Origin of the sequence: Raoultella sp. (assembly GCF_039594335.1) — a bacterium.
Lineage (GTDB): Bacteria > Pseudomonadota > Gammaproteobacteria > Enterobacterales > Enterobacteriaceae > Klebsiella.
In genome coordinates this window covers 1-56,174 of the sequence record NZ_JBCNNS010000007.1, presented here as the reverse complement: position 1 = coordinate 56,174, position 56,174 = coordinate 1, and the positions used below count along the sequence as shown (strand labels likewise).

57 protein-coding genes, 5 tRNA genes and 1 pseudogene (1 of these 63 running past the window's edge) are annotated in these 56,174 nt (G+C 56.8%); 35 read left to right on the top strand and 28 right to left on the bottom strand.

What is annotated here, in order from left to right; translation table 11 throughout:
• Positions 1–393, bottom strand: partial view of a hydrogenase nickel incorporation protein HypB gene (hypB, locus tag ACZAHD_RS02295; protein WP_462455345.1) — the beginning only. It extends 480 nt beyond the left edge of the window; 393 of the gene's 873 nt are visible here — the first part of the coding sequence; its start codon is at positions 391–393; its stop codon lies beyond the left edge, outside the window.
• A gap of 72 nt (positions 394–465) precedes the next feature.
• Positions 466–816: a hydrogenase maturation nickel metallochaperone HypA gene (hypA, locus tag ACZAHD_RS02290; protein WP_462455344.1), complete on the bottom strand. Its 351-nt coding sequence runs from the start codon at positions 814–816 to the stop codon at positions 466–468.
• A 211-nt stretch (positions 817–1,027) separates the two neighbouring features.
• Between hypA and hycA the strand changes: the two genes are divergently transcribed.
• The 9 genes from hycA (at position 1,028) to hycI (ending at position 8,853) form a co-directional block, all read left to right on the top strand.
• A complete protein-coding gene (gene hycA / locus ACZAHD_RS02285; RefSeq protein ID WP_462455343.1) occupies positions 1,028–1,477 on the top strand; it encodes a formate hydrogenlyase regulator HycA in 450 nt (149 codons plus the stop codon).
• 82 nt (positions 1,478–1,559) lie between these two features.
• A complete protein-coding gene (locus tag ACZAHD_RS02280) occupies positions 1,560–2,168 on the top strand; it encodes a 4Fe-4S dicluster domain-containing protein (protein ID WP_462455342.1) in 609 nt (202 codons plus the stop codon).
• The gene (gene hycC, locus ACZAHD_RS02275) at positions 2,165–3,991 is read left to right on the top strand and encodes a formate hydrogenlyase subunit 3 (RefSeq protein ID WP_462455341.1); all 1,827 of its coding nucleotides are present in this window, start codon (positions 2,165–2,167) and stop codon (positions 3,989–3,991) included. The genes ACZAHD_RS02280 and hycC overlap by 4 nt, the downstream gene beginning before the upstream one ends.
• 2 nt (positions 3,992–3,993) lie before the next feature.
• The gene (locus tag ACZAHD_RS02270) at positions 3,994–4,917 is read left to right on the top strand and encodes a respiratory chain complex I subunit 1 family protein (RefSeq protein ID WP_462455340.1); all 924 of its coding nucleotides are present in this window, start codon (positions 3,994–3,996) and stop codon (positions 4,915–4,917) included.
• A 16-nt stretch (positions 4,918–4,933) separates the two neighbouring features.
• Entirely contained in the window at positions 4,934–6,643 is a 1,710-nt protein-coding gene (hycE, locus tag ACZAHD_RS02265; RefSeq protein ID WP_462455339.1) for a formate hydrogenlyase subunit HycE, read from the top strand.
• Positions 6,644–6,652: 9 nt separating this feature from the next.
• Positions 6,653–7,195 (top strand): formate hydrogenlyase complex iron-sulfur subunit, encoded by a 543-nt coding sequence (locus ACZAHD_RS02260; protein ID WP_462455338.1) that lies wholly within the window; start codon positions 6,653–6,655, stop codon positions 7,193–7,195.
• A complete protein-coding gene (locus ACZAHD_RS02255; protein ID WP_462455337.1) occupies positions 7,195–7,962 on the top strand; it encodes an NADH-quinone oxidoreductase subunit B family protein in 768 nt (255 codons plus the stop codon). The genes ACZAHD_RS02260 and ACZAHD_RS02255 overlap by 1 nt, the downstream gene beginning before the upstream one ends.
• The gene (locus ACZAHD_RS02250) at positions 7,959–8,369 is read left to right on the top strand and encodes a formate hydrogenlyase maturation HycH family protein (protein WP_462455336.1); all 411 of its coding nucleotides are present in this window, start codon (positions 7,959–7,961) and stop codon (positions 8,367–8,369) included. The genes ACZAHD_RS02255 and ACZAHD_RS02250 overlap by 4 nt, the downstream gene beginning before the upstream one ends.
• Positions 8,362–8,853 carry a hydrogenase maturation peptidase HycI gene (hycI, locus tag ACZAHD_RS02245; RefSeq protein ID WP_462455335.1) on the top strand — a complete coding sequence of 164 codons (492 nt, stop codon included), beginning with the start codon at positions 8,362–8,364 and terminating at the stop codon, positions 8,851–8,853. Before ACZAHD_RS02250 ends, hycI begins: the two co-directional genes overlap by 8 nt.
• A gap of 210 nt (positions 8,854–9,063) precedes the next feature.
• Here the strand turns inward: hycI and ACZAHD_RS02240 are convergent, their stop codons facing one another.
• On the bottom strand, positions 9,064–10,488 hold the full coding sequence (locus ACZAHD_RS02240) for a 6-phospho-beta-glucosidase (protein WP_462455334.1): 1,425 nt from the start codon (positions 10,486–10,488) through the stop codon (positions 9,064–9,066).
• Between the two features lie 28 nt (positions 10,489–10,516).
• Positions 10,517–11,959, bottom strand: coding sequence for a PTS cellobiose/arbutin/salicin transporter subunit IIBC (gene ascF, locus ACZAHD_RS02235; protein WP_462455333.1), 1,443 nt, complete (start codon positions 11,957–11,959; stop codon positions 10,517–10,519).
• Positions 11,960–12,225: 266 nt separating this feature from the next.
• On the opposite strand from ascF, the gene ACZAHD_RS02230 reads away from it, so the two are divergent.
• The 4 genes from ACZAHD_RS02230 (at position 12,226) to ACZAHD_RS02215 (ending at position 17,171) form a co-directional block, all read left to right on the top strand.
• The gene (locus ACZAHD_RS02230; RefSeq protein ID WP_462455332.1) at positions 12,226–13,239 is read left to right on the top strand and encodes a LacI family DNA-binding transcriptional regulator; all 1,014 of its coding nucleotides are present in this window, start codon (positions 12,226–12,228) and stop codon (positions 13,237–13,239) included.
• Between the two features lie 147 nt (positions 13,240–13,386).
• Positions 13,387–13,914 carry an electron transport protein HydN gene (gene hydN / locus ACZAHD_RS02225; RefSeq protein ID WP_462455331.1) on the top strand — a complete coding sequence of 176 codons (528 nt, stop codon included), beginning with the start codon at positions 13,387–13,389 and terminating at the stop codon, positions 13,912–13,914.
• Between the two features lie 12 nt (positions 13,915–13,926).
• The gene (hypF, locus tag ACZAHD_RS02220; RefSeq protein ID WP_462455330.1) at positions 13,927–16,161 is read left to right on the top strand and encodes a carbamoyltransferase HypF; all 2,235 of its coding nucleotides are present in this window, start codon (positions 13,927–13,929) and stop codon (positions 16,159–16,161) included.
• Complete coding sequence (locus ACZAHD_RS02215; RefSeq protein ID WP_462455329.1) at positions 16,158–17,171, top strand: HoxN/HupN/NixA family nickel/cobalt transporter; 1,014 nt, start codon at positions 16,158–16,160, stop codon at positions 17,169–17,171. Before hypF ends, ACZAHD_RS02215 begins: the two co-directional genes overlap by 4 nt.
• A 74-nt stretch (positions 17,172–17,245) precedes the next feature.
• On the opposite strand, the pseudogene ACZAHD_RS02210 reads toward ACZAHD_RS02215, so the two are convergent.
• From ACZAHD_RS02210 to srlA, 8 genes and pseudogenes are all read right to left on the bottom strand, one after another.
• A pseudogene (locus ACZAHD_RS02210) lies at positions 17,246–17,401 on the bottom strand (NADH:flavorubredoxin reductase NorW); the annotation flags it as partial.
• Between the two features lie 16 nt (positions 17,402–17,417).
• Positions 17,418–18,383, bottom strand: coding sequence for an arabinose-5-phosphate isomerase GutQ (gene gutQ / locus ACZAHD_RS02205; RefSeq protein WP_462455328.1), 966 nt, complete (start codon positions 18,381–18,383; stop codon positions 17,418–17,420).
• A complete protein-coding gene (gene srlR / locus ACZAHD_RS02200) occupies positions 18,376–19,149 on the bottom strand; it encodes a glucitol operon DNA-binding transcriptional repressor SrlR (RefSeq protein WP_462455327.1) in 774 nt (257 codons plus the stop codon). The genes gutQ and srlR overlap by 8 nt, the downstream gene beginning before the upstream one ends.
• Before the next feature lie 71 nt (positions 19,150–19,220).
• Entirely contained in the window at positions 19,221–19,580 is a 360-nt protein-coding gene (gene gutM / locus ACZAHD_RS02195; RefSeq protein ID WP_462455326.1) for a transcriptional regulator GutM, read from the bottom strand.
• A 64-nt stretch (positions 19,581–19,644) separates the two neighbouring features.
• Positions 19,645–20,424 carry a sorbitol-6-phosphate dehydrogenase gene (gene srlD, locus ACZAHD_RS02190; RefSeq protein WP_004866849.1) on the bottom strand — a complete coding sequence of 260 codons (780 nt, stop codon included), beginning with the start codon at positions 20,422–20,424 and terminating at the stop codon, positions 19,645–19,647.
• A 17-nt stretch (positions 20,425–20,441) separates the two neighbouring features.
• Positions 20,442–20,804: a PTS glucitol/sorbitol transporter subunit IIA gene (srlB, locus tag ACZAHD_RS02185; protein ID WP_015585885.1), complete on the bottom strand. Its 363-nt coding sequence runs from the start codon at positions 20,802–20,804 to the stop codon at positions 20,442–20,444.
• Between the two features lie 13 nt (positions 20,805–20,817).
• On the bottom strand, positions 20,818–21,795 hold the full coding sequence (srlE, locus tag ACZAHD_RS02180) for a PTS glucitol/sorbitol transporter subunit IIB (protein WP_462455325.1): 978 nt from the start codon (positions 21,793–21,795) through the stop codon (positions 20,818–20,820).
• Positions 21,792–22,355 (bottom strand): PTS glucitol/sorbitol transporter subunit IIC, encoded by a 564-nt coding sequence (gene srlA / locus ACZAHD_RS02175; RefSeq protein WP_100686499.1) that lies wholly within the window; start codon positions 22,353–22,355, stop codon positions 21,792–21,794. The genes srlE and srlA overlap by 4 nt, the downstream gene beginning before the upstream one ends.
• A gap of 299 nt (positions 22,356–22,654) precedes the next feature.
• Between srlA and mltB the strand changes: the two genes are divergently transcribed.
• The 20 genes from mltB to ACZAHD_RS02075 all read left to right on the top strand — a co-directional run bounded on the left by mltB (position 22,655) and on the right by ACZAHD_RS02075 (position 38,242).
• Positions 22,655–23,728: a lytic murein transglycosylase B gene (mltB, locus tag ACZAHD_RS02170; RefSeq protein ID WP_462455324.1), complete on the top strand. Its 1,074-nt coding sequence runs from the start codon at positions 22,655–22,657 to the stop codon at positions 23,726–23,728.
• A gap of 201 nt (positions 23,729–23,929) precedes the next feature.
• Complete coding sequence (locus tag ACZAHD_RS02165; RefSeq protein ID WP_162098167.1) at positions 23,930–24,640, top strand: metal ABC transporter ATP-binding protein; 711 nt, start codon at positions 23,930–23,932, stop codon at positions 24,638–24,640.
• The gene (locus ACZAHD_RS02160; RefSeq protein ID WP_032691010.1) at positions 24,637–25,500 is read left to right on the top strand and encodes a metal ABC transporter permease; all 864 of its coding nucleotides are present in this window, start codon (positions 24,637–24,639) and stop codon (positions 25,498–25,500) included. Before ACZAHD_RS02165 ends, ACZAHD_RS02160 begins: the two co-directional genes overlap by 4 nt.
• A 9-nt stretch (positions 25,501–25,509) precedes the next feature.
• Positions 25,510–26,388, top strand: a complete 879-nt coding sequence (locus ACZAHD_RS02155; RefSeq protein ID WP_004866838.1) for a metal ABC transporter substrate-binding protein — start codon at positions 25,510–25,512, stop codon at positions 26,386–26,388.
• A gap of 138 nt (positions 26,389–26,526) precedes the next feature.
• Entirely contained in the window at positions 26,527–27,024 is a 498-nt protein-coding gene (gene pncC / locus ACZAHD_RS02150; RefSeq protein WP_032691012.1) for a nicotinamide-nucleotide amidase, read from the top strand.
• An 80-nt stretch (positions 27,025–27,104) separates the two neighbouring features.
• Entirely contained in the window at positions 27,105–28,169 is a 1,065-nt protein-coding gene (gene recA, locus ACZAHD_RS02145) for a recombinase RecA (protein WP_462455323.1), read from the top strand.
• Positions 28,170–28,237: 68 nt separating this feature from the next.
• Positions 28,238–28,738, top strand: coding sequence for a recombination regulator RecX (recX, locus tag ACZAHD_RS02140; protein ID WP_462455322.1), 501 nt, complete (start codon positions 28,238–28,240; stop codon positions 28,736–28,738).
• 254 nt (positions 28,739–28,992) lie between these two features.
• The gene (alaS, locus tag ACZAHD_RS02135; RefSeq protein WP_032718140.1) at positions 28,993–31,620 is read left to right on the top strand and encodes an alanine--tRNA ligase; all 2,628 of its coding nucleotides are present in this window, start codon (positions 28,993–28,995) and stop codon (positions 31,618–31,620) included.
• Between the two features lie 238 nt (positions 31,621–31,858).
• A complete protein-coding gene (gene csrA, locus ACZAHD_RS02130) occupies positions 31,859–32,044 on the top strand; it encodes a carbon storage regulator CsrA (protein WP_000906486.1) in 186 nt (61 codons plus the stop codon).
• Positions 32,045–32,367: 323 nt separating this feature from the next.
• Positions 32,368–32,460, top strand: a tRNA-Ser gene (locus ACZAHD_RS02125).
• A 4-nt stretch (positions 32,461–32,464) separates the two neighbouring features.
• A tRNA-Arg gene (locus tag ACZAHD_RS02120) sits at positions 32,465–32,541 on the top strand.
• A 63-nt stretch (positions 32,542–32,604) separates the two neighbouring features.
• Positions 32,605–32,681 (top strand) — tRNA-Arg (locus ACZAHD_RS02115).
• A gap of 194 nt (positions 32,682–32,875) precedes the next feature.
• A tRNA-Arg gene (locus ACZAHD_RS02110) sits at positions 32,876–32,952 on the top strand.
• 184 nt (positions 32,953–33,136) lie between these two features.
• Positions 33,137–33,213 (top strand) — tRNA-Arg (locus tag ACZAHD_RS02105).
• 344 nt (positions 33,214–33,557) lie between these two features.
• A complete protein-coding gene (locus ACZAHD_RS02100; protein ID WP_462455321.1) occupies positions 33,558–33,872 on the top strand; it encodes a BON domain-containing protein in 315 nt (104 codons plus the stop codon).
• A gap of 121 nt (positions 33,873–33,993) precedes the next feature.
• Positions 33,994–34,560: a fructose-1-phosphate/6-phosphogluconate phosphatase gene (gene yqaB / locus ACZAHD_RS02095; protein WP_462455320.1), complete on the top strand. Its 567-nt coding sequence runs from the start codon at positions 33,994–33,996 to the stop codon at positions 34,558–34,560.
• A complete protein-coding gene (locus tag ACZAHD_RS02090; RefSeq protein ID WP_462455319.1) occupies positions 34,557–34,985 on the top strand; it encodes a YqaA family protein in 429 nt (142 codons plus the stop codon). The genes yqaB and ACZAHD_RS02090 overlap by 4 nt, the downstream gene beginning before the upstream one ends.
• A 202-nt stretch (positions 34,986–35,187) precedes the next feature.
• Positions 35,188–36,744, top strand: a complete 1,557-nt coding sequence (gene gshA, locus ACZAHD_RS02085; protein WP_462455318.1) for a glutamate--cysteine ligase — start codon at positions 35,188–35,190, stop codon at positions 36,742–36,744.
• 163 nt (positions 36,745–36,907) lie between these two features.
• Positions 36,908–37,423 carry an S-ribosylhomocysteine lyase gene (gene luxS, locus ACZAHD_RS02080; RefSeq protein ID WP_004866815.1) on the top strand — a complete coding sequence of 172 codons (516 nt, stop codon included), beginning with the start codon at positions 36,908–36,910 and terminating at the stop codon, positions 37,421–37,423.
• Positions 37,424–37,474: 51 nt separating this feature from the next.
• On the top strand, positions 37,475–38,242 hold the full coding sequence (locus tag ACZAHD_RS02075; protein ID WP_462455317.1) for an AraC family transcriptional regulator: 768 nt from the start codon (positions 37,475–37,477) through the stop codon (positions 38,240–38,242).
• On the opposite strand, the gene leuA is transcribed toward ACZAHD_RS02075, so the two are convergent.
• From leuA to ACZAHD_RS02005, 14 genes are all read right to left on the bottom strand, one after another.
• Entirely contained in the window at positions 38,221–39,897 is a 1,677-nt protein-coding gene (leuA, locus tag ACZAHD_RS02070) for a 2-isopropylmalate synthase (protein ID WP_462455316.1), read from the bottom strand. The genes ACZAHD_RS02075 and leuA overlap by 22 nt on opposite strands.
• A gap of 146 nt (positions 39,898–40,043) precedes the next feature.
• Complete coding sequence (gene emrB, locus ACZAHD_RS02065; RefSeq protein ID WP_462455315.1) at positions 40,044–41,588, bottom strand: multidrug efflux MFS transporter permease subunit EmrB; 1,545 nt, start codon at positions 41,586–41,588, stop codon at positions 40,044–40,046.
• A 15-nt stretch (positions 41,589–41,603) separates the two neighbouring features.
• The gene (gene emrA, locus ACZAHD_RS02060; RefSeq protein ID WP_462455314.1) at positions 41,604–42,776 is read right to left on the bottom strand and encodes a multidrug efflux MFS transporter periplasmic adaptor subunit EmrA; all 1,173 of its coding nucleotides are present in this window, start codon (positions 42,774–42,776) and stop codon (positions 41,604–41,606) included.
• A 129-nt stretch (positions 42,777–42,905) separates the two neighbouring features.
• Positions 42,906–43,436, bottom strand: a complete 531-nt coding sequence (gene mprA / locus ACZAHD_RS02055) for a transcriptional repressor MprA (protein WP_138359746.1) — start codon at positions 43,434–43,436, stop codon at positions 42,906–42,908.
• Positions 43,437–43,520: 84 nt separating this feature from the next.
• Complete coding sequence (gene ygaH, locus ACZAHD_RS02050) at positions 43,521–43,862, bottom strand: L-valine transporter subunit YgaH (RefSeq protein ID WP_462455313.1); 342 nt, start codon at positions 43,860–43,862, stop codon at positions 43,521–43,523.
• Positions 43,852–44,580, bottom strand: coding sequence for an AzlC family ABC transporter permease (locus tag ACZAHD_RS02045; RefSeq protein ID WP_462455312.1), 729 nt, complete (start codon positions 44,578–44,580; stop codon positions 43,852–43,854). The genes ygaH and ACZAHD_RS02045 overlap by 11 nt, the downstream gene beginning before the upstream one ends.
• Before the next feature lie 208 nt (positions 44,581–44,788).
• Entirely contained in the window at positions 44,789–45,787 is a 999-nt protein-coding gene (proX, locus tag ACZAHD_RS02040) for a glycine betaine/L-proline ABC transporter substrate-binding protein ProX (RefSeq protein WP_004866790.1), read from the bottom strand.
• 71 nt (positions 45,788–45,858) lie between these two features.
• The gene (proW, locus tag ACZAHD_RS02035) at positions 45,859–46,923 is read right to left on the bottom strand and encodes a glycine betaine/L-proline ABC transporter permease ProW (protein WP_462455311.1); all 1,065 of its coding nucleotides are present in this window, start codon (positions 46,921–46,923) and stop codon (positions 45,859–45,861) included.
• Positions 46,916–48,118, bottom strand: a complete 1,203-nt coding sequence (gene proV / locus ACZAHD_RS02030; protein WP_462455310.1) for a glycine betaine/L-proline ABC transporter ATP-binding protein ProV — start codon at positions 48,116–48,118, stop codon at positions 46,916–46,918. The genes proW and proV overlap by 8 nt, the downstream gene beginning before the upstream one ends.
• A 357-nt stretch (positions 48,119–48,475) precedes the next feature.
• Positions 48,476–49,438 (bottom strand): class 1b ribonucleoside-diphosphate reductase subunit beta, encoded by a 963-nt coding sequence (gene nrdF, locus ACZAHD_RS02025; RefSeq protein WP_462455309.1) that lies wholly within the window; start codon positions 49,436–49,438, stop codon positions 48,476–48,478.
• Between the two features lie 10 nt (positions 49,439–49,448).
• Positions 49,449–51,593 (bottom strand): class 1b ribonucleoside-diphosphate reductase subunit alpha, encoded by a 2,145-nt coding sequence (nrdE, locus tag ACZAHD_RS02020; RefSeq protein WP_462455308.1) that lies wholly within the window; start codon positions 51,591–51,593, stop codon positions 49,449–49,451.
• Positions 51,566–51,976 (bottom strand): class Ib ribonucleoside-diphosphate reductase assembly flavoprotein NrdI, encoded by a 411-nt coding sequence (gene nrdI, locus ACZAHD_RS02015; RefSeq protein WP_032691026.1) that lies wholly within the window; start codon positions 51,974–51,976, stop codon positions 51,566–51,568. Before nrdI ends, nrdE begins: the two co-directional genes overlap by 28 nt.
• A complete protein-coding gene (nrdH, locus tag ACZAHD_RS02010) occupies positions 51,973–52,215 on the bottom strand; it encodes a glutaredoxin-like protein NrdH (RefSeq protein ID WP_004866773.1) in 243 nt (80 codons plus the stop codon). The genes nrdI and nrdH overlap by 4 nt, the downstream gene beginning before the upstream one ends.
• Before the next feature lie 183 nt (positions 52,216–52,398).
• Positions 52,399–52,830, bottom strand: a complete 432-nt coding sequence (locus ACZAHD_RS02005) for a carboxymuconolactone decarboxylase family protein (RefSeq protein ID WP_462455307.1) — start codon at positions 52,828–52,830, stop codon at positions 52,399–52,401.
• Between the two features lie 111 nt (positions 52,831–52,941).
• Between ACZAHD_RS02005 and pdxR the strand changes: the two genes are divergently transcribed.
• Positions 52,942–54,303 carry a MocR-like pyridoxine biosynthesis transcription factor PdxR gene (pdxR, locus tag ACZAHD_RS02000; RefSeq protein WP_462455306.1) on the top strand — a complete coding sequence of 454 codons (1,362 nt, stop codon included), beginning with the start codon at positions 52,942–52,944 and terminating at the stop codon, positions 54,301–54,303.
• Between the two features lie 130 nt (positions 54,304–54,433).
• Here pdxR and ACZAHD_RS01995 read toward each other — a convergent pair whose 3' ends face one another.
• Positions 54,434–54,760, bottom strand: a complete 327-nt coding sequence (locus tag ACZAHD_RS01995) for a DUF883 family protein (RefSeq protein WP_004866763.1) — start codon at positions 54,758–54,760, stop codon at positions 54,434–54,436.
• 149 nt (positions 54,761–54,909) lie between these two features.
• On the opposite strand from ACZAHD_RS01995, the gene ACZAHD_RS01990 reads away from it, so the two are divergent.
• A complete protein-coding gene (locus ACZAHD_RS01990) occupies positions 54,910–55,272 on the top strand; it encodes a DUF2002 family protein (protein WP_462455305.1) in 363 nt (120 codons plus the stop codon).
• Between the two features lie 88 nt (positions 55,273–55,360).
• Here the strand turns inward: ACZAHD_RS01990 and ACZAHD_RS01985 are convergent, their stop codons facing one another.
• Positions 55,361–55,810, bottom strand: a complete 450-nt coding sequence (locus ACZAHD_RS01985) for an L-alanine exporter AlaE (protein ID WP_462455304.1) — start codon at positions 55,808–55,810, stop codon at positions 55,361–55,363.
• Positions 55,811–56,174: the final 364 nt, after the last annotated feature.

Below are 56,174 nucleotides of genomic sequence, written 5' to 3'. Positions count from 1 at the left end.
TTTTCCTTTCAGACGCAGCAAGGTTTCACTCAGCAGCGTGGTTTTGCCGGATCCCGGGCTGGAGACCAGGTTCAGCACCAACTGGCCGCGCGCGGCAAAGCGCGCACGGTTGCGGGCCGCCAGACGATTGTTCTTATCCAGCACGTCGACTTCGACTGCCAGCATCCTGCGCTGGCTTTGACCCGGCGCATGGGTGCCCGCTTCGCCGTGGCCGTAGTGCAGGTCGCCGCTCTCTGAGCGGGTGGGGGAGAAGCTATCGGTTTTGACGCCGGTAATTGTCATGGTCTGGCGCGGGGCTGGCGCGAAGGGGGCGCTGCGAAACGCCGAGTGGGGGTTATGCTCATCACCTTCGATATAAAGGTTGCCTTCCCCACAGCCGCAAGTGGTACACATAGTTTTACTCCTGATCTATCCCGTCATTCTTCGCGTGTCTCTTTACTGGCTGGCTGCCATCAGACACTCAAATTAAGCGTGGATCACTTCTATTCGCTGAATCTGTAAGCCGTCGTCCGCCACAATCTGCAGCGTGTCGCTCTGGCACTGCGGGCAGCGCCGCACATGCTGCGAGATGAGATGCACGTACTGCTGGCAGGATTCACACCAGCATTCGGCCTGTTGCTCGGCAATATGCAGTTCACAGCCTTCCGCCAGCGTGCCGCGGCACACCAGTTCAAAACAGAAGGTCAATGCGCTGGCTTCCACGCAGGAAAATGCGCCGACTTTCAGCCACACGCCGGTAACCCGATGTGCGCCGGCCTGCTGCGCCTGCTGTTCAATAATTTCCAGCGCCCGCTGGCTAAGAGTGATTTCGTGCATGGTCGCCTCCGTATCGCGATGGGCCATGTATGCAATAACGAGGCCAGGTCATAGCTGCTGTCGGATGAACTGTCGATGACGACAGCTGACGGATGTCATCGACATGTCAGTACGGCGCGAATTTTTATTAAAATCATTAAATATCAACTAATTAAAATTTGGCATAAAAAGTGCTAGTTACGGTGCATCTCATGCAACCGAGGACACCGAGATGACTATTTGGGAAATAAGTGAAAAGGCGGACTACATCGCCGACCGTCACCGTCGCTATCAGGATCAGTGGCGTCAGTACTGCAATTCGCTGGTTCAGGGCATCACCCTGTCAAAAGCGCGTTTGCATCATGCGATGAGCTGTGCGCCGGATAAAGAGCTGTGCTTCGTCCTGTTTGAACATTTTCAGGTGTATGTCGCGCTGGCGGAAGGGTTCAACAACCACACCATCGAGTACTACGTCGAAACACGAAATGGTGATGATAAACGATTGATTGCTAAAGCAACGCTGGCATCCGATGGCACTGTTGACGACCGGTTCAGCAACCGTTCGCGCGAACAGGTGCTGGAACATTACCTGGCCATTATTGCCAGCGTCTATGACCGTCTGTATGACGCCATGGAACATGACCAGCCGGTGGATTTAAGCCATCTGGCGCTGGCCCATTAATCGTAAGGTGTCGACAGGTGTCGAAAATGACATCTGAACTCCCTGATTTCGTCAAAAATGACTTTCACCCGAGGATTGCCCGGTGAACCGTTTTGTAATTGCTGACTCCACTGTCTGTATCGGCTGCCGCACCTGCGAAGCCGCCTGCTCAGAGACGCATCGGCAGTACGGCCTGCAGGCCATGCCGCGACTGCAGGTCATGCGTAATGAAAAAGAATCGGCGCCGCAAATGTGCCACCACTGCGAAGATGCCCCCTGCGCCGCCGTGTGTCCGGTTAATGCGATCAATCGCGTCGATGGCGCGGTGCAACTGAATGAAAGCCTGTGCGTAAGCTGCAAGCTGTGCGGTATTGCCTGCCCGTTCGGGGCGATTGAATTTTCCGGCAGCCGTCCGCTCGATATTCCGGCCAACGCCAATACCCCTATGGCGCCCGCTGCGCCACCGGCGCCAGCTCGCGTCAGTTCGTTGCTCGACTGGGTGCCCGGCGTGCGCGCTATCGCCGTGAAATGTGATCTGTGCCATTTCGATGAGCAGGGACCCGCCTGCGTGCGCACCTGTCCGACGAAAGCACTGTTGCTGGTGGATATCCGCGATATCGCCCAGGCCAGCAAGCGCAAGCGTGAGCTGACCTTTAATACCGACCTTGGCGATATGTCGCTGTTTCAGTCGCAACAGGAGGGCGTGAAATGAGCGTGATTTCTTTAGTGAACCAGGCGGTGCTGTGGTATGCCGCCAGCGGCGTGCTGGCATTTATCTTTAGCCCGAGAAAACCGTTAAGCGGGGCGATTGCCGGGATCGGCGGCGCACTGGCCAGCGCAATGCTGATCGTCGCTGCTATCGCGACGCTGATAACCCCGGGACAGATAAGCGGCGGAATGTTGCACACGCTCTCTTTACCGGTTAGGGTCAACGGCATCAATGCACTATGGCTGCTCGCTATCGGCCTCAGCGCACTGCCCATCGCCCTGTTCAATATTGCCTGGCACCGCCATCCGCAGGTGAAAGCCAACGGTCTGCTGGTGAACCTGCTGCTGGCTTCGGCAACCTGTGCCGTGGTAGTGACCAACCTCGGTACGTTGGTGGTCATGGCGGAGATGATGGCCCTGTGCGGGGCATTTCTGACCGGCTGTGCGCAATCGGCAAAACTGTGGTTTGCGTTGGGACGTCTGGGAACGCTGCTGATGGCGTGGAGCTGCTGGCTGGTATGGTCGTTCTACGGCACCCTCGACCTGGCGCAGATTGGCTTGCTCGCTGCCCCCGGTCCGCAAAATATGCTGCTGTGGCTACCGGCGTTGGTCGGTTTCGCGCTGCTGGCGGGCGTTATCCCGCTGCACGGCTGGGCGCCGCAGGCGCACGCCGGTGCCAGCGCGCCGGCCGCCGCGCTGTTCTCAACGGTGGTGATGAAAGTGGGGCTGTTTGGCATGCTGACGGTCTCGCTTGCCGGTAACGCGCCGCCGCTGTGGTGGGGCATCTTGCTGCTGGTCGTGGGGATGATTACCGCATTTATCGGCGGACTGTATGCCCTGATGGAACACAATATTCAGCGCCTGCTGGCTTATCACACCCTGGAAAATATCGGCATTATTCTGTTGGGGCTTGGCACCTTCGTCACCGGCCTGGCGCTCAACAGCAATAGCCTGATGGCGCTGGGCTTCATCGGTGGAATGTACCACCTGATCAATCACAGTTTATTCAAAACGACGCTGTTCCTTGGCGCCGGTGCCGTGTGGTTCCGTACCGGCCACCGTGATATCGAAAAACTGGGCGGGATAGGGAAAAGAATGCCGCTGATTTCACTGGCTATGCTGGTCGGCCTGATGGCGATGGCTGCGCTGCCGCCGCTTAACGGTTTTGCTGGCGAGTGGGTTATCTACCAGTCCTTCTTCAAACTGAGCACCAGCGACGCCTTTATCGGCCGTCTGCTTGGGCCGCTGCTGGCCGTTGGCCTGGCGATGACCGGCGCGCTGGCGGTGATGTGTATGGCGAAAGTCTACGGTGTGACCTTCCTCGGCGCCCCGCGGACGCCAGAAGCGGAGAACGCCACCCGCGCCCCGGGACTGATGACGGTCAGCGTGGTACTCGCCGCGCTCTGCTGCGTGGCGGGCGGGGTCGCCGCGCCATGGTTGTTGACCCTGGTCATCGGGGTTTTACCGGTTCAGGTGCAGATCTCAAGCGTGGTGTCGCAGCCGCTGATCGCCATTCTGCTGCTGGCCTGTCCGCTGCTGCCGTTCCTGCTGATGCTCTTCTTTAAAGGCGATCGGCTACCGGCCCGCTCCCGCGGTGCAGCATGGGTTTGCGGCTATGATCATGAAAAATCGATGGTTATCACCGCTCACGGTTTTGCCATGCCGGTTAAAGAGGCCTTTGCGCCGCTGCTGAAATTGCGTCACTGGTTGAATCCGGTGCGTCTGATTCCCGGCTGGCAGTGCGCCTCGGCGCCAGCGCTGTTCCGCGGTGTGGCCCTGGTAGAGCTGGCGGCGTTGGTGGTTATTGTCATTTCGCGAGGAGCCTGATAATGAGCGTTTTAATTGCACTATTGCAGGCGCTGGTACTGTTTGCCGCCGCGCCGCTGTTGTCCGGGATCACCCGCGTGGCTCGCGCGCGCCTGCACAACCGTCGCGGACCGGGAGTGCTGCAGGAGTACCGGGATATTCTGAAACTGCTGGGTCGCCAGAGCGTCGGCCCGGACGCCTCCGGCTGGGTATTCCGCCTGACGCCGTATGTGATGGTGGGTGTCATGCTGACCATTGCCAGCGCGCTGCCGGTAGTCACCGTCGATTCGCCGATGGCAGGGCTGGGCGACCTGATCACGCTGATTTATCTCTTTGCTATCGCCCGCTTCTTCTTTGCTATCGCCGGTCTGGACACCGGCAGTCCCTTTACCGCACTGGGCAGCAGCCGCGAAGCGATGCTTGGCGTGCTGGTGGAGCCGATTTTGCTGCTTGGCCTGTGGGTGACGGCGCAGGTCGCCGGTTCCACCCATATCAGCAGCATCACCGATACCATTTATCACTGGCCCGCAGCCCACTCGCTACCGCTGGTCCTGGCACTGTGCGCCTGTGCGTTTGCCACCTTTATCGAAATGGGCAAGCTGCCGTTCGACCTGGCGGAAGCGGAGCAGGAACTGCAAGAAGGGCCGCTGACCGAATACAGCGGCAGCGGATTTGCGGTACTGAAATGGGGCATCAGCCTTAAGCAACTGGTGGTGCTGCAGATGTTCGTCGGCGTCTTTATTCCGTGGGGAGAGATGACCCGTTTTAGCCTCGGTGGCCTGCTGCTGGCGCTGGTTGCCGCCATTGTCAAACTGGTGGTCGGCGTGCTGATTATCGCGCTGTTTGAAAACAGCATGGCGCGTCTGCGTTTTTGTGCCACTTCCCGCGTGACCTGGGCCGGTTTTGGCTTTGCGTTTTTAGCTTTCGTCTCCTTGCTGGCGGCGTGATTAAGAGAGTTTGAACATGTCTGAAGAAAAAATCGGTCAACACTATCTTGCTGCGCTACATCAGGCCTTCCCGGGCGTGGTGCTGGACGAGGCCTGGCAGACCAAAGACCAGTTGACGGTCACGGTGAAGGTTAACTATCTGTCGGAAGTGGTCGAGTTCCTGTACTACCAGCAGGGAGGCTGGCTGTCGGTGCTGTTCGGCAACGACGAACGTAAGCTGAATGGCCACTATGCCGTGTATTACGTGCTGTCGATGGAGCAGGGGACCCGGTGCTGGGTAACCGTGCGCGTCGAAGTGGATGCCGACAAACCGGAATATCCGTCGGTGACGCCGCGCGTGCCTGCCGCCGTCTGGGGCGAGCGTGAAGTGCGTGATATGTACGGTCTGATCCCGGTGGGGCTACCGGATGAGCGCCGCCTGGTGCTGCCGGACGACTGGCCGGATGAACTCTATCCGCTGCGTAAAGACAGCATGGATTATCGTCAGCGCCCGGCGCCGACCACCGATGCGGAGACCTACGAGTTTATCAACGAGCTGGGCAGTAAGAAAAACAACGTGGTGCCGATTGGCCCGCTGCATGTCACTTCCGATGAACCCGGCCATTTCCGCCTGTTCGTTGACGGCGAGAATATTATCGACGCCGATTACCGACTGTTCTATGTCCACCGTGGTATGGAAAAGCTGGCGGAAACCCGCATGGGTTATAACGAAGTGACCTTCCTGTCGGACAGGGTGTGCGGTATCTGCGGCTTCGCCCACAGTACGGCCTATACCACCTCCGTTGAGAATGCGATGGGCATCGTGGTACCGGAACGCGCGCAGATGATCCGCGCCATTCTGCTGGAGGTGGAACGCCTGCACTCGCATTTGCTGAACCTCGGCCTTGCCTGCCATTTCACCGGTTTTGACTCCGGGTTTATGCAGTTCTTCCGCGTGCGTGAGACGTCAATGAAGATGGCGGAGATTCTCACCGGGGCGCGTAAAACCTACGGTATGAATCTGATTGGCGGCATCCGTCGCGATCTGTTGAAAGAGGACATGATCCAGACCAGAACGCTGGCGCAGCAGATGCGCCGCGATGTGCAGGAGCTGGTGGATATGCTGCTCAGCACGCCGAATATGGAACAGCGTACCGTTGGTATCGGTCGTCTTGACCCGCAAATCGCCCGCGACTTCAGCAACGTCGGTCCGATGGTCCGCGCCAGCGGCCACGCTCGCGACACCCGTGCCGACCACCCGTTTGTCGGTTACGGTCTGCTGCCGATGACGGTTCACAGCGAACAGGGCTGCGACGTTATTTCGCGCCTGAAGGTGCGTATCAACGAGGTGTATACCGCGCTGAATATGATTGACTTTGGCCTCGATAACCTGCCGGGCGGCCCGCTGGCGGTGGAAGGTTTCGCCTATATTCCGCACCGCTTTGCGCTGGGCTTCTCGGAGGCGCCGCGCGGGGATGATATCCACTGGAGCATGACCGGTGACAACCAGAAACTGTACCGCTGGCGCTGCCGTGCGGCCACCTACGCCAACTGGCCGACTCTGCGCTATATGCTGCGCGGCAACACCGTGTCCGACGCGCCGCTGATTATCGGCAGCCTCGATCCTTGTTACTCCTGTACGGACCGCATGACCGTGGTCGATGTACGGAAGAAAAAAAGCAAAGTGGTGCCGTACAAAGAGCTGGAGCGCTACAGCATCGAGCGTAAAAACTCGCCGCTGAAATAAGGAATCGCTATGTTTACCTTTATCAAAAAAGTGATCAAAACCGGCACCGCGACGCACGCCTACCCGCTGGAGCCGATGCCGGTAGATAAAAACTTTCGCGGCAAACCGGAACATACGCCGCAGCAGTGTATCGGCTGCGCGGCCTGTGTGAACGCCTGCCCGTCGAACGCGCTGACGGTGGAGACGGACCTGGTGACACGCGAGCTTGCCTGGCAGTTCGACCTCGGGCGCTGCATCTTCTGCGGTCGCTGCGAAGAGGTGTGCCCGACAGCGGCCATCAAGCTATCGCAGGCGTATGAGCTGGCGGTGTGGAAGAAAGAGGATTTCCTCCAGCAGTCGCGTTTTGCCATCTGCCACTGCCGGGTGTGCGAACGCCCGTTCGCCGTACAAAAAGAGATCGACTACGCTATCGCGCTGCTCGGGCACAACGGCGATACTCGCGCCGAGCTGCATCGTGAAAGCTTTGAGACCTGCCCGGAGTGTAAACGCCAGAAGTGCCTGGTGCCGTCCGACCGTATTGAACTGACTCGCCATATGAGAGAGGCCAGCTGATGAGCAATTTACTGGGCCCGCGCGATGAAAACGGCATCCCGGTGCCGATGACGGTGGAGGAATCCATCGCCAGCATGAAGGCATCGCTGCTGAAGAAAATTAAGCGTTCCGCCTATGTTTATCGCGTGGACTGCGGCGGTTGCAACGGCTGCGAAATTGAGATTTTCGCCACCCTGTCGCCGCTGTTTGATGCCGAGCGCTTTGGGATCAAAGTGGTTCCTTCGCCGCGCCATGCCGATATTCTGCTGTTTACCGGGGCGGTGACGCGTGCCATGCGTTCGCCAGCGCTGCGTGCCTGGCAGTCGGCGCCGGATCCGAAAATCTGCATCTCCTACGGCGCCTGCGGCAACAGCGGCGGTATTTTCCACGACCTTTACTGCGTGTGGGGCGGAACCGACAAAATTGTCCCGGTGGACGTCTATATTCCGGGCTGCCCGCCGACTCCTGCCGCCACGCTATACGGCTTTGCGATGGCGCTGGGTCTGCTGGAACAGAAGATTCACGCCCGTCTACCGAGCGAGCAGGATGATAAAGCGGCGGAAATTCTCCACCCCGGCATGGTGCAGCCGCTGCGTGTGCGGATCGACCGCGAAGCGCGTCGCCTGGCGGGTTACCGCTATGGGCGTCAGATTGCCGATGACTATATGCGCCTGCTGGCGCAGGGGGATAGCCAGGTGGTGCGCTGGCTGGAGGCGGAAAAAGATCCGCGTCTGACCGAGATCGTCACCCACCTGAACCAGGTGGTCGAAGGGGCGCGTATCCGATGAGTGAGATGGTGGTGTTCAGTCAACTGAGCCGTAAATTTATTGATGAGAATGACGCCACACCGGCCCCGGCGCAGCAGGTGGTCTATTACAGCCTGGCGATTGGCCACCACCTCGGGGTCATCGACTGCCTGGAGGCGGCGCTGAGCTGCCCGTGGGAAAATTATCTGGCGTGGATTGCCACTCTCGAAGAGGGCAGTATCGCGCGGCGTAAAATGGAAGGTGTGCCGAAGTACGGCGAGATAGTGATCGACAGCAATCATGTCGCGATGCTTGCCAACGCCTTCGATAAAGCGCAGGCCCGGCAGACCCCCGAACAGCAGGTGTGGAGCAAAACCATGCTTAACATGCTGCATGATATTCACCAGGAAAGCGCCATCTACCTGATGGTGAGGAGACTCCGTGACTGACGTTTTACTCTGTGTCGGCAATAGCCTGATGGGTGACGACGGTGCAGGCCCGCTGCTGGCTGAGATGTGCGCCGCCAAACCGGTCGGCGAATGGGTTGTTATTGACGGCGGCAGCGCCCCGGAAAATGACATCGTCGCCATTCGCGAACTGCGTCCTGAGCGCCTGCTGATCGTTGATGCCACCGATATGGGGCTCAACCCCGGCGAAATTCGTATGGTCGACCCGGATGATATCGCCGAAATGTCGATGATGACCACCCACAATATGCCGCTCAATTATCTGATCGATCAGTTGCAAGAGGATGTTGGTGAAGTGATTTTTCTCGGGATTCAGCCGGATATCGTCGGCTTTTATTACCCGATGACCCAGCAGATTAAGGATGCGGTCGAAGCGGTGTATAACAAGCTTAACGGCTGGCAGGGGACGGGCGGATTTGCGCCGCTGGAGGCGGCCGAAGAGTCCGCATTCCCCGGCTTGCGCTGACGCTTAGCCGGGCGACAAGACTACAAGCTGCACGACTCGTAGCCCTGCTAAGCATCGCACCAGCAGGGAAAACCGCCGGGCTGTGGCTTGCGCCGTACCGGGCTACAAGCTACCCGGGCCTACGGTTGCTGACGCTTAGCCGGGCGACAAGACTACAAGCCGCGCGATTCGTAGCCCTGCTAAGCATCGCGCCGCCCGGCAATACACACTCTACTCGAGGTCTTCGCCGTTGCTGGCAATTACCTTCTTGTACCACCAGAAGGACTTTTTACGTTTGCGCGCCAGCGTGCCGTTGCCGGCATCGTCGCGATCAACGTACACAAAGCCATAGCGTTTGCTCATCTCGCCGGTTGAGGCAGAAACCAGATCGATACACCCCCAGCTGGTGTAGCCCATCACCGGGATCCCGTCCTCAATCGCATCGCGCATCGCTTTGATATGCTCGCGCAAATAACTGATGCGGTAGTCATCATGAATCTCGCCATTGGGGTCGATCTCATCCCGGGCGCCGAGGCCGTTTTCCACCAGGAACAGCGGCTTCTGATAGCGGTCATACATCATATTCATGGTGATGCGCAGACCGAGCGGGTCAATCCCCCAGCCCCATTCACTGACCTGAATATGCGGGTTCTTCAGTGATTTTACGATATTGGCGGCGTTGGTGTTATGCGCATTCATCTCCGCTGACGCGCAGCGCGAGGCGTAATAGCTGAAAGAGACAAAATCAACGGTATGCTTGAGAATCTCGTCATCGCCCGGCTCCCTGGCAATCACCACCCCTTTTTCACGGAATACCCGCGCAGCCCATACCGGGTAGGCGCCGCGCGCCTGAACATCAATAAAGAACAGGTTCTCCCGGTCTTTTTCCAGCGCCATCCACACATCTTCCGGCTTACAGGAGTATGGATAAAAATTACCGCCCGCCAGCATACAGCCAACCTGATTGTGCGGGTTGACTTCGTGGGCGATTTGAGTCGCCAGCGCGCTGGCCACCAGCTCGTGGTGAGCCGCCTGGTATTTCACCTGCTCCTGGTTCTCTCCCTCTTCAAACACCAACCCGGCGCCGGAGTAGGGGCTATGGAGCATGATGTTGATTTCGTTGAAGGTCAGCCAGTACTTCACCAGTCCGTCGAAGGCTTCAAAGCAGGTACGGGCGTAGCGGGTAAAGAACTCCACCATTTTACGATTGCGCCATGAACCGTATTCCATCACCAGGTGCATCGGCACATCGAAGTGGCAGAGGGTCACCAGCGGCTCAATCCCGTATTTTTTGCACTCCTCGAACAGCGAGCGATAAAAGGCGATCCCTTCTTGATTTGGCTCGAGTTCATCGCCGTTGGGATACAGGCGACTCCAGGCAATTGAAGTGCGGAAGACGCTAAAGCCCATCTCCGCCATCAGGGCGATATCTTCTTTATAGCGATGATAAAAATCGATGGCCTCGTGGCTCGGGTAAAATTCATCATCACGCAGCTGAAAACGCTTTTCCAGCCCGAGCTTTACCGGCATGCGGTTCGCGCCGTGGGGAAGTGTATCCACGGTGGTCAGCCCTTTGCCGCCCTCGAGATACCCCCCTTCAGACTGGTTTGCGGCCAGCGCGCCGCCCCATAAAAAGCCGTGTGGAAAAGTCGACATGCGTTACCTCGTTTTCAAAAAATCGTATTCAGACGTGTGATGGTCGGGTCGTGGTCTGGCGCGCTCTGGCATCGGCAGCGGCCTCTTCCACCGGGATATCTTCAAAGCCGAGCAGCAGCGTCAACACGAAGGAGAGCACAACTGCCAGCGCCATCACGCCGAAGACCCAGACGATGGTCATCGGATTCGCCGGGTCGAAAAACTGGACGCTGGTGAACAGGCCCGGCGCCGCCATCGAGTGGCTGGCAAGCCCGGCGATACCGGCCACCGCGCCGCAGATAAAACCGCTGATCAGGCTGGCGATCAGCGGACGTTTGAGGCGCACCGCGACGCCATAGAGCGCGGGTTCGGAGATACCGGCCAGAATGGCGGAGGCCGCGGCTGCCAGCGCGGTCTGGCGCAGTTCCGGATTTTTGGTTTTCCAGGCTACCGCCAGTGATGAGCCGCCCAGCGACAGGTTGGCGCCGATTTCTGACGGCATTACCATCCCTTCTTTACCGGTTTCCGCAATGGTCTGAATAATGGTCGGGGTGAAAACGCGGTGCATCCCGGTCATCACCAGCAGCGGCCACAGGGCGCCCATAATGGCCACTGACAGCCAGCCCAGATAGCTATGAATGGTGTACACCAACGCGGAGATGGCGCTGCCGATCCAGATCCCGAGCGGGCCTATCAACAGAATCGCCAGCGGAGCGGCAATCAGCACGATCAGCATCGGCTTGAGGAAGTTTTTCGTCACCGCCGGAGTAATGCGATCGACCCAGCGCTCGATATATGACAGGCACCAGGTCATCACCAGCGCCGGAATAACGGTATAGGTGTATTTCACCGCCATCACCGGAATAAAGGCGAATTCGACGTGTTCACCCTGTGCCGCTTTCGCCATTAGCTCAATAAAGCTCGGATGGACCAGTACCCCGGCAATGGCAATCGCCAGCGACATATTGGTTTTGAATTTTACCGCCGCAGAGGCGGCGACCATCAGAGGCAGGAAGAAAAAGGCGCCGTCGCCGATAACGGTCAAAATGGTCAGCGTGGGCGAACCTTTAGGCAAGACGCCGCTCATCTCGAGGATCATCGCCAGCAGTTTGACCATCGATCCGCCGATGATGGCAGGGATCAACGGCGACATGGTGCCGATCAGCGCATCGAGGATCCCGGCGCCGATACGTTTTAACGTCAGCGGCGGTTTACCCTGAGGTTCCGCGGGGCGCATATCGTCCGGCAGCAGGTTGACCACTTCGCGAAACGCCTGCGATACCGTATTGCCGATGATGACCTGGCACTGGTTGCCGCTACGCACCACACCAAGTACACCCTTCAGGCTTTTCAGCGCGGTACTGTCCACCCGTGCGTCATCTTTGACCACAAAACGCAGACGGGTCATACAATGGGTGACTGCTGTGATGTTATCCGCCCCGCCTGTTGCCGTCACAATTTGCTTCGCCAGGGCTGCGTAATTTTTAGACATCGGATTTTATCCTGTTTAATCAATAGGGTACTGGCTAGTTATCGCACCTGAGGATCGTGCGCTATCAGGGATATATAGGAAACCGGTTCCACAAAATCATGATGAGTTTCATTTGATCTCACAAGAGATAAAAAAATCATTTTTCCGTTTTGTGATTTTGATCGCCATGTGAGGCGAAAAAGAATCTGCGCCGCGCGTGCGTCAAAGCTGTAAAACGACGAGGTGTGCAGTACACTGCGGGCATCTTTTGCAACAGGAAGAACAACATGGCAACGATGCTGGAGGTGGCGAAACGCGCGGGGGTATCGAAGGCGACCGTTTCCCGGGTACTGTCGGGCAACGGCTACGTTAGCCAGGAAACGAAAGATCGCGTATTCCAGGCCGTGGCGGAAAGCGGTTACCGGCCCAATCTGTTGGCACGTAACCTGGCCACCAAAAAGAGCCAGACGCTGGGGCTGGTGGTCACCAACACCCTTTATCACGGGGTCTATTTTAGCGAGTTGCTGTTTCACGTTGCGCGGATGACAGAAGATAAGGGACGACAGCTGATTCTGGCCGACGGCAAGCACAGCGCGGAAGAAGAGCGCGAGGCGATCCAGTACCTGCTCGATCTGCGCTGCGATGCCATCATCATCTATCCACGTTTTCTCAGCGTTGATGAAATGGACGAGATCGTGGAAAACCAGCCGCAGCCAATTATGGTGCTCAACCGCCGTCTGCGGCGCAACGCCAGCCACTGTGTCTGGTCCGATCAAAAAGCCTCGGCGTTTACGGCGGTCGAAAAACTGATTACCCGCGGCCATCGCGATATTGCGTTTATCACCGGTTCGCTGGATTCGCCGACCGGGATTGAACGTCTTTCCGGCTATAAAGATGCGCTGACAAAACACGGGATTTCGCTGAAGAATGACCTGATTGTTGAGGGCAAGTGGACGCCGGAAAGCGGGGCGGCTGGCGTAGAGACGCTGCGTCAGCGCGATGCCCGTTACAGTGCGCTGGTGGCAAGCAATGACGACATGGCGATTGGCGCGATGAAGCAGCTACATCAGCAGGGGGTGCGGATTCCGCAACAGGTCTCGGTCATCGGGTTCGATGATATCGTGCTGGCGCCGTATATGGTTCCGGCGCTCTCCAGCGTTAAAATACCGGTGACGGAGATGATCAAGGAGAGTATTAACCGACTGATCTTTATGCTCGACGGCGGCGATTTAAAATATCAGCAAACCTTCCCCGGCGAGCTGCTTGAACGTGACTCGATTGCCCAGGGACCGTTTGCCTGACGTCGTCATCTGTCATCGTCAGATATGACGATGACAGAACCTGCTTCCCACCTTTATACCATTCATTTCCTTTATTATCAGTGTCATAAAATTTGGAACGTATTATGCATTCTCCGCCGCGTAACCTTCTTACTGCTGGAGAAATGGATGAACCGTTTCATTATTGCCGACGCGAGCAAATGCATCGGCTGCCGCACCTGTGAAGTGGCCTGCGTGGTCTCTCATCAGGAAAATCAGGACTGCGCCGCGCTGACGCCAAAATCCTTCTTACCGCGTATTCATGTGATCAAAGGCGTTAATGTCTCGACGGCGACCGCCTGTCGTCAGTGTGAAGACGCGCCGTGCGCTAACGTCTGTCCGAACGGCGCGATCGCCCGGGATAAAGGCTTTATTCACGTGATGCAGGAGCGCTGCATCGGCTGCAAAACCTGTGTGGTGGCCTGTCCGTACGGCGCCATGGAGGTGGTCGTGCGTCCGGTGATTCGTCATAGCGGCGCCGGGCTGAACGTGATGGCGGAAAAAGCGGAAGCCAATAAATGCGATCTTTGCCATCACCGTGAAGAGGGCCCCGCCTGTATAGGGGCCTGCCCGACGCATGCGCTGATTTGCGTGGATCGCAATAAGCTTGAGCAGATGAATATCGAAAAACGTCGTCGTACGGCGCTGGCCTGGTAAGGCGATGGCTCGATGAACGGGGTGCAGATTCGCATTCGCGGTAAAGTGCAGGGGGTGGGTTTCCGCCCCTTTGTCTGGCAGTTGGCGCAGCAGTTAGCACGCTGCGGTGACGTATGTAACGACGGCGACGGCGTACGGGTGCGTCTACTGGGAGATGAGGCGGCGTTTCTCGCCGCGCTGACTCGCTGCTGTCCGCCGCTGGCGCGTATCGACAGTGTGGAAACCCGGCCGTTTCACTGGTGTACGCTACCGCAGGATTTCGCCATCCGTGAAAGTGGCGGCGGAAGTATGCGTACCCAGATTGTACCCGATGCTGCCACCTGCCCGGCATGCCTGGCGGAGATGAACAATCCGCAGGAGCGCCGCTATCGTTACCCGTTTATTAACTGCACGCACTGTGGGCCGCGTTTCACTATTATTCGCGCGATGCCCTATGACCGCCCCTTTACCACGATGGCCCCTTTTCCCCTCTGTCCGCGCTGCGAGGCCGAGTATCGCCACCCTGGCGACCGACGTTTTCATGCTCAGCCGGTAGCCTGTACCGACTGCGGCCCGCACCTGGAGTGGCGCGCGGAAGGTGAGTCGTTGGCAGGGGAGGCGGCATTGCAGGCGGCAATTCACCAACTGCAGGCCGGGAAAATTGTAGCCATCAAGGGCGTGGGTGGTTTTCATCTGGTGTGCGATGCCGGTCATCCGCGCGCGGTCGCGGCGTTACGCACGCGCAAACATCGTCCGACAAAACCGCTGGCGGTGATGCTACCGGCAGCGGACAGTTTGCCGGAAGAGGCGCAGGCATTACTGACTTCACCCGCAGCACCCATCGTATTGATAGAGAAATCGCAGGTCGATGGCCTGTGTGACGACATTGCGCCAGCACTGAATGAAGTGGGGGTGATGCTGCCATCTAATCCGCTGCAGCATCTGGTTTTGCAGGCGCTGGCGCGCCCTTTAGTGATGACCTCCGGCAATCTGAGCGGGCGGCCACCGGCGATCGCTAACGCCGATGCGCTACGCGATTTGGCCGCGATCGCCGATGGCTTTTTGCTGCACAACCGTGACATCGTGCAACGGATGGATGACTCAGTAGTACGGCAAAGTGGTGAAATGCTACGCCGTTCGCGGGGCTATGTGCCTGACGCGATGCCGTTGCCGCCGGGGTTTCATGACGTGCCGCCGCTGCTGTGCCTCGGCGCCGATATGAAAAATACCTTTTGTCTGGCGCGCGGGGAGCAGGCGGTGCTGAGTCAGCACTTTGGCGATCTCGGCGATGAAGGCGTGGAACAGCAGTGGAATCAGGCGCGGCGTCTGATGCAGGCGGTTTATGGCTTTAATCCCAGCCTGGTGGTAAGCGACGCGCATCCCGGCTACCGTTCGACGCAGTGGGCAGACTCGTTGGCGCTGCCGGTTGAACGCGTCCTGCATCATCATGCCCATGCCGCCGCTTGCCTCGCGGAACACGGCTGGCCGCTGGATGGCGGCGAGGTGATTGCCGTGGTCCTCGACGGCATCGGCATGGGGGAAAGCGGTGCGCTGTGGGGCGGCGAGTGCCTGCGGGTTAACTACCGGGAGTGCGAACGCCTGGGCGGACTACCGGCGGTGGCGCTCCCCGGCGGCGATCTGGCGGCTCGTCAGCCGTGGCGTAATCTGCTGGCCCACTGTCTGGCCTACGTTGAGGACTGGCAAAGCGATGCGCAAACTGCGGCGTTACATCAGCACAACTGGCCGCTGCTGGCGCGCGCCATTGAGCGAAGAATGAATGCGCCGAAGGCGTCATCCTGCGGGCGTTTGTTCGATGCGGTGGCCTGTGCGCTGGGCTGTGCGCCGGACAGCCTAAGCTATGAAGGTGAGGCGGCCTGCCGGCTGGAGGCGTTGGCCACCACCTGCGATGGCGTTACGCATCCAGTTCGTCTGCCGTGGCAGGCGGGCGAACTGGATCTGGCTACGTTCTGGCCGCAGTGGCTGGGATGGCGGGCGAGCCGCGAACAAAAAGCCTGGGCCTTTCACGATGCGCTGGCCTGCGGAGTGGCTGAGATGGCGCGCGATTGTGCGACGTCGCGCGGGATGACTACGCTGGCCTTCAGCGGTGGTGTGTTGCACAACCGGCTGCTGGTCTCACGATTGACCTTTTATCTGGCGGATTTTACTCTGCTGTTTCCGCAGCAGCTTCCTGCCGGAGATGGGGCCATCGCGTTTGGTCAGGCGGTCGTGGCCGCAGCCCGCTGGCAGGCTCACAGGACATCATCATGATAGTGACAATTTTACGCCAGCAGCCGCGTGCCGCTGCGCTGGTGCTGGGACTGATCCTGGCAAATCTGCTCGCCTGGGGTTGGGCCTGGCAGGCGTTTGGCGATAGCGGCGCGCTGATGGCGGCGAGCCTGCTGGCCTGGGGGTACGGATTGCGCCATGCGGTCGATGCCGACCATATCGCGGCGATCGACAGCGTTACCCGCAAAATGATGCAGCAGGGGCGTCGGCCTTTTGCCGTCGGAGCCTGGTTCTCATTTGGCCACTCGTCGATTGTGGTGCTGGCTTCGGCGGCGATTGCCGCGACCGCCACCGCTTTCGGCCAGCAGATGAGCTGGCTTCACAATACCGGTAGCGTGATTGGCACGGCGGTATCGGCGCTGTTTTTATTGCTAATGGCGTTTATCAATCTGGTGATTTTACGCGGCGTCTGGCGCAGCTTTCGCACCTGGAAGAGAGGCGGCAAGGTGAGCGATGATGTAGCGACCGGCGGTGGCATGATGAGCTGGCTGTTCGGCAAAACCTTTCGTCTGATTAGCCGTAGCTGGCAGATGTATCTGGTGGGCTTTCTGTTTGGCCTCGGATTTGATACCGCCACCGAAATCGGCGTGCTGGGGATTTCTGCCGCCAGCGCGTCAAGCGGAATGTCCATCTGGTCGATCATGGTCTTTCCGGCGCTGTTTGCCAGCGGGATGGCGCTGGTGGATACCCTCGATAATGTGCTGATGGTCGGCGCTTACGGCTGGGCGTTTAGCAAGCCGCAGCGCAAGCTCTATTACAATATGACCATTACCGGCACGTCGGTGGTGGTGGCGTTATTTATCGGTGGTCTGGAAGCGCTGGGGCTGCTGATGGACAAGTTTTCGCTTAGCGGCGGGCTATGGCGCTGGGTCGGCGTGGTGAACGATAATCTCGGCGACGCCGGTTTTGTGGTTATCGGGTTGTTTGTCGCCTGCTGGGTGCTGTCGGTGCTCAATTACCGCTGGCGCGGGTACGATAATCTGGCGCGGTAGGTTGAGGATTCCCCGGCTCGCGCTGCGCTTAGCCGGGCTACCTGCGCGGTGGCGTCAGGTGAGTCTGTCGCCCGGGTAAGGTGTTTACGCCGCGCCCCGGGAATAATGCCTGCCAGATGCAGCGGCAGATCCGGCGTTTTGACCTTCACCAGCATCGGCGGCAGCGTTAGTTCGCTCGCCTGCGCCAGCAGGTTTTTCACGAGGCACATCGCGCTCAGTAAAATCGGCTGGCGAAGCGTCTGCGGCCTAAAGAATCCCGGACTGATAGAAGTTCTGCAGGTTAATCGCTCCAACCAGAAGGCCGTTTTCGTCGACCACCGGGGCAGCGCTGATTTTGTGCTTCATCAGCCGCTCTTTGGCTTCTACCGCTCGGCTTTCCGCCTGCAGGGTGACGCCGTTACGGGTCATCGCCCGGGCAACGGCATCGTTTAGCGTCCCGCCGCCGACCAGCCAGCGGCGCAGGTCGCCATCGGTGAAGACGCCCTGCACGCGGTTTTGCGTATCGCAGACCGCGACCAGACCCAGCCCGGTACGACTTAACTCCAACATTGCGTCCATCACGCGGGTATCAAGGTCGACGCGCGGGACATCGTCGTCGCGGCGCATCAGGTGATGAACCTTGTTCAGCAGTCGCGCGCCGAGGGCGCCAGCGGGGTGTGAACGGGCGAAATCTTCTTCATTGAAACCGCGGGCCTGCATCACTGCCATTGCCAGCGCGTCGCCGAGCATCAGGGTGTTGACGGTGCTGGAGGTGGGGGCCAGATGCATCGGGCAGGCTTCGCGTTCGACGGCGATATCCAGCACCGCTTTTGCCGCCAGCGCCAGCGGAGATTGTGATTTTCCGGTCATCGCCAGCAGCGGGATCCCTTTTTCTTCCAGACGTGGAACGATGAGATCCAGTTCTTTGGCGCTGCCGGAGTAGGAGATAAACAGCATCACGTCGCGACCATCAAGCATCCCGAGGTCGCCGTGCAGCGCCTCCGCCGGATGGACGAAAAAGGCCGGGGTGCCGGTACTGGCAAAAGTGGCCGCCAGTTTTTTGCCGATATGGCCTGATTTACCGATACCGGAGACCACCAGTTTCCCTTCACAGCGGAGGATGGTTTCCGCCGCGCGGATGAAGTCGTCGCCCAGGCGTTCAGGCAAGCGGCTGGCCTCCTGTAGCTCCAGCATCAGGGTCTGGCGTCCGACTTCTAACAGAAAGTTACTCATGTTCTTCTCCAGTAATAATCACTTCGATACCTTGTTCTTCCAGCGCCCGCTGGAACGTCGGGTCAATACCAGCATCGGTAATCAGCTTATCCACGCGCTCGAGGCTGCAGACGATGTTCGGGCTCTTACGGCCAAATTTTGATGAGTCGGCCATCAGGATCACTTCTCTGGCGGCATTGCACATCGCTTTACTGACGGTGAAGACCTCATTGAAGGTCGTCACGCCGGCGTTCAGGTCGATGCCGTCGGTGCCCATAAACAGTTTGTCGAAGCTGAACTGCTCGAAGGCATTTTCCGCCAGTTGTCCGTGGAAGGAGGCCGATTTTTTACGGAAGGTGCCGCCGGGCATCAGGAGCGTTTGTTCATTATCCAGTTCGGAGAGCGCGTTGACGATATGCAGGCTATTGGTCATGACCGTGATGTTATTGAAGCGGCTGAGCAGCGGCACCATTTGCAGCACCGTGCTGCCAGCATCGAGGATGATCGAATCGCCATCGTGGATGTAGCGCACCGCCGTTTCGGCGATCAGCACTTTTTTATGGGTGTTAATGAGCGTCTTATGATCGATGGGCGGGTCAGGCTCATCTTTGTTGAGGACCACGCCGCCGTAGGTGCGAATAACGGTGCCGGCATTTTCGAGGATCACCAGATCCTTGCGGATGGTGGTGCCGGTGGTGTCGAAGTGCTGCGCCAGCTCTTCAACCGAGCATTTACCCTGTGCTTGCAGGTGCTCAACAATAGCTGCCTGGCGCTGACGTGGTTTCATAGCGGTAGTATCCTATCCTGCGTTAAGTTTCGAAGTGATAATTTCGCAAGATATTTACTTTTACAACGAAATTATACATGTTTCGGTTTAAGCGCTAATGATAGTGCATTCTGACTGAGCGGATCCTGGGGAAAGATCATGTCTGGCCGCAATTGCTCACGATATTGCCCGTTTATCGCGGGGATTTTTCGTGGGCGAGCGAAGACGGTCACTCCTCTCATCAGCAGCGTATCGCTGACGCGATCGTGGCCGTCAAAGGCGATGGCCACGATCGCGCGCGGTTTGAAGCGGCCCGATGAACGCCCGACGCCGACGCGGCCCTGCTGACAGAGTTTATCGAACTCGCGGTTAAAGCGGCGGATCTGCCAGCCGCCGAAGGCGAGCTGGGCGATCCAGGCGATGGCGGCGACGGTGATTAATGCGCTAACCATAAAATCTCCTTAAGGCGTGGCGTCGGGAAGAACCCGGATCGCGACGCGACCCGGGAACCGGCGGTTAAAACATCACCTGCCCGCCGGTGACGTTGATGGATTGCCCGGTGCAGTAAGAGGCCTGCGGGCTGGCGTAAAACATCAGTACGTTGAGGACATCCTGATAGTCGCAGCCGCGTTTCAGCGGCACCTTGTCGATGTAATACTGCTCGACTTCGTCCTCGGCAATGCCCAGCTTGCTGGCATATTGCGGCAGCAGTGACTGGAACATCGGCGATTTCAACAGGTTGCCCAGCATCAATGCGTGAACGGTAATGCCGTATTCCGCCAGATCCAACGCCAGCGACTGGGTCAGCCCGACGCCGCCAAACTTCGCTGCGCTATAGCCGGAATTGTGCTTGCTGCCGACTTTGCCGGATTTGGAATTGATCTGAATAATACGCCCCTTGATCCCATCGCGAATCATCAGCCGTGAAAATTCGCGAGCGCAGAGGAAGTAGCCCACCAGATTCACCTGCAGCGAACGGTCAAAATCACCGAGCGCGAAATCGCTGATAAAGGCCGCTTTGGCGATCCCGGCGCTGTACACCAACAGATCCACCCGCGCGAATATTTCGTCCACGCCGCGGGCGAGGGCCATCACGCTGGCCTCGCTGGTGGCATCGGCGCCAAAACCGTACGCCGTTCCTTCTCCATATTCGTCGTTGATAGCCTGCGCGACGCGCGTGGCTTTATCGCTTTGGATATCCACAACGGCAACCCGATACCCCTGTGCGGCAAGGCCCCGGCTCAGAAACTCGCCTAAGGTTTGTCCACCGCCGATGACAACAGCAACCTGATTCATAGTCTTCTCCTGACAACTCATGCAACAAATTTCAATATACAGCCGGGGGCGATCGCGTCCGGCACGGGGCCAGACACGTGGACCGTCCCCGGAAACTCCGCTTCGCTATGGCCATCAAAGCGCAGCGTGATATGGCCCAGCTCGCGCAGATTTTGCTCGGCAACATCGCCGACGGCGGTCACCGGAAAGCGTTGTTCGCCAAGCTGGAGCTCCGCGCCCGGCGCCAGCGCGCCGGAAAATTCGCCGTGGTTATGAATAAAGCAATACTCTTCAATGTCCGCCGGCGCGCCTTCGCGAAAGGTAATCAACATCTGTTCTTCGAGCGCCATCGTCGCGCTGGCGCCGATGCGCGTAATCGTGGTCTGGTAAATCACGGTCATCTTCAGGAACCTCTTATTGGTAAATAAATCCGGACACAAACCAGGCGATCAGCACCGTTGGCGCACCGGTCAGAAAACGTCCTACCAGCACCGAAGGAACGCCGACGCGCACCGTGTCCTGACGGGCTTCGGCAAGCGACAGCCCAACCGGAATAAAATCGCAGGCGGCCTGGGCGTTAATGGCGAACAGCGCCGGGAGCGCAAGGTGCGGGGGAATATTGCCGAGGCCAATCTGCACGCCGATCAGCACGCCAATGACCTGAGCGATAACCGCGCCAGGGCCGAGGAACGGCGACAGCAGCGGGAAGGAGCAGATCAGGGCCAGCGTGACCAGGCCAAGAGGATGGCTGGCGAGCGGGGCCAGACCATGGGCAATCCAGTCGCCGATGCCGGAGGCCATGATGATGCCGATCAGTGCCGAGACGAAAGCCATAAACGGCAGGATCGTTTTCAGCACCGTGTCGATGGTGTCGCGTCCGGACTGGAACAGCACCGCCACCACGGAGCCCATTCCCATACCGACCTTCGCCAGCAGACCATCGCTCTGCTCGGTTATTTTTTTGCTGGTATCGTAATCCCGCGGGGCCGATTGGCCCGGCTTGGTTTCGGGCGCCGCTGCGCCATCGTGGGTCAACAGGCGAACGTTCTCCTCTTTCACCCCGGAGACGTAAATCTCTTCGACGATATATTGCGCCAGCGGGCCGGATTTGCCGGTGGCGTGGATATTGACGGTCGGGATACGACGTTTTGGGTAGAGGCCGCAGCGCAAGGTACCGCCGCAGTCGATAATGGCAACGCCGATCTCCTCTTCCGGCGGCTCGCCTTCTTTGAACCCGTCGACGGCCTGCCAGCCGGTCAGACTGGCGATCTTGTCGACGATTGCCGGGCGGGTACCGGCGGTAATGTAGACGATCTTTTTACCGGCAACGGCGTCCAGCTCTAGGGGGCCGCCCCAGCCGCTGGCGCCTTTTTCAATACGAATACGGGTCATGAGGTTGCTCCGGAAAGATGGACTTTTTGCTCAAGCTGAATGCCCATTTTTTTCTCAAAAATCGAGGTGGTCAGATCGGTGACCCAACCGCGGAAGAAGTTGGTGACCAGGCCCACCAGCAGATAGCTCACCGCCAGCGGACCTAACGGCAGGCCAAGCGTGGTCAGGCCACTGGCAATCCCGAGATAGACAAACAGTTCGCCGGGGTTGATATGGGGAAACAGGCCATTCATGGAGTGACAGCTGTATGAGGCTGCCGCGTAGTAGCTGGGCTTGTACTTCTCAGGCATAAAGCGCCCGAGGCTCAGGGTCATGGGGTTACAGAACACAAAGGTGCCGATACAGGGCAGCAGCAGATAGCGTGAGACAGGATTGCCGGCGCAGCGTTGTGCCAGCTTTTCGATCCGCTGCTGACCGATAAAGTTGATCAGCGCGTTCATGATCACCAGCAGACTGATCAGAAGCGGCAGGATCCCGGTAACCATACCGGTAAATACCTCGCCCCCCTTCTGAAACAGGCCGATAAACCATTCGGCGCCGTGGGTAATGACTTCAATCATTGTTCTCTCCTTCAGAGTGTTATTTTTCTTGCTAACTGGCAGCTCATTTTAATCACTTTGAAAGGTTTAAAAGTGTTAAATTGATCGCAAAATGAAAGGTAAATATTTTATTTTGAAAGTTTGTGCGTGATGAAGGGGAATGCTAACCGAGGCAAAGGGGAGATGAACGGGTAGATAATGAACCGGAAAGGGCGGTGCTGGCGGGACTATTTTGTCCGTCAATACATTGCTGCTTCCTTGTTGACGGCCGCATGCTTTACCATAATTATCCTTTGCCAAATTTGTTAAACGGATGTCCCATGTTGAAGCGTCGCTATCTGGCTTTACTTCCCCTGTGTGTTCTCCTCGCTGCCTGTAGCAGCAAACCTAAAACCAGTGCAGAAACCCAGACGGCGGGAGGCGGCGGTTTTTTGCTGGAGCCACAGCATAATGTGATGGAGATGGGCGGCGATTTCGCTAACAACCCGGCGGCGGAGCAGTTCATCGATAAAATGGTGAGCAAGCATGGCTTCGACAGACAGCAGCTGCATGAGATCCTTTCCCAGGCGAAACGCCTGGATTACGTCCTGCGCCTGATGGACCGCCAGGCGCCGAGCGGACTGCCGCCGTCAGGGCCTAACGGCGCCTGGCTGCGTTACAAAAAACAGTTTATTACTCCGGATAACGTGCAGAACGGCGTCGTATTCTGGAACCAGTATCAGGATGCGCTGAACCGCGCCTGGCAGGTGTACGGCGTGCCGCCGGAAATTATTGTCGGCATTATTGGCGTAGAAACCCGCTGGGGTCGCGTGATGGGCAAAACCCGCATTCTCGACGCCCTGGCGACGCTGTCGTTTAGCTACCCGCGTCGCGCCGACTATTTCTCCGGTGAGCTGGAAACCTTCCTGCTGATGGCGCGCAGCGAGCAAGATGACCCGTTAAACCTGAAAGGATCTTTCGCCGGAGCAATGGGTTACGGTCAGTTTATGCCGTCTTCTTATAAACAGTATGCGGTGGACTTTAACGGCGACGGGCACATTAATCTGTGGGATCCGGTGGACGCGATTGGCAGCGTGGCGAACTATTTCAAACAGCACGGCTGGGTGAGTGGCGATCAGGTTGCGGTGCAGGCGCTGGGTCAGGCGCCGGGTCTGGAGAATGGCTTCAAAACTCACTACAGCATTTCGCAACTTACGGCGGCTGGTTTGACGCCGACGCAACCGCTGGGAAACCATCAGCAGGCCAGCCTGTTGCGTCTGGATATCGGTACCGGCTACCAGTACTGGTATGGTCTGCCAAACTTCTACACCATTACCCGCTATAACCACAGTACCCACTACGCGATGGCCGTCTGGCAACTGGGTCTGGCCGTTTCTCAGGCCCGCGGACAGTAACCCTTTCCCGATACTCCCCTCGACATGAGGGGAGTTCTGTTACATTTTGCAGCATTTCCCGCCGTTGACGCTGATTTACATTTTTCCGTCAATCCAATATTGTTACGTTATAACATGTTAATTGGATAAGGCTGTGACTTCTCTTTTTATGACATCCGCAGCGGTACGCGTAGGAATTGCCTGTGTGTTGCTGGCGCTCCTGTGGCTGGCGACCTGGTGGGCGGTAACCCTGCCATGATTGAACTGGATCATCTGGTAGCCGGTTACGAAGAACTGGCTATTACGCCGGCCCTGAGCGGCGTTATTGCGGCAGGCAGCATGACGGCCATTGTCGGCCTGAACGGCTGCGGTAAATCAACGCTGTTGAAAACGCTGGCCGGCTTTATTCCTCCGGTCAGCGGCAGGCTGCGCTGGACGGTTTCGCGTCCGGTAATTGGCTGGCTGGCGCAGCGCCATGCCCTCGAATCGCAGTTTCCGCTGACGGTACAGGACGTGGTGAGTCAGGGGGCCTGGCCGCATGTCTCTTTACTGGGGGGGATCCGCAGCGAGTTCCGGCGGCGTATCGGCGCCGCGCTGGAGCGCGTGGGGCTGACATCAATGGCGAAAACGCCGATTGAGGCGCTCTCCGGCGGGCAGTTCCAGCGCATGCTGTTCGCCAGAGTTATCGTGCAGCAGGCGCCGCTGGTTATGCTGGATGAACCCTTTACCGGGATTGATGAAGCAACCAGCCGCGAGCTGATGGGGCTGATCCTTGAGATGCATCAACAGGGGCAGACGGTACTGGCGGTGCTGCATGATAACCAGCGCGTCGCTGAATATTTCCCGGAAACGCTGCTGCTGGAACCGCAGCGCGCTCGCTGGGGTAACACCGACGATGTGCTGCCCGCCTTCGGCTCTGCGAGGCTGGCATGATCTGGCATACCTTTTTTCAGCCCTTCATTGAATTCGGCTTTATGCGCCGCGCGCTGCTGGTGTGCCTCGCGCTCTCTCTGAGCACGACCATGCTTGGCGTCTTCTTACTGCTGCGACGAATGAGTCTGATGGGCGACGCGCTGTCGCATGCAATTTTACCCGGCGTGGCGGTGGGCTACCTGGTGAGCGGCATGTCGCTGCTGGCAATGACTATCGGCGGGTTTATCGCCGGAATTGCCGTGGCGCTGGTGGCGGGCTGGGTCAGCCGACGCACGCCGTTGAAAGAGGATGCCAGTTTTGCCGGGTTTTACCTCGGGTCACTGGCACTGGGAGTGACGCTGGTGTCGCTTCGCGGCTCCAGCGTTGATCTGCTGCATCTACTGTTTGGCTCGATTCTGGCGGTGGATAACGACGCTGCGCTGTTTGTCAGCGGGGTGGCCAGCCTGACGCTGCTCTGCATCGCGCTGCTTTATCGTGGACTGGTCAGCGAAGCCTTTGATAGCGCCTGGCTGCAGGTGAACCACCCGCGGCTCCCGGCGCTGCTGCACGGTCTGTTCCTGGCGCTGCTGGTGCTCAATCTGGTCGCCGGGTTCCAGGTGCTGGGGACGCTGATGGCGGTGGGCGTGATGATGCTGCCGGCGGTAGCGGCGTGCTGCTGGGCGCGAACCTTGCCCGGAACCTTGCTGCTGGCGGCGCTGATGGGCGGCTTTTGTGCCTGGATGGGGTTAAGCCTGTCGTGGACCGCGAATTTACCGGCCGGGCCGTCCATCGTACTGACCGCCAGCGGGATCTTTTTTATTTCGGTGTTTTTTGGCACGCGCAGCCGACTGGTCGTCAGCTGGCGTAAATTAATGGGGTAAGGAAATATGATGAAACGTACCGCAGTCATTCTGGCGCTGGCGTTAGGCCTCGCAACGCAGGGGGCGATGGCAAAAACGCTCAACGTGGTGAGTAGTTTTTCAGTGCTGGGCGATATGGTGCAGCAGGTGGGGGGCGAACATGTGCATGTTGATACGCTGGTGGGACCGGACGGCGATCCGCATACCTTTGAACCTTCGCCGCAGGATAGCGCTTTGCTGAGCAAAGCCGATGTGGTGGTGGTTAATGGTCTGGGACTGGAAGGCTGGGTCGACAGATTAATCAAAGCTTCGGGTTTTAAAGGTGAGCTGGTGGTGGCCTCTACCGGGGTAAAAACGCACACGCTCAATGAGGAGGGGAAAACGGTTACTGACCCTCATGCGTGGAACAGCGCCGCTAACGGCGCGATTTATGCGCAAAATATTCTCAACGGCCTGATCAAAGCCGATCCGCAGGATAAGGCTGCGCTGGAGGCATCCGGGCAGCGCTACATCGGCCAACTGACGGAGATCGACGGTTGGGCAAAAAAACAGTTTACGGCAATTCCGCTGGCAAAACGCAAAGTGCTCACCAGCCATGATGCGTTTGGCTACTTTGGCCGCGCCTATGGCGTGACCTTCCTGGCACCACAGGGGCTGTCGTCAGAAAGCGAAGCCAGCGCGGCGCAGGTGGCGGCGCTGATTCAACAAATTAAGGCCGACGGCGTCCACACCTGGTTTATGGAAAACCAGCTCGATCCGCGTCTGGTGAAACAAATTGCGGCAGCGACGGGGGCGCAGCCAGGTGGGGAGCTCTATCCGGAAGCGCTCTCGAAACCGGGCGGCGTGGCGGATAGCTACGTGAAAATGTTACGCCATAACGTCGAGCTGATCGCCGCCAGCATGAAGTAACGCGCGCGTTAACGGTCCCGACGCCGTCGGGGCCGCTCATTTTCGGAAGCCCCCTCGTAAATTGATGACCTCATCCCCATATCGGTGCTGAAAGTGCTATCTTTGATGGCCTCTTTATCTGGCTTAAACGGGGCGCTAATGACAGATTCTGAATTAAAGCAACTGAGTGAGCAGGTCGGGCTGGCATTAAAAGCTCGCGGTGCGACGGTGACCACGGCAGAGTCCTGTACCGGCGGTTGGGTCGCGAAAGTGCTCACCGACATCGCCGGCAGTTCAGCATGGTTTGAACGCGGGTTCGTGACCTACAGCAATGAAGCCAAATCGCAGATGATCGGCGTCAGCGAGGTTACGCTCCTCGGCCATGGCGCGGTGAGCGAGCCTGTGGTGGTTGAGATGGCCGTTGGCGCGCTGCGCGCTGCGCGCGCCACCTATGCCATTTCGGTGAGCGGTATCGCCGGCCCGGATGGCGGTAGTGCGGAAAAGCCGGTCGGAACAGTGTGGTTTGGCGTGGCCTGTGCGAACGGGCAGGGCGTTACCCGACGTGAATGTTTTGCCGGAGACCGCGAGGCGGTGCGTCGTCAGGCAACGGCTTACGCGCTCAATCTCCTCTGGCAACAATTTCTACAAAATACTTGATACTGTATGACTGTACAGTATAATTGCCTCAACAGAACAGAATTCACCACCCGGTTTCACCCGGCATGACAGGAGTAAAAATGGCTATCGACGAAAACAAGCAGAAAGCGTTGGCGGCAGCACTGGGCCAGATTGAAAAACAGTTCGGCAAAGGCTCCATCATGCGCCTGGGTGAAGACCGTTCCATGGATGTGGAAACTATCTCCACCGGTTCGCTTTCACTGGATATCGCCCTGGGCGCCGGCGGTTTGCCGATGGGCCGTATCGTCGAAATCTACGGGCCTGAATCGTCCGGTAAAACGACACTGACCCTACAGGTTATCGCCGCCGCGCAGCGTGAAGGCAAAACCTGTGCCTTTATCGATGCGGAACACGCACTGGATCCGGTTTATGCGCGTAAGCTGGGCGTCGATATCGACAACCTGCTGTGCTCTCAGCCGGATACCGGCGAACAGGCGCTGGAGATCTGTGACGCGCTGGCTCGCTCAGGCGCCGTAGACGTTATCGTTGTCGACTCCGTGGCGGCACTGACGCCGAAAGCGGAAATCGAAGGCGAAATCGGCGACTCTCACATGGGACTCGCGGCGCGTATGATGAGCCAGGCGATGCGTAAGCTGGCTGGTAACCTGAAACAGTCCAATACGCTGCTGATTTTCATCAACCAGATTCGTATGAAAATTGGCGTGATGTTCGGCAACCCGGAAACCACCACCGGCGGTAACGCGCTGAAATTCTACGCCTCTGTGCGTCTGGATATCCGTCGTATCGGTGCGGTGAAAGATGGCGACAACGTCATCGGCAGCGAAACCCGCGTCAAAGTCGTGAAAAACAAAATCGCTGCGCCGTTCAAACAGGCCGAGTTCCAGATTCTTTACGGCGAAGGTATCAACTTCTTCGGCGAGCTGGTTGACCTAGGCGTGAAAGAGAAGTTGATCGAGAAAGCGGGCGCATGGTACAGCTACAACGGCGATAAGATTGGTCAGGGTAAAGCAAATGCTATCTCCTGGCTGAAAGATAACCCGGCTGCGGCGAAAGAGATTGAGAAAAAAGTGCGTGAGCTGCTGCTGAGTAACCAGGATTCCACTCCTGATTTCGCGGTTGACGGTAACAACGAAGGTGCAGAAGAAACTCACGAAGATTTCTGATAATCTCGTGAAAACATGACGAAGGGCTGCGGATGCGGCCCTTTTGCTTTTTGATTGTCGAGGTGCCCGTGACTGAACCTTCATCCCGCCATTCTGGCTATGCTCGTTTGCTGGACCGCGCAATCCGTATCCTGGCGATGCGCGACCATAGCGAACAGGAACTGCGGCGTAAACTCGCTGCTCCGGTACCGGGAAAAAATGGCCCTGAGACGCTGGACGTCACGCCGGAAGAGGTAAACACCGTTGTCGCCTGGTGCATTGAGAACCGCTACCTTGACGATGGCCGCTTTGTTCGCCAGTTTATTGGCAGCCGTAGCCGCAAAGGATATGGCCCGGCGCGTATCCGCCAGGAGCTCAATCAGAAAGGGATTCCCCGCGACCTCAGTGAAAGTGCGATGCGTGAGTGTGATATTGACTGGGCCGCGCTGGTGAAAGAGCAGGCGCAGCGTAAGTATGGCGAACCGCTCCCGACGGCATTTGCCGATAAAGTCAAAATCCAGCGGTTTTTGCTGTATCGTGGCTACCTGATGGAAGATATTCAGGAAATCTGGCGAAATTTTGCAGATTGACCCATCGGGTATTTTACTTCCCACTAAAGAAAACTTATCTTATTCCCACTTTATTCCGTCCGGTCGCTGGGTGTTAAACGGCAATCAGCGCCCACGACGATTATTCCTTATACACAAAATCATTCACGTTGCGTCAAGGTCGCAGGGGAGTGAGTTACCTGGAGCGTACAGAGGTACGTGGTCAAGGTGAACGAGCGCAGCCCGCGTAGAGGCAGCGTGAAAGGTGAAGTGTATAGCTTGATTTCAGGATAATTATGAGCAAGAGCACTGCTGAGATCCGTCAGGCGTTTCTCGATTTTTTCCATAGCAAGGGACACCAGGTCGTTGCGAGCAGCTCCCTGGTGCCGCATAACGACCCGACCCTGCTGTTTACCAACGCCGGGATGAACCAGTTCAAGGATGTTTTCCTGGGTCTCGACAAACGCCATTATTCTCGCGCGACGACCGCGCAGCGTTGCGTTCGTGCGGGTGGTAAACACAACGATCTGGAAAACGTCGGTTACACCGCGCGTCACCACACTTTCTTTGAAATGCTGGGTAACTTCAGCTTCGGCGACTACTTCAAGCAGGATGCCATCAAATACGCATGGGAACTGCTGACCGGGGAAAACTGGTTCGCACTGCCGAAAGACAAACTGTGGGTTACCGTCTACGAAACCGATGACGAAGCTTTCGATATCTGGGCGAATGAGGTCGGCGTTCCACGTGAGCGTATTATCCGCATTGGCGATAATAAAGGCGCGGCGTTCGCTTCTGACAACTTCTGGCAGATGGGCGATACCGGGCCGTGCGGTCCGTGTACCGAAATCTTCTTCGACCACGGTGACCACATCTGGGGCGGTCCTCCGGGAAGCCCGGAAGAAGACGGCGATCGCTACATTGAGATCTGGAACATCGTCTTCATGCAGTTTAACCGTCAGGCCGACGGCACCATGGAGCCGCTGCCGAAGCCGTCTGTCGACACCGGTATGGGTCTGGAGCGTATTGCTGCCGTTCTGCAGCACGTCAACTCCAACTATGATATCGACCTGTTCCGCACTCTGATTGAGAACGTCGCGAGAGTCACCGGCGCAACCGACCTGACCAACAAATCGCTGCGCGTTATCGCTGACCATATTCGTTCCTGCGCATTCCTGATTGCCGACGGCGTCATCCCGTCGAATGAAAACCGTGGCTACGTGCTGCGTCGTATCATTCGTCGTGCCGTGCGTCATGGCAACATGCTGGGTGCGAAGGAGACCTTCTTCTGGAAACTGGTTGCTCCGCTGATTGATGTCATGGGCGCCGCCGGTGAAGAGCTGAAGCAGCAGCAGGCTCAGGTTGAGCATGTGCTGAAAACCGAAGAAGAGCAGTTCGCTCGTACGCTGGAGCGCGGTCTGGCGCTGCTGGATGAAGAGCTGAGCAAGCTGAAGGGCGATACGCTGGATGGCGAAACCGCTTTCCGTCTGTATGACACCTATGGTTTCCCGGTTGACCTGACCGCCGACGTTTGCCGCGAGCGCAATATTAAAGTCGACGAAGCAGGCTTTGAGGCCGCAATGGAAGAGCAGCGTCGTCGTGCGCGTGAGTCCAGCGGCTTTGGCGCAGACTACAATGCGATGATTCGCGTTGACGGCGCTTCTGAATTTAAAGGCTACGACCACCTGGAACTGAACGCGAAAGTGACCGCACTGTTCATCGATGGCAAAGCCGTTGATGCCGTGACTGCGGGCCAGGAAGCGGTTGTCATTCTGGATCAAACGCCGTTCTACGCAGAATCCGGTGGCCAGGTGGGCGATAAAGGCGAACTGAAAGGCGCCGGTTTCTCCTTCGCGGTCAACGATACGCAGAAATACGGCCAGGCCATTGGTCATATTGGTAAACTGAGCCACGGCACGCTGAAAGTGGGCGATGCGCTGGAGGCTGATGTCGATCGGGCTCGCCGTCAGCGTATTCGTCTGAACCACTCGGCAACTCACCTGATGCATGCGGCATTACGTCAGGTTCTGGGTACGCATGTGGCGCAGAAAGGCTCGCTGGTGAATGACAAAGCGCTGCGCTTTGACTTCTCTCACTTCGAAGCCATGAAGCCGGAAGAGATTCGCGCGGTGGAAGATCTGGTCAATGCTCAGATCCGTCGCAACCTGCCGGTTGAAACCAACATTATGGATATCGATGCGGCGCGAGAGTCTGGTGCGATGGCGCTGTTCGGCGAGAAATATGACGATCGCGTTCGCGTACTGAGCATGGGCGATTTCTCCACCGAGCTGTGCGGCGGTACTCACGCTTCACGTACCGGTGATATTGGCCTGTTCCGTATTACCTCTGAATCCGGTACCGCCGCGGGCGTTCGCCGTATCGAGGCAGTGACCGGCGAAGGCGCCATTGCGTATCTGCATGCGCAGAGCGATCTGCTGGGCGATATCGCACAGTTGCTGAAGGGCGACAGCCATAACCTTGGCGATAAAGTGCGTGCCGCGCTGGAACGTACTCGCGTACTGGAAAAAGAGCTGCAGCAGCTGAAAGAGCAGGCGGCGGCGCAGGAGAGCGCAAACCTCTCCAGCAAAGCAGAAGAGATTAACGGCGTCAAATTGCTGGTCAGCGAGCTGGCCGGCGTTGAGCCGAAAATGCTGCGTACCATGGTTGATGACCTGAAAAACCAACTCGGTTCTACGGTCGTTGTGTTAGCCACGGTGGCGGATGGTAAGGTTTCTCTGATTGCCGGTGTGTCTAAGGATGTGACAGATCGCGTGAAAGCAGGGGAGCTGGTTGGAATGGTCGCCCAGCAGGTGGGTGGCAAAGGGGGCGGTCGTCCGGATATGGCTCAGGCCGGCGGTACCGACGCGTCTGCTCTCCCTGCAGCGTTAGCCAGTGTGAAAGGCTGGGTCAGCGCAAAACTGTAATAACTATAAATGCATAGCTACCGTTATCCCTGGATAACGGTAGCTTGCGAGAGAAGCACTGATAACGATAAAGTCGGGTTGAAGTTGTGTATATCGGCTAAACTTAGGTTTAACAGAATGTGATGCCGTGACTGCTTACACCGTAAGGTGTTTGTCATCGCTTACTTTTTGGCGTTATATGATGGATAATGCCGGGATACGAGAGACCCGACTCTTTTAATCTTTCAAGGAGCAAAGAATGCTGATTCTGACTCGTCGAGTTGGTGAGACCCTCATGATTGGAGATGAGGTCACTGTGACAGTTTTAGGGGTTAAGGGTAACCAGGTACGTATTGGCGTGAATGCCCCTAAAGAAGTCTCCGTGCATCGTGAAGAGATCTACCAGCGTATCCAGGCTGAAAAATCCCAGCAGTCCAGTTACTAATGTTTTCGCGCCTCGCTATTCCGTGAGGCGCATCCCCGTTCTGGTCCTTTTTTCTGACTTTTCTTCTTTTACTACCTTGCTTTTTTGTTTATTGCTCATCGTTCGCAACATTTATCTTTTACCAGTTGCTGGCCGAACCCCCTGAATTCCTGTTGATAAAACACTCTTTTTGCCGTTTTTGCAGGCTAATTGCGCGGTAAGTGTGCAAACGGAAAAAGGTCTCGAAAAATTGTTTGACTTATAAGTACCAGAAAGTAATATGTGCGCCATCGCAGCGACGAAGAGCAGAAACAAGTTCTTCAAAGCACTCGTAAGAGGCGTGTGGTGAGGTGGCCGAGAGGCTGAAGGCGCTCCCCTGCTAAGGGAGTATGCGGTCAAAAGCTGCATCCGGGGTTCGAATCCCCGCCTCACCGCCATTTTGCATCCGTAGCTCAGCTGGATAGAGTACTCGGCTACGAACCGAGCGGTCGGAGGTTCGAATCCTCCCGGATGCACCATCTTGCTCAGTGTGACATGTGTTAGATGTGACACTGACGTGTAGTAAGGCAGTTCTCCCTGATGCATCCGTAGCTCAGCTGGATAGAGTACTCGGCTACGAACCGAGCGGTCGGAGGTTCGAATCCTCCCGGATGCACCATCTTCTCCGAAATGACAGCCCAAACTGCTATTTCATGGTACTGCGAGATAATCGCCAGCACCAGGGAGGATAACGTTGCGTCAGCAACGGTCTCAGGGTAAGTAAAATGAGTCATCCTCTTGGATGGACCATCTTGCTCAGTGTGACAAGTGTTAGATGTGACACTGACGTGTAGTAAGGCAGTTCTCCCTGATGCATCCGTAGCTCAGCTGGATAGAGTACTCGGCTACGAACCGAGCGGTCGGAGGTTCGAATCCTCCCGGATGCACCATCTTCTCCGAAATGGCAGCCCAAACTGTTATTTTCATGGTACTGCGAGATAATCGCCAGCACCAGGGAGGATAACGTTGCATCAGCAACGGCCCGCAGGGTGAGTAAAACGAGTCATCCTCCCGGATGCACTGTGGCAAGTGTTAGATGTGACACTGACATGTAGTAAAGCAGTTCCCCCTGATGCATCCGTAGCTCAGCTGGATAGAGTACTCGGCTACGAACCGAGCGGTCGGAGGTTCGAATCCTCCCGGATGCACCATCTTCTCCGAAATGACAGCCCAAACTGCTATTTTCATGGTACTGCGAGATAATCGCCAGCACCAGGGAGGATAACGTTGCGTCAGCAACGGCCCGCAGGGTGAGTAAAACGAGTCATCCTCCCGGATGCACCATCTTCTTCAGTTTCTCCTTTTTCTTAAAATCCCAAACCATTTACCCGTTCTCTGTCTGCTTATCTGGCAAAAGCCACTCAGGCCATCCCGGCGGCAGATTTCTGCAACGACGCTTTGTGAACTTTTTTTATTGGCAAGTGATTCTTTCCACTATAATTTACCCGTATGTATCGGCCTGATTTGGGTGAGATGAGTGCAAGGAGAGAAATCCATGAAATGGTTCAAAGCAATACCTGCGTTTTGTGCGACGCTTCTGGTAGCCGTATCGTTAGCTGGCTGTGCGGGATCGCCCACGAAGGAAAGCACCGGTGGCTATATTGACGATACTGTCGTCACCACGAAGGTTAAAACGGCGCTGTTTAACGAAAAAGACATTAAGTCTTCTGAAATCGGCGTACAGACCTTTAAAGGCCGCGTTCAACTGAGTGGTTTTGTCTCATCAGCGAAGGATGCCAGCCGCGCGGTGGAAGTGACCCGCAGAGTGCAGGGCGTTCGTTTGGTCGAGAATGATTTAAAAATCAAATAAACCACGATATGACTCACATAAAGGCGCCCCGAAGGCGCCTTTATTGCCTGAGGTGCTGGCCGCGACAACATGGGCCTTTTGCGATAAAGTAACGTTTTCTTACCCGGTTTGTGAGAATACGATGTACGAACGTTACGCAGGACTGATCTTTGATATGGATGGCACCATCCTTGATACCGAACCGACGCATCGTAAGGCGTGGCATGAGGTTCTGGGCCGTTACGGAATTCGTTTCGACGAGCAGGCGATGATCGCGCTCAATGGTTCTCCGACCTGGCGTATAGCCCAGGCGATTATCGAACTGAATCACGCTGATTTAGATCCTCACCGCCTGGCGGAGGAAAAAACCGTGGCCGTGAAGGGCATGCTGCTGGACAGCGTACGTCCCTTACCGCTGATAGACGTTGTGAAGGCATGGCATGGGCGCCGTCCGATGTCGGTCGGTACCGGTAGCGAAAGCGCCGTAGCTGAAGCGCTGCTGGCGCATCTCGGCCTGCGTCATTACTTCGCGGCGGTGATCGCCGCCGATCATGTCCAGAATCATAAACCCGCGCCCGATACCTTCTTGCTGTGCGCGGAGCGCATGGGCGTCGCGCCGGAACAATGCGTCGTTTTTGAAGATGCTGATTTTGGTCTGCAGGCGGCGAAGCGTGCGGGGATGGATGCCGTGGACGTTCGGTTGCTGTGAGCGACGCACTGTCGCTGATATCGCTGTTTGCCAGTAGTTTTTTGAGTGCCACATTACTTCCCGGTAATTCGGAAGTTGTGTTGGTTGCTATGCTACTTTCGGGGGCAAGCCAACCGTGGGCCCTGGTCTTAATAGCAACAATCGGCAATAGCCTTGGAGGGGGAACTAACGTTATTCTGGGGCGCCTGTTTCCGCTGCGCAAAACATCGCGCTGGCAGGAAAAAGCAACCGGCTGGTTAAAGCGCTACGGCGCGGTCACATTACTATTAAGCTGGGCGCCGGTCATCGGCGATTTACTGTGTCTGCTGGCGGGATGGATGCGCATCTCCTGGGGGCCGGTACTTTTTTTCTTATGCCTTGGCAAAGCGTTACGCTATATCGTCATTGCGGTGGTAACGCTTCAGGGCATGACGTGGTGGCACTAATTGTGGAACTAAGACTATTCTGGCAGACCGTGTTACCGGTTATTTTGCACCTGGGCTGTGCCCGAAATCCGCACGTACTGCCAGTGCGCTCCGGTTTTCGGGCGCGGAACCGGTAACAGTAAGTAACGTCTTCTGGGATAACCTGTATGGTCACCATTACAATTATGCTTATTCAAACGATTTTGACAGGCGGGAGGTCAAATTGATCCCGGATGTATCACAGGCGCTGGCCTGGCTGGAAAAAAATCCACAGGCTCTACAGGGTATCCAACGTGGTCTTGAGCGTGAAACGCTGCGCGTCAATGCCGATGGTTCACTGGCGACGACCGGTCACCCTCAGGCCCTTGGCTCAGCACTGACCCATAAATGGATTACAACCGACTTTGCTGAAGCGCTGCTGGAGTTTATTACGCCGGTTGATGGCGACATTCAGCATATGCTCACCTTTATGCGCGATGTTCATCGCTATACCGCACGCCAGTTGGGCGATGAGCGGATGTGGCCACTGAGCATGCCTTGCTACATTGCCCCTGGTCAGGACATCGAACTGGCGCAGTACGGCACCTCGAATATTGGCCGTCTGAAAACACTGTACCGCGAAGGGTTGAAAAACCGCTATGGCGCGCTGATGCAGACCATCTCCGGTGTACACTATAACTTCTCGTTGCCGATGGCCTTCTGGCAGGCGAAGTGTGGTGTTGACGATGCGGAAAGCGGCAAAGAGGCGATTTCCGCCGGCTATTTCCGTTCAATTCGTAACTATTACCGCTTCGGCTGGGTGATCCCATACCTTTTCGGCGCCTCTCCGGCCATCTGCTCTTCGTTCCTGCAGGGCAAACCGACGACGCTGCCGTTTGAGAAAGCGGAAAATGGTATGTACTACCTGCCTTATGCGACCTCTCTGCGCCTTAGCGACCTCGGTTATACTAATAAGTCGCAAAGTAATCTCGGGATTACGTTCAACGATCTGCACGAGTATGTGGCAGGATTGAAGCGGGCGATTAAAACGCCGTCGGAAGAGTATGCCCGGATTGGCCTTGAGAAAGACGGCAAGCATCTGCAAATCAACAGCAATATCCTGCAGATTGAGAACGAGCTCTATGCGCCAATTCGGCCGAAGCGTGTGACCCGCAGCGGCGAGACGCCTTCCGACGCGCTGCTGCGCGGCGGCATTGAATATATCGAAGTCCGCTCGCTGGATATCAACCCGTTCTCACCGATTGGCGTTGACGAGCAGCAGGTACGTTTCCTCGATCTGTTTATGGTCTGGTGCGTGCTGGCCGATGCGCCGGAAATGAGCAGTGACGAGCTACTGTGTACGCGCACCAACTGGAATCGGGTGATTCTGGAAGGCCGTAAGCCGGGGCTGACGCTGGGTATCGGCTGCGAAAGTGCGCAGTTCCCGCTGGCTAAAGTGGGTAAAGATCTGTTCCAGGATTTGCGTCGCGTGGCGCAGACGTTAGATAGCATCCACGGCGGCGAAGCCTACCAGCAGGTGTGTGATGAGCTGGTTGCCAGCTTCGACGATCCGGAATTAACTTTCTCAGCTCGCATTCTGCGTTCTATGCTTGAAGAAGGGATTGGCGGCACCGGTAGGGAGCTGGCCGATCAATATCGTACGATGCTGCGGGAAGAGCCGCTGGAAATTTTGCGGGAAGACGATTTTATCGCCGAACGTGAAGCTTCAGTGATGCGCCAGCAGAAGGTGGAAGCGGAAGATAGCGAGCCGTTTGAAGCCCTGTTAGCAAGACACGCGTAGCAAAAAGCGGTACAAAAGAAAAAGGCCACATCAATGTGGCCAAACTTTCATCTCTGATTCAGGGATGATGATGATAATAAATGCGCGTCTTTCATATACTCAGACTCGCGGGTGTAAGAAGAGTTCATTTTATTTAAAAAAAAATCACTATCGGAGGTGAAGAATGCCGTTGTTAGATAGTTTCACAGTCGACCATACCCGCATGGAAGCACCGGCGGTGCGCGTTGCGAAGAAAATGAACACGCCGCACGGCGATGAAATTACCGTTTTCGATCTGCGTTTTTGCGTACCAAACCAGGAAGTGATGCCGGAAAGAGGGATTCATACTCTTGAGCACCTGTTCGCGGGCTTTATGCGCGACCATCTGAACGGCAATGGTGTGGAAATTATCGACATCTCTCCGATGGGCTGCCGTACGGGCTTCTATATGAGCCTGATTGGCACGCCGGATGAGCAGCGCGTAGCCGACGCCTGGAAAGCGGCGATGGCCGATGTGTTGAAAGTGAAAGATCAAAAGCAGATCCCGGAACTGAACGTCTACCAGTGCGGTACCTATACCATGCACTCGCTGGAAGAAGCTCAGGAGATCGCACGCCATATCATCGAGCGCGATGTGCGCATCAACAGCAACGATGAGTTGGCCCTGCCGAAAGAAACCCTGCAAGAACTGCACATCTAGTTCTTCATGTCGGTCCGGCGAGCTCCGCCGGGCCGCTATTCCTGCGCCGCCATGTCGACGACCTTAACCTTTTCGTTTCAACACCGCGCCCTGGTGCCGTTCGCCCATGATTATGCTCACGGTGATAGTGAACCGTGGCATCAGCATGACTGCGCCCAGTTGTTGCATATCCTCAGCGGTGTGGTGCGGGTGGACACGCCGATGGGGTACTGGGTTGTCCCGCCAGGACGCGGCGTCTGGCTGCCGGCAGGCACGCCCCACGCGCTGCGTATCACCGGGCAGGTCGCGGCTCGCACGCTGTTTATCGATCCTCTCGCCCGGGCCGATCTGCCCTCTTCGTGCCAGATCGTTCAGATCACGCCGCTCCTGCGTGAGCTGATTGTTACCTCGCTGGCCCTGGCGGAGCGCTATGAATCCGGTGGGCGCGATGAGCGCATTTATGAACTTATTCTTGATGAGATCCGCGGTATGACGGTGCTGCCATTTGGCCTACCGGAACCCCGGAGCGAGGCGCTGCGCCGTTTATGTCATAAGGTACGGGAAATGCCGGGGGAAGTCTGGAGCAGCCAGCAGGCGGCGAAAGAGAGCAATATGAGCGAACGCACGCTCAATCGTCACTTTCAGCAGCAGACCACGCTCACCTGGAGTGAATGGGTGCGCCGGGCGAAGCTGATGGAAGCGCTGGTTCGCCTGGCGCAGGGACAATCGGTGCTGCGGGTGGCGCTGGATCTGGGCTATGGCAGCCATAGCGCTTTCAGCGCGATGTTTCGTCGGGTCATGGGCGTAGCCCCCAGCGATTACTTCCGCCCACCGGCATGAGCATCTGCACCGACCGCATGACACAGCGCCTGCAATGAGGCGCGCGCCACGTCATTATCGATGCCGACGCCCCAGCGGCTGTCGCCATTGGGGAAAATACAGCGGATATAGGCCACTGAGCGGCTGTCGCTGCGTTCACCGAGAGTATGCTCGTGGTAGTCCTTTATAACGAACGCATGCTTCAGCAGCGCGCTGAGGCCGCTGGCGGCCGCAGAGAGCAGGCCATTGCCATGACCTTGTAGGCGACGCGTCTCGCCGTTGACCCGCAGCGTACCCTGTAACGCAAGCTGGCCGTCCTGCCGGCTGTCTGTTTGATACTCCAGTAGCGTCAGCGGCGGTTCAGCAACCAGCCCGTAGCGGGAACGGAACAACTGCCAGAGCGCATTCTGTGTCATCTCTTTGCCATGCGTATCGGTTTCCTGCTGAACGTGCAGGCTGAAATCCTGCTGCAGTGCGCGAGGCAGTTTCAGTCCGTGATTCTGTTCGATTAACCAGGCGCTGCCACTCTTACCGGACTGACTGTTGACGCGGATCACCGCTTCATAGCTACAGCCGATGTCCTGCGGGTCGACGGGCAGATAGGGCATCTCCCAACGATCGCCGGGCCGACGGGCATCGAATCCCTTCTTAATGGCATCCTGATGAGAGCCGGAAAAGGCGGTATAGGCCAGGCTTCCCGCCCAGGGGTGACGCGGATGAACCGGCAGCTGATTGCAATTCTCCACCACTTCTACCACCCGTTTCATCTCCGGGAAACTGAGCCGTGGCGTAATCCCCTGACTGTAGAGGTTCATGGCCAGGGTGACCAGACAGACGTTACCGGTACGCTCGCCGTTACCAAACAGACAGCCCTCTACGCGGTCGGCGCCGGCCATCACCGCCAGCTCGGCGCTGGCGACGCCGGTGCCCCGGTCGTTGTGCGGATGAACGCTGATGCAGACATCGGTGCGGCGCGAGAAGTGACGGCAAAAATACTCAATCTGGTCTGCGTACACGTTAGGCGTGTTGACTTCCACCGTCGCGGGCAGGTTGATAATCATTGGCCGTTCGGTGCAGGGTTGCCAGATGTCCGCCACCGCTTCGCATATCTCCAGCGCGAATTCTGGCTCGGTAAAACAGAAGGTTTCCGGGGAGTATTCATACTGCCAGAGCGTCTGCGGTTGCGCTTCACACTGCTGGCGAATCAGACGAGTGGCGCGGGTTGCCAGCTCAATGACCTGCGCTTTATCCATTCCGAAAACCAGCTTGCGGAACAGCGGAGCGGTGGCGTTGTACAGATGGACGGTGGCGCGATGAGCCCCGCGCAGCGATGCAAAGGTCCGCAGGATAAGATCTTCCCGCGCCTGGGTCAGTACCTGGATGGTGACATCTTCTGGAATGCGCCGTTCTTCAATCAGCTGGCGAACGAAGGTGAAGTCGGTCTGGGATGCCGAGGGGAAGGCGACTTCAATCTCTTTAAATCCGCACTCCAGCAGCAGTTCCCAGAACTGCAGCTTACGTGCGCTGTCCATCGGTTCGGCCAGCGCCTGGTTGCCATCGCGCAGGTCAGTGGAGAGCCAGCGTGGCGCGTGGGTTATCGGGTTGTCCGGCCAGCGGCGATCGGGCAGGGAAATGGGCGGCCAGGGACGATATTTTTCACCGGGATGTGTCAGCATAGTTCTCTCCTTGTGTCGGATCTTTATCCTGCCGAAGCGGAGAGCGGTCTGCTTTAGCAAACTGGACAGAAACTAGCGAGAACTGGACAAGGCTGGCGTAAAGCCGGCAATAAAAAAGGGATCCGCAGATCCCTTCAGGTCAAATCTTAGTGCGCGCCACCGCCACCGCCACCGCCGCCGGCGCTAAATGGCGGTCTGGCAAACCACACCAGCCCCAGCAGAAGGATAAATATCGCCGCCGAGAGCCAGAAAATTTCGTTGGCGGAGATAATCAGCCCCTGGTTAGTTATCTGCTGCGCTATCCAGCCGGACGCCTGTTGTTGCGTCATTCCTAATCCTTGCAACTGATCATACATCTGCTGGGCGTTGGGATTATACGGCGTCACCGACTCGCTAAGCTGAGCATGGTGCAGCGCCTCGCGGTTCGTCCACATGGTGGTGGTAATCGAGGTGCCGATGGAGCCCGCGAGCGTACGGGTGAAGTTCGACAGACTTGACGCCGCCGCTAGCCGTTCCGGGGGCAGGCCGGACAGGGTGATGGTGGTCAGCGGCATAAAGAAGCAGGCCACCGCGAAGCCCTGGATAAACTGCGGCCACGCTGAGGCGCCGAAGTCCATGCCCGGTTCGAAGGTCCATGCGCGCCAGTAGAAACAGACCGCGTACATAATAAAGCTGAAGGTGACCAGCCGACGCATATCCAGCTTATGGGCGAAGCGGCCGATAATCGGCGACAGGAGCACCGGGATCACCCCGACCGGCGCCGAGGCCAGACCGGCCCAGGTGGCGGTATAGCCGTATACCTCCTGCAATAGCTGCGGCAACAGCACAATCGCGCCGAAGTAGAGCATGTAGGCGAGGCTGATACACAGGCAGCCGATGGTGAAGTTTCGCGACTTAAAGAGCGACAAGTCGACTATCGGGTTGTCGTCGGTTAGCTCCCAGACGATCAGGAAGCTTATCGCCACCACCGCGACAATGGTCAGGATGATAATCTCGTTTGAAGAGAACCAGTCCAGCTCTTTACCCCGGTCGAGCATCACCTGCAGGCTGCCGATACCGATGATCAGCAGCGCCAGGCCAACGCCGTCAATCCGCCGCTGTTCGGTACGGGTTTCGCGGTTGCGCAGGGTTTGCAGCGTCATCACCACGACCGCAACGCCAATCGGCACGTTGATGAAGAAGATCCAGCCCCAGTGGTAGTTGTCGCTGATATAGCCACCGAGAATAGGGCCGCAAATCGGCGCGACGATCACCGTCATCGACCACAGCGCCAGCGCGATAGAACGTTTTGCCGGCGGATAGTTGCTGAGCAGCAGACTTTGCGACAGCGGAATCAACGGACCGGCGACGATCCCCTGAATCACGCGGAAGAAAATCAGCATCGTCAGGCTGTTGGACATCCCGCAGGCCCAGGAGGCGATGGCAAACATCACCGTCGACCACAGGAACAATTTCACTTCCCCGACGCGTTTTGCCAGCCAGCCGGTGATCGGTATAGAGATGGCATTCGCCACCCCGAATGAGGTGATAACCCAGGTCCCCTGGCTCAATGATGAGCCAAGGTTACCGGCAATGGTCGGAATGGCCACGTTGGCGATAGTGGAGTCCAGCACCTGCATGAAGGTCGCAAGCGACAGCGCAATGGTCATGATAACCAACTGCGCGCCTTCCAGCGGTTTTTGCTGTTGCATTACGCTCACTCCGAATTATCCCGCGTTAGCCTGGATGATACCGTCGATCAGTTTGTTCACCGGCTCAAGGGCGATTTCACGGGCATTGCTTTCATAAACCGGGGATTTGCGCGTCTGATTAGCCAGCATCTCGCCATCGCGGTTAGTGGTGTTGACCTCAACCAGTGTTGAAAGACCAATGCGCAGCGGATGTTCAGCCAGCTGTTTGGCATCGAGCTCAATACGTACCGGCAGACGCTGGACCACTTTGATCCAGTTACCGGTGGCGTTTTGCGCCGGCAGCAGTGAGAACGCGCTGCCGGTCCCCATATCCAGCCCCACGACCTTGCCAGTGTACTTCACATCATCGCCGTAAATATCACTGATCACGGTGGCTTCCTGGCCGATGCGCATATGCGCCAGCTGGGTCTCTTTAAAGTTGGCGTCGATCCACAGATTGGTGGCCGGTACCACTGCCATCAGCGGCGTGGTGGGGCTAATCTGAGCGCCGGGCTGCACGGCACGACGGGAAACGTAGCCGCTAATCGGGCTGACGATTTGTGTACGCTGCAGCGCAAGCCAGGCGTTACGGACATCCGTCGCCGCCTGCAGAACCGCTGGCTGTTGCTCCAGGCTGGTATTCAGCACGATAGCCTGATTGGCATTGAATTGCTGAATGGCGACATCCAGTTCGGCCTGGGCGCTGGCGACGGTATCACGAGCGTGCTGCAACTCTTCGCGGCCAATCAGGTTGGCGGCGCCCAGCGGGATACGACGGTTGAGGTCGGTCTGGGCCTGAGAGAGCGCGGTTTTCTTGACGTCGATATTCGCCTGCAGCTGTTTGCTGTTGATCATTTGCTGGCGCGTCTGACGAACGCTGGTGGCCAGTTGGGTTTTTGCCTTTTCAAATGCCTGCTGGGCATCGGTCTGGTCAAGGGTGACCAGCGGATCGCCCTGCCGCACGAAATCGGTGTTGTCGGCCCAGACTTTCGTCACGCTACCGGACACCTGCGCCATGATTTGCACCTGGTTCCCTGCCACGTAAGCGTCATCGGTTTCTTCATAATGACGCAGTACCAAAAACCAATAAATTCCGTATGCCACGGCAATAATAATAAAGAGCAATGTCAGTAGCAGAAGGGCACCTTTGCGTTTGCCCTTCTTGCTGTCCGGTTGCTGCGGGGTTTGGCTCTCCGCATTTGCGCTCATGTTATTCTCCACGATCTTATTATTTCACATCGGCTGAGCCGACCTGTTTATCAGAAAGGCCAGCAAAAGATCTGCTGGCCTGTCTGTTTTTCCTTGTCAATCCAGAACACGTTTGGAGGGTTCCCGCGCTTAGCGCAGCGACTCCGCCAGTACGCCGTCCTCTTCCATCTGGTCAAGGCGGCTAAGCAGTTTGCGGGTGATGTGCTCGAGCTGGTCTTTCTCGCTGGCGCTCAGAGAAGACCAAAGCTGATGCAGGCAGTTGTGCTGCGGAGGTAACACTTCGCGCAAAAACTGATGACCTTTGTCGGTCAGTTGCAGATGCAGGCAGCGACGATCGTTGTCGCTTTCGCGACGCTCAATCCAGCCGCGTTTTTCCAGTTCATCGGCAATACGGGTGGCGTTGGTCCGGGATGATCCCAACGCGCAGCTCAGCTCGGAAGGCTGAATGCTGTGGTTTTCCTGAGACTCCAGGGTGATCAGCGCCATAAATAATGTCTCGTTAATCCCCTGCGCTTTCAGCATCTTATTGCGGTTTTCCAGTAGCTTACCTTGCATGTGCATACACAGACGGGTGAGCAGAATCTCCTGGAAAGGGAAATCTTCGTGACGGCTGGCGCGGAATTTGAGCATTTGCTCAATGGGAGTAAACGAACTATCCATTTGGGTATGACCTCATTAATTTCAGTCGATATAATAACTATTGTGACAAATAAAGCAAATCAATTATTGACTAAAATTGATACTTTAAAAGTATAAAAAAGTCGTGATTTTCCATGCGACTCCATAGGCCAGCGCGCTCAGCAGCGTAGGCATAATAATGCTGCGTGTCTTCCAGAACGCCAGGCCGAGCACCGCGAATCCAACCAGCGTAGGGAGAAGTCGCCGGGAGTCACCGAGGATTTCCGGCACGCTGGAGACGATCAGCAGGGCGCAGATGGAGGCGATACCGATGGTATCGATCAGCACGCTCAGCGGACCGCGACGACCGGTACGGGCGTGACCTGCGCGCAGGCGCAGCGGCAGATAGCGAAACAGATAGTTCACACAGCCGACCACCATCCCGATAATCAGCACGTTATTGTTCATCGGGCATCCCCTGAATGCTGGCCTGAATCAGCGCGGTCAGACAACCGCAGACAATCCCGGCAAGGATCGCCGCCGGAATTGAGAACAGAATCATGCCGCCCAGTGCACCCGCCAGGGCGGCCATCACGCTGAGAGATTGTTTACGCTGGAACGAGGCCAGTAAGAAGCTCATAAATAGCGCGGGCAACATAAAGCTCAGCGCGGCCTCCACTGCCGGAAAACCGACCAGCAGGCCGCTACCGGAGTAGGCGCCGATCAGCGTGCCGAATACCCATGATAGCCAGGAAGTGAAGGCGATGCCGAGCATCCAGTTTTCGCTCCAGCGGCGGTTGTCGCGCACCAGTTTTGCGGTGGCCGCTGCGAAAACTTCGTCGGTCAGGCCAAAAGCCCAGAGCGCGGTTTTTCGTTTATCCAGCGCGCGATGAAGGCGGCTACGTAGCGAAGGGCCGTACAGAACGTGACGTACATCCATCGCCATCACGGTGAGGGCCGCCACCCACAGCGAACTGCCTGCGGCGAGCATCGCAGTGATCACGAACTGGCTGGCGCCGGCATAGATGATGCAGGAAAAGAACAGGCTTTCCAGCGGGGTAAAGCCGAGTCGGGTGGCGTTCAGGCCAAAGGCGAAGGCCACAGGAATATAGCTAATCACAATCGGCAGACTGTCTTTAATCCCTTCAGACAGCGTGGCCTCTCTGGCAGGGGCGGGTTTTTCCATAGAGTGTTATTTATTGATAACTCACGTGAATATCACATGATTGAACAGGTGAGGTTACCTTAGCAGAGAGCGGGGCGCTTTGACACCTTGTTAAGCGGTGCTGGCCGGGGAACGGGACCGTCTGCAAATTGCCCCGGCAATGCGCCGGGGCAATAAAGTGGCACTATCGGAGCCCTAGATAGCGCTACTGGCCGGGGTTAAGGGAAAGTTACTTCTGCGCGGCCAGCGCTTCTTTCACCCAGCCGTCAAACTGCTGCTGGTGGGCTTTGATCCAGCCATCTACGTGACCCTGAATATCCGCTTCCGAAGCGTGACCTTCATGCATCATGGCGTTTTCAGCGTTAATGTCGGCAATCGGTAGTTTCATGATGCTAAACAGTTTTGCCGCCGCCGGGTTTTTCTCTGCCCAGGCTTTGTTGGCCACGATGTGCATCGTGCTTACCGGGAAGCCATAGTTCGCGCCGTTAGCCAGTTTGGTATCGATATTTTTCTGCACGCCCGGCAGGGAGGAGAACGGAACCTGCAGCCAGACGACATCTTTGCCCGGCTTCAGCACGTCGCTGACCCAGTACGGCGTCCATGTGTAGTAGATAACCGGCTTACCTTCTTTAAAGCGGGCAATGGTATCGGCCATCATCGCCGCATAATTCCCCTGGTTGTGCACCACCGTTTTGCTCAGACCATAGGCATCAATCTGATGATTAATGACCGCTTCGCAGCCCCAGCCCGGCGTACAACCGGTCAGATCGGCTTTACCGTCGCCGTTGGTGTCGAACAGTTTGGCAATTTTCGGGTCTTTCAGCTGATCGATGGATTTGATGTGATACTGTTCGGCGGTTTTTTTGTCAATCAGGTAGCCCTGTGCCGCGCCGTTAACAAAAACGCCTTCGCGATAGAAGCTTTTGTCACCGCCGGCGGCAGCGTACATATCGTCATGCAGCGGCTGCCAGTTGACGGCGGTGAAGGTCGCGTCGCCGGAGGCAAGCGAGGTATAGCCAACGTTGTAGTCCACTTCGCTGGGCTTATCGACGGTGTAGCCCAGTTTTTCCAGCGCGCGGCTCACCAGCAGGGTCTGGAAGGTCTCTTCCGTAATGGTGCTTTGAATCGGTTTGACGGTAATGCCTTTTCCCGGTAGGTCGGCTGCCCAGGCAGCGCTGGTGGCGAGCAGAGTGGCAAACGTTGTGGCAATAATCGTGTTATGTCGCATCGTTATTCCTTATGAATGAGAAGGGAGAGCTGCGGGCCCGGCAGGTGCAGTGCCGCCGGGCGATGAGAAGACTATTTACAGAACGGGCGGGTAATCAGCCCCAGAGGACCGGTTGCGTACCAGCGACGGTTGCCGCGGCTGCGGGAATCGCGGCCGACGGCCTGGGTCAGGCGGTCGAGAATAATCGCCAGAATGACGATCCCGACGCCGCCGACGCTCGCCAGCCCCATATCGAGGCGGCCGATCCCGCGTAGTACCATCTGCCCCAGGCCGCCCACGGCGATCATTGAGGCGATCACCACCATCGACAGCGCCAGCATCAGCGTCTGGTTAACCCCGGCCATGATGGTCGGCATCGCCAGCGGGAGCTGCACCTTAAAGAGCAACTGACGCGGGCTGGCACCGAACGAACGCGAAGCCTCAATCAGGTCCGCGGGCACCTGGTTAATGCCGAGGATGGTCAAACGGACGATAGGCGGCAGGGCGAAGATAATGGTCACCACCACGCCTGGAACGTTACCAATACCGAACAGCATGACAATCGGTACCAGGTAAACAAACGCCGGCGTTGTCTGCATGGCATCCAGCAGCGGGCGGATAATTTTCGCCGCCCGTGGGCTACGTGCCAGCCAGATCCCCAGCGGCAGGCCGATCAGCATACAGAACAGCAGTGCGGTCAGGACCAGTGCGAGGGTCACCATCGCCTGCGACCAGGCGCCGATGGCGCCGATCGCAACCAGAGAGATCAGCGTTGCTGCGCCCATTCCCACGCTGGAGATTTGCCAGGCAATAAGCGCGAACAGCACAATGGCCACCGGCGCCGGCATACCGAGTAGCAGTTGCTGGAAGGCGCTGAGGATATAGTCCACCGGTACGCGGATCCCCTGGAACAGTGGGCGGAAGTGAACCACGATCCAGTCGATACCGTGCGTCACCCAACTGTCGAGTGGGATCAGCGTTTTGTGGAACGGATCCAGGATGTTGAAATGTTCTGGTTGCGGCGCCGGCGCGCTGTTTAACCAGTCTGCACCGCCGCCATGGGTCGGCGCCGAGGCCGGGGAGCCCCAGGCATCGGCAGATTGTGCGGCGCTATCCGCCGCCGGCGCGGTATCCCACGGGTTAGATTGATCAGCCATTGTTTGCCCCCTCGCGATCTAAAGCCTTCAGCAGCATTCCTTTAGAAATAATGCCGATATACTGGTGCCCTTCATCCACAACCGGGACCGAGCACGGTGCCTGGCCGACGTGGGAGAGCAGGTCGCTGAGCGACGTTTGGGCATCTACCGCCTGCGGGGATGCGAGTAACGCCGCATCAATTCCCTGACCTTCGCTCAAGGCGGATTTCAGTGAATCAATAGAGACAATACCGACAAACTTATTACCACGTTCAATCACATAACCATATTCACGGTCTTCGTCCTGCAATAATTTCAATGCCGAACGTGGGCCGAAACCTGGCGTTTTACGAATTAAACCAACCGGGCTTCGACGGGCAATATCTTTAGCGCTGAAGACCTGGCTAATATCAACACCGCGGAAGAAGGTTTTGACATAATCATTGGCCGGATTATTCAGTATTTCATCCGGGGTACCGACCTGAATCACTTCGCCATTCTGCATGATGGCAATCCGATCGCCAATGCGCATGGCTTCATCAAGATCGTGGGAAATAAAGACCACGGTACGCTGATGTTTCGCCTGTAATTTTGTCAGCTCGTCCTGCATTTCGGTGCGAATTAATGGGTCAAGGGCTGAGAAGGCTTCATCCATTAATAAGATATCAGGGTTGATGGCCAACGCGCGGGCGAGGCCGACACGCTGCCGCATTCCGCCGGAGAGTTCATCCGGGTAAGCATGCGCGTAATTCTCCAGGCCGACCTGACGCAGCGCCTCCAGCGCTTTCTGCTGGCGCTGCTGGGTCGACATGCCCGCCAGCTCCATACCAAAAGCGGCATTGTCGAGCACGGTCATATGCGGCATCAGCGCAAATGACTGAAATACCATAGCGATCTTTTTTCTGCGCACCTCACGCAACTCGGCTTCTGAGATTTTGGCGATATCGACGCCATCGATCAGTACCTGTCCGCGGGTGGGTTCAATCAGGCGATTGAGAAGGCGAACCATGGTGGATTTTCCTGAGCCGGATAGCCCCATGATGACGAATATCTCGCCTTCTTCAATGGTCAGACTGGCGTCTTTTACGCCAAGCGAAAGTCCCGTTTTTTCCAGTAGTTGTTCTTTGGTAAATCCTTTTTCAATATATTTGAACGCTCGCTGCGGATGCTCGCCAAATATCTTATAGAGATTCTTAATTTCTAATTTAATTGCCATGCAATAGAGAGTTTCCTGTTATTTGTATTATGTCAATATGGTACCTGGTGGAGATAATGACCTTTTTACACCCTAACATACTCAGATTCTGTGACAACCCTCAATGTGCCATCGGCAGCGAAATGAGTGGGGAGAGGTTCGGCGTATTCCCCATGATAGAAGGGCTGAGCGTTGATTCTCAACTGGTAATATTTTTTACAGATGACAGGGAAATAATTGGTGAGTCGCACGATTCTTGCTGAATATTCCAGCAAAATATCTGCGAAATATCGTGTGGTCTTTTTTGTGTGATGAAAGTTAATAGTGTGAAATAGATCACCAGGAAATCGGGCAATATTTTCCTGGTGAAAGTAAGGATTAAAAATCCCAATCGTCGTCGGCGGTTTCTTCCGTTTTACCCATCACATACGAGGAACCGGAACCGGAGAAAAAGTCATGATTTTCATCGGCGTTTGGCGAAAGTGCCGCCAGGATCGCCGGGTTGACCGCCGCCATCTCTGCCGGAAACAGCGCCTCGTAGCCCAGGTTCATCAGCGCTTTGTTGGCGTTGTAGCACAGGAAGGCGTTTACCTCTTGACTCCAGGCGCTGTCAGCGTACAGATCCCGGGTGTAGGCCAGTTCGTTATCGTATAAATCCATCAGCAGATCGAGGGCGAAATTCTTCAGTTGCTCTCGCTCGTCGGCCGCGATGTTTTCCAGCCCCTTTTGGTACTTATAGCCGATGTAATAGCCGTGCACCGCTTCATCACGGATAATCAAGCGAATCAGATCGGCGGTATTGGTCATTTTGCCGCGGCTTGAAAAATACATCGGTAGCCAGAATCCGGAATAGAACAGGAAGGATTCGAGAAACACGCTGGCGATTTTCTTCTTCAACGGATTATCCGCCTGATAATATTCCAGCATCAGCCGGGCTTTGTGCTGGAGCGGTGCGTTCTCTTCGCTCCATGCATAGGCGGCATCAACATCTTTGGTCTGGCACAAGGTAGAGAAAATCGAGCTGTAGGAGCGGGCATGCACCGCCTCCATGAAGCTGATGTTGGAGAGCACCGCCTCTTCGTGGGCGGTCAGCGCATCCGCCATCAGCGCCGGCGCGCCGATGGTGTTCTGAATTGTATCGAGCAGCGTCAGTCCGGTGAACACGCGAATGGTGAGCCGCTGTTCCTCCGCCGTCAGCGTCTGCCAGGCGGGAATGTCGTTGGATAACGGCACCTTCTCCGGCAGCCAGAAGTTGCTGGTCAGACGGTTCCAGACCTCCAGATCCTTATCGTCCTCAATGTTGTTCCAGTTAATAGCGCGAATACGCGTTAAATGGGTCATCCTGTTCTCCTTACAGCGCGCAGGATACGCAGCCTTCGATTTCGGTACCTTCCAGCGCCAGTTGGCGCAGGCGGATGTAATACAGTGTCTTGATGCCCTTTTTCCATGCGTAGATTTGCGCCCTGTTGATATCGCGGGTGGTGGCGGTATCGGGGAAAAAGAGCGTCAACGACAGCCCCTGATCGACGTGCCGCGTGGCTTCGGCATAGGTGTCGATAATCTTTTGCGGGCCGATTTCCCAGGCATCCTGATAGAGCGCCAGGTTGTCATTGGTCATAAATGGCGCGGGATAGTAAACCCGCCCGGTTTTCCCCTCTTTGCGGATCTCTATCTTTGAGACAATCGGGTGGATACTCGAGGTCGCATGGTTGATGTAGGAGATCGATCCGGTGGGCGGGATAGCCTGCAAATTACGGTTATAGATACCGTAGCGCATGACGTCATCGCGTAGCTTTAGCCACATGTCGCGGTCGGGCAGGGGGATCCCCGCGTGGGCGAAGAGCGCGCGAACTTTTGCCGTTTTCGGCTGCCAGTCGCCCTGCAGATAGCGTTCGAAGTATTCTCCGCTGGCATAGCGCGATTGTTCAAATCCGGCAAAATGCTGACCGCGCTCGCGAGCTATCTGCATCGAGGTGTGTAGTGCGTGCCAGGTGACGGTATAAAAATAGAAGTTGGTAAAGTCCAGCCCTTCCGGACTGCCGTAGGCGATACCTTCCCGGGCCAGATAGCCATGCAGGTTCATCTGACCAAGACCGATGGCATGTGAGGCGACATTGCCCGCAGCCACCGACGGCACCGAGCGTATATCGCTCATGTCGGAAACCGCCGTCAGGCCGCGCACCGCGACGGCGATCGTGCGGGCAAAATTCGGCGAATCCATGGTATGAGCAATATTCAGTGACCCAAGGTTACAGGAGATATCCTGGCCTACGCTGGCATAATCCAGATTTTCATCAAAGGTCGACGGGGTGTTGACCTGCAAAATTTCCGAGCACAGGTTACTCATGTTAATTTGCCCGGCAATCGGGTTGGCCCGGTTGACGGTATCTTCAAACATGATGTAGGGATAGCCGGACTCGAACTGAATTTCCGCCAGCCGCTGGAACAGATCCCGGGCGCGGATCCAGCGCTTGCGGACCCGTTGGTCGGCGACCAGCTGTGCGTACATCTCGCTGATGGCGATATCGCCAAACGGCTTACCGTACAGGCGCTCGACGTCATAGGGCGAAAACAGCGCCATCTGCGCGTCATCTTTTGCCAGCTGGAAGGTAATGTCCGGGATCACGACCCCAAGCGACAGGGTTTTGATGCGGATTTTCTCATCGGCGTTTTCCCGCTTGGTGTCCAGAAAACGCAGAATGTCCGGATGATGGGCGTGCAGGTAGACCGCCCCGGCTCCCTGGCGGGCGCCGAGCTGGTTGGCGTAGGAGAAGGCATCCTCGAGCATTTTCATCACCGGCACTACGCCGGAAGATTGATTTTCAATGCGCTTAATCGGTGCCCCGAACTCGCGCAAATTGGACAATAAAAACGCCACGCCGCCGCCGCGCTTAGACAGCTGCAGCGCCGAGTTCACCGCCCGGCCAATCGACTCCATATTGTCTTCAATGCGCAGCAGGAAACAGGAAACCAGCTCGCCCCGCTGCTGTTTACCGGCGTTGAGGAAGGTGGGCGTCGCCGGCTGAAAGCGCCCGCTGAGGATCTCATCGGTCAACTGCCGGGCCAGAGTCTCATCTCCCTGCGCGAGGGTGAGGGCGACCATGCAGGTGCGATCGGCAAAATGCTCAAGGTAGCGTTTGCCGTCAAAGGTCTTCAGGGTATAGCTGGTATAGAATTTCCAGGCGCCGAGAAAGGTCCGAAAGCGGAACGGGTAGCCGTGCGCGTGGTCAAACAGCGTCAGCACAAAACGGCGATCGTAGCGTGCCAGCACGCTGGCATCGTAATAGCCTTCGGCGATCAGCCATTCCAGTTTTTCATTCTGCGTCGTGAAAGAGACGGTATGGGTCAGCACGTGCGTCGCCATAAAGGCGTCTACCGCCTGGTGGTCTTTTTCAAACGGAATACGGCCATTACTGTCATACAAATTCAGCATCGCATTGAGGGCGTGGAAATCTGCCGCCCCGGTGGTTAGACGTTCTGCGGTTGTCGTTGCCAAAATTCGCTTACTCCTTTACGCACGTTATCGACATCGGTTGGGGTGCCCATCAGCTCAAAGCGATACAGATACGGTACGCCGCACTTTTGCGCGATGACGTCGCCGGCCCGGCCATAGGCGTCGCCGAAGTTACGGTTACCGGCAGCAATCACGCCGCGTATCCGCTGGCGGTTATGCGGGTCGTTTAAAAAGCGGATCGCCTGCCGGGGCACCGCGCCAGCCGTGCCGCCGCCGCCGTAGCTGGGGACAATGAGAATGTAGGGGGCGTCTACCTGGATGCGTTCCCGCTCGTTAAGCGGAATGCGCACCGCGGGCAGCCCCAGACGCTGGACGAACCGATGCGTATTTTCGGAACTGCTGGAGAAGTAGACGATCAGGCTCATGCGTTGGCCACCGGTTCGGGGCGCAGGCGGTTAATCATATCCGGGCGAAAACCGGACCAGCGGGTTTCACCGGCTATCACGACCGGCAGCTGACGAAAGCCCTGTTCGCGCAGCATGTCAGCGGCATCCGGATGATGCTCAACATTCACCATCTCGAAGGCAAATCCGCGGCTTTCCATGGCCCGCTTAGTGGCATGGCACTGGACGCAGTCATTTTTAGTGTAAATAGTAATGCGCATGATTCGTATTTCCATTTAAGATAACAGAACGGCGCAAAAAAGTGCGACGTCCGCTATCGGTTAACTGTTCAGGAAATACTAGATGTAGTTATCTAAAAGTTCAACCACGCAATATATAGCGTTTTTCGATAAGGAAAACCCTCACGGAAGCACGCCATGAGGGCAGGACGGGTACGCCTGAAATTACAGGCGCATGCTGACCGCAAGGCGGTTAAACGCGTTCATCAGGCTGATGGCGAAGGTCAGGTCGCTGATCTGGCGTGCGCTGAAATACTCCAGCAGCGGCAGGTAAACATCATCTTCTGCGTGGGTGCTGGCAATATGCGTCACCGATTCCGCCCACGCCAGCGCCGCCTGTTCTGCGGCGCTGAAATGCCCGCTTACCCGCCAGCCGGCCAGCGCATCCAGTTTAGTCTGCGCCACGCCGGATTTACGCAGCGCTTTACTGTGCATTTCCAGACAGAAGGCGCAGCCATTAATCTGTGATACCCGCAGGTAAACCAGTTCCAGCAGGGCGCTGTCCAGTTCGCTTTTTTCCAGCGCAATCTTGGCCTGTACCAGCGCGTGATAGACTTCCGGGCTCAGTTCGTTATAGGGCTGACGGAGTGTGCTCATGATGTTTTCCTCAATGTTGAACCGCGGGGAATGGGTTCTAAGACCGCAGCAAAATAGCACTATAATGGACTGCAAAAGATAGCCATATTTTAATGAAAAAAGCAGACCATAATGGAAATCAAAAAAGTCCCGCACTATCAGCGCATTGCCAGACAGCTCAAATCTGCGATTGAACACGGCGAACTCGCGCCGGGCAGCCGCCTGCCCGCCAGTCGGGTTTATGCGCAGGAGCTGGGCGTCTCCCGCGCAACCGTGGAGAATGCCTGGGGCGAGCTGGTGGCTCAGGGCTGGCTGGAGCGACGAGGGCAGGCGGGCACCTTTGTCAGCGAGCGTCTGAGTCCGCTGCGGGAGGAACCGGCGCGTCTGCCGTCGGGCATTGAACCGACGGCGCCGCAGCCATTTCAGTTGGGACTGCCGGCGCTGGATCTTTTCCCCCGCGGCCTGTGGGCGCGGGTGATGGGGCGGCGACTGCGAACGCAAACGCGTTTTGACCTGGCGCCCGGCGATCCGTGCGGTGAGATGATCCTGCAGCGGGCCATTGTCGATTATCTGCGGCTTTCCCGCAGTATTGAATGTCAGCCCGAACAGGTGCTGGTGACCGGCAACTATGCCGCTTCCATGAGGCTGCTCCTCCGCACTCTGGCGCAGCCAGGTCAGCATATGTGGATGGAGGATCCCGGTTTCCCGCTGATTCGGCCGGTGATAACCGGGGAAGGGATGGTTATCGATCCGGTTCCTGTCGATGAAGAGGGGATGGATGTGGCGTGGGCGCAACGGCATTACCCCGATGCGCATTTTGCGCTTCTCACTCCCGCGCACCAGAGTCCGCTGGGGGTTGCGCTGTCGCTGGCCCGACGCAGGCAGCTGCTGGCATGGGCGGCCCGACACGACGCCTGGATTATTGAAGATGATTACGATAGTGAATTTCGCTACCGGGGTAAGCCGCTGCCGCCGCTGAAAAGCCTTGATGCCCCGCAGCGGGTGATTTACGCCGGTACCTTCAGTAAATCGCTTTTTCCGGCATTGCGTGCCGCCTGGCTGGTGGTGCCGCTCCCGCAGGTAGCCGCCTTTCGTCAGCAGGCCGGGCTGATGAGCTGTAGCGTACCGACGCTGTGGCAGCAGACGCTGGCGGACTTTATTCACCAAGGCCATTTCTGGCGTCATCTGAAGAAAATGCGTACCTGTTATGCGCAGCGCCGGCAGTGGCTGGAGTCCGCGCTGTTGGCACAGGGGTTCAGCGTCGTCCCTCAGTTAGGGGGGATTCAGTTGGTGATTACGGTGAACGGTGACGATCGGGCGCTGGCGCTGAAAGCCCGGCAGGTCGGCCTGTCGGTACAGGCGCTGAGCGACTGGCGGATACAAAGTCGCGGCGAAGGGGGGCTGCTGGTGAGCTTTACTAATCTGACATCGATGGCGATGGCAACGGAGGCGGTGCGTCAACTCAACGTCGCGCTGTTTTCTGCTGATAAATAAAGTCGCTGATTGAGGATTCGGGGGATTGAGCTTCCCGAAGTAGCGATCGTGCGTTGAGGCAACAAAAAGCCCCCGGGCCAGAGGCACACAGGGGCAGACGCGTATTTGTTATCTTCATGTATCGTTTATATTATCGACGTAAATTCAATAATACGCCAATAAATAGTCCCACTGCGGCGGCAGCACCGACGCTCTGCCACGGTTTATCCCGCACGTAGCTATCGGCACAGCCTGCGGCATCGCGAGCGGCCTGCTGCACACGGTTGTTCCCGTTCAGACGGGCTCGCGTCTCTTTCAGCAGCGCCTGGGCTTTTTTCCGTGCGGCATCAGCTTCATCTTTCGCATCGCTGCCCCATGATTTCAGCACCTCTTCTAGCGTATCCGCTAATTGGCTGACATCGTTATGAATATCTTCAGCGCTTTCATCGACATTGTTGCGGTTCAGACGGTTAGCCATCGATTTCTCCCTTAATTCCGTTGAGTCATTAAGTGTAGAACAAGATTTTGAATTATGCTTTGCAGTGTCGTTTCTGGAATTTTCCGAAAGCACTATCAATGATGAATAAGGTAAGGTAAATGTGCGGTAAAAGATAAAGAGGAATGAGTATGTATTTAAGACCCGATGAGGTGGCGCGTGTTCTTGAAAAAGCCGGCTTCACCATGGATGTTGTGACGCAAAAAGCGTACGGCTATCGCCGTGGCGATAATTATGTTTATGTGAACCGCGAAGCGCGCATGGGGCGGACCGCTTTAATTATTCATCCGGCGTTAAAAGAGCGCAGTAATTCGCTGGCGGAACCCGCCTCGGATATCAAAACCTGCGATCATTATGAACAGTTTCCGCTGTATTTGGCTGGAGATGTACATCAGCATTATGGTATTCCACACGGCTTTAGTTCACGTATGGCGCTTGAGCGATTTTTGCAGGGATTATATGGCGAAGCGCAGCCGAGTTTGTCCCATAACTAACCGTATGATGACCAGCGCCTGGAATGTAAAGCGGAAAACATAGACGAGCAGGCGACTGACGGCGGTCAGTCGCAGATTGCGTCGGGACTCAGGCCTTAGCCTGCTGGTAAGCGCTGACGCGGAATAAACGTCGGCAGTAATCGAGGAAGTAGCCGTAAACCGCCCCCATCATCATTGATATCGCAATATTTGAACTCACCGCCGCGGCAATTTGATGCCAGTCGGCACCGACGGAAAATAAGATAGCGACATATACCGGCGACTGAAATGTCACATAAGCCACAACGTCGGCAATACTTTTCATCCAGGCAGAAGGGCTGAGGTGATGCGCCAGGCACATGGTGCGGTCGCGGTAAAACCCGTACGGCACGGCAATAATAATGTTCACCGGAATCGCCACCAGGCGTGAAGATAACGACTGCTCAAAGGCCATTCCGGAGAGAAAAATTTCGATCAACATGTTCACAACGGTGCAGTAAACCACCATCGCAAAGGTGTCTGCTACCGCATGACGCAAGCGGGACTGCGCAGAGAACATCGGTGTGCTCCTCGAAAATGAAGTCTGATACGCCACGAAATGCGTTCTTTTGCAGCGTTTTGGGTTGTCTGTTTTGATATGCGTAGAGTATATCTCTACACCAAAAGAGACAACTAGCTGTAAATTTTTATTTAATGGCTTTTTGTCGATAAAATACTCTGCAAAAGGTGCTTTTGTCTTCGCGGCGCTACTTTTGTCCTGAACCTTTATTTTCTTTTTGTTTATTAATGCCTTATGTTTTTTTGTGCGGAGATGGGCTGGTGCGCGCGAAGCCACGATTGTGCCGACTACCGTCTGAAATCACGTTTCAGCGTGATTATTGCTACATTTAGAATAATTTATGCCATAAAGGCTATATAAATAG

Coding starts and splice junctions, on each gene's coding strand:
- ACZAHD_RS02155 (WP_004866838.1), top strand. CDS start 25,510: ATGAAACGTACCGCAGTCATTCTGGCGCTGGCGTTAGGCCTCGCAACG.
- alaS (WP_032718140.1), top strand. CDS start 28,993: ATGAGCAAGAGCACTGCTGAGATCCGTCAGGCGTTTCTCGATTTTTTC.
- hypA (WP_462455344.1), bottom strand. CDS start 816: ATGCACGAAATCACTCTTAGCCAGCGGGCGCTGGAAATTATTGAACAG.
- ACZAHD_RS02255 (WP_462455337.1), top strand. CDS start 7,195: ATGAGCAATTTACTGGGCCCGCGCGATGAAAACGGCATCCCGGTGCCG.
- mprA (WP_138359746.1), bottom strand. CDS start 43,436: ATGGATAGTTCGTTTACTCCCATTGAGCAAATGCTCAAATTCCGCGCC.
- pncC (WP_032691012.1), top strand. CDS start 26,527: ATGACAGATTCTGAATTAAAGCAACTGAGTGAGCAGGTCGGGCTGGCA.
- ACZAHD_RS02260 (WP_462455338.1), top strand. CDS start 6,653: ATGTTTACCTTTATCAAAAAAGTGATCAAAACCGGCACCGCGACGCAC.
- mltB (WP_462455324.1), top strand. CDS start 22,655: ATGTTGAAGCGTCGCTATCTGGCTTTACTTCCCCTGTGTGTTCTCCTC.
- ACZAHD_RS01990 (WP_462455305.1), top strand. CDS start 54,910: ATGTATTTAAGACCCGATGAGGTGGCGCGTGTTCTTGAAAAAGCCGGC.
- ACZAHD_RS02045 (WP_462455312.1), bottom strand. CDS start 44,580: ATGGAAAAACCCGCCCCTGCCAGAGAGGCCACGCTGTCTGAAGGGATT.
- nrdF (WP_462455309.1), bottom strand. CDS start 49,438: ATGACCCATTTAACGCGTATTCGCGCTATTAACTGGAACAACATTGAG.
- proV (WP_462455310.1), bottom strand. CDS start 48,118: ATGGCAATTAAATTAGAAATTAAGAATCTCTATAAGATATTTGGCGAG.
- recA (WP_462455323.1), top strand. CDS start 27,105: ATGGCTATCGACGAAAACAAGCAGAAAGCGTTGGCGGCAGCACTGGGC.
- ACZAHD_RS02100 (WP_462455321.1), top strand. CDS start 33,558: ATGAAATGGTTCAAAGCAATACCTGCGTTTTGTGCGACGCTTCTGGTA.
- proW (WP_462455311.1), bottom strand. CDS start 46,923: ATGGCTGATCAATCTAACCCGTGGGATACCGCGCCGGCGGCGGATAGC.
- ACZAHD_RS01985 (WP_462455304.1), bottom strand. CDS start 55,810: ATGTTCTCTGCGCAGTCCCGCTTGCGTCATGCGGTAGCAGACACCTTT.
- ACZAHD_RS02230 (WP_462455332.1), top strand. CDS start 12,226: ATGGCAACGATGCTGGAGGTGGCGAAACGCGCGGGGGTATCGAAGGCG.
- ACZAHD_RS02250 (WP_462455336.1), top strand. CDS start 7,959: ATGAGTGAGATGGTGGTGTTCAGTCAACTGAGCCGTAAATTTATTGAT.
- ACZAHD_RS02215 (WP_462455329.1), top strand. CDS start 16,158: ATGATAGTGACAATTTTACGCCAGCAGCCGCGTGCCGCTGCGCTGGTG.
- pdxR (WP_462455306.1), top strand. CDS start 52,942: ATGGAAATCAAAAAAGTCCCGCACTATCAGCGCATTGCCAGACAGCTC.
- emrB (WP_462455315.1), bottom strand. CDS start 41,588: ATGCAACAGCAAAAACCGCTGGAAGGCGCGCAGTTGGTTATCATGACC.
- gutM (WP_462455326.1), bottom strand. CDS start 19,580: ATGGTTAGCGCATTAATCACCGTCGCCGCCATCGCCTGGATCGCCCAG.
- nrdI (WP_032691026.1), bottom strand. CDS start 51,976: ATGAGCCTGATCGTCTACTTCTCCAGCAGTTCCGAAAATACGCATCGG.
- luxS (WP_004866815.1), top strand. CDS start 36,908: ATGCCGTTGTTAGATAGTTTCACAGTCGACCATACCCGCATGGAAGCA.
- hydN (WP_462455331.1), top strand. CDS start 13,387: ATGAACCGTTTCATTATTGCCGACGCGAGCAAATGCATCGGCTGCCGC.
- ACZAHD_RS02270 (WP_462455340.1), top strand. CDS start 3,994: ATGAGCGTTTTAATTGCACTATTGCAGGCGCTGGTACTGTTTGCCGCC.
- yqaB (WP_462455320.1), top strand. CDS start 33,994: ATGTACGAACGTTACGCAGGACTGATCTTTGATATGGATGGCACCATC.
- srlE (WP_462455325.1), bottom strand. CDS start 21,795: ATGACCCGTATTCGTATTGAAAAAGGCGCCAGCGGCTGGGGCGGCCCC.
- ascF (WP_462455333.1), bottom strand. CDS start 11,959: ATGTCTAAAAATTACGCAGCCCTGGCGAAGCAAATTGTGACGGCAACA.
- proX (WP_004866790.1), bottom strand. CDS start 45,787: ATGCGACATAACACGATTATTGCCACAACGTTTGCCACTCTGCTCGCC.
- ygaH (WP_462455313.1), bottom strand. CDS start 43,862: ATGAACAATAACGTGCTGATTATCGGGATGGTGGTCGGCTGTGTGAAC.
- hycE (WP_462455339.1), top strand. CDS start 4,934: ATGTCTGAAGAAAAAATCGGTCAACACTATCTTGCTGCGCTACATCAG.
- hycC (WP_462455341.1), top strand. CDS start 2,165: ATGAGCGTGATTTCTTTAGTGAACCAGGCGGTGCTGTGGTATGCCGCC.
- csrA (WP_000906486.1), top strand. CDS start 31,859: ATGCTGATTCTGACTCGTCGAGTTGGTGAGACCCTCATGATTGGAGAT.
- ACZAHD_RS02160 (WP_032691010.1), top strand. CDS start 24,637: ATGATCTGGCATACCTTTTTTCAGCCCTTCATTGAATTCGGCTTTATG.
- nrdH (WP_004866773.1), bottom strand. CDS start 52,215: ATGCGCATTACTATTTACACTAAAAATGACTGCGTCCAGTGCCATGCC.
- ACZAHD_RS02075 (WP_462455317.1), top strand. CDS start 37,475: ATGTCGACGACCTTAACCTTTTCGTTTCAACACCGCGCCCTGGTGCCG.
- ACZAHD_RS02005 (WP_462455307.1), bottom strand. CDS start 52,830: ATGAGCACACTCCGTCAGCCCTATAACGAACTGAGCCCGGAAGTCTAT.
- gutQ (WP_462455328.1), bottom strand. CDS start 18,383: ATGAGTAACTTTCTGTTAGAAGTCGGACGCCAGACCCTGATGCTGGAG.
- ACZAHD_RS01995 (WP_004866763.1), bottom strand. CDS start 54,760: ATGGCTAACCGTCTGAACCGCAACAATGTCGATGAAAGCGCTGAAGAT.
- srlB (WP_015585885.1), bottom strand. CDS start 20,804: ATGACCGTGATTTACCAGACCACGATTACGCGCATCGGCGCCAGCGCG.
- leuA (WP_462455316.1), bottom strand. CDS start 39,897: ATGCTGACACATCCCGGTGAAAAATATCGTCCCTGGCCGCCCATTTCC.
- ACZAHD_RS02240 (WP_462455334.1), bottom strand. CDS start 10,488: ATGTCGACTTTTCCACACGGCTTTTTATGGGGCGGCGCGCTGGCCGCA.
- hycA (WP_462455343.1), top strand. CDS start 1,028: ATGACTATTTGGGAAATAAGTGAAAAGGCGGACTACATCGCCGACCGT.
- hypF (WP_462455330.1), top strand. CDS start 13,927: ATGAACGGGGTGCAGATTCGCATTCGCGGTAAAGTGCAGGGGGTGGGT.
- srlA (WP_100686499.1), bottom strand. CDS start 22,355: ATGATTGAAGTCATTACCCACGGCGCCGAATGGTTTATCGGCCTGTTT.
- srlD (WP_004866849.1), bottom strand. CDS start 20,424: ATGAATCAGGTTGCTGTTGTCATCGGCGGTGGACAAACCTTAGGCGAG.
- emrA (WP_462455314.1), bottom strand. CDS start 42,776: ATGAGCGCAAATGCGGAGAGCCAAACCCCGCAGCAACCGGACAGCAAG.
- srlR (WP_462455327.1), bottom strand. CDS start 19,149: ATGAAACCACGTCAGCGCCAGGCAGCTATTGTTGAGCACCTGCAAGCA.